Here is a 57,671-nt window from a genome sequence, read left to right on the forward strand (position 1 = left end):
GCGTGAAGTCATCTTTCATACTTCGCCGAAGACGCTAGGTCGTTGGCTTGAGGAGGCGTATTCTACACTCTCCAGTGGCGGCGTCAAGCGCTTATTTTAAGAAGTTTTTCAAGCGATGATTTCTTAATCACTCTCGTGAAAAGAAGCACTACCCGAAGCCCTTAAAGCGTTTGTCACCTGAATCAAATCCCCGAAGGTTTTTAACTCTCTAACACCGCTGCAAGTCCCGTACTACCTAAGCATTCGTTTAGTTAGTTGGCCTGCTGTGCCGTGTCAGTGGATGCGCATTATAGGCAAATCCTGACAGAGCGCAAGCGCTTTTATCAATTAAAACAACCTTTTTTAAAAGTCACAGCTAAGACACACCATACACACCACTTACCCCCAGATTTATCCACAAATAGATATTTTATTGTCGCTAAAGCCTTTAAAAAGATGTTATGTATCGACTCTAAAGGATAATCAGTTTAGTTCATTACCCAAAACTTGCGCGAATCATAACAATGCCTCTTCTTTACAAAAGACTCAAAGCGGACAAAGGAGTAAATTATCAATTCAAAGTACATGCATAAGTCACGACGGCGCGCTATTAGGAGATAGAGCATGAATGACTTTCCATAAGTTGCTTTCTAACGCTCTAAACCTACGAACTACACTCACGACTTAATATAATAAAACTGTACATAAGATCGGGGGGGTAAAAGGCAACAGTAAAATCTAACCACTGCGCTTCTATTCACCGACTAAATCTAGAGGTATAAATGGGATTATCTATTTCGCTGCCTTTTAGACTCAAAAATTCAAAAAATATAGTGCCTTTTAAGAAACGCATACATGGATCTATTTGCCCCTTAAGCATCTAATAGCAACACTGAAAATTGATAATGAACGTAATCGTATTAAAACTGTATGAGAGCTATACTAAAAAATGTTCTATTACATTAACAATGTCGTTCTGAACTTCTATCAAAAAGCCGCGAATTATCGCGGCTTTTGCTATCTCAATGAGCGAAACTCACCCATTTACTTATTACTTAACCACCAAAGCCCACATCTTTAATGTCGACCTGCTTAACGCTACCGTATTGCTTAGCAATTGGTGCAATTTTGGCGGCATTACCGATAATCACGAACTGTAAGTTTTCTTTCGGAAAGTAACTGTCGATTAAACGCTTTGACTCTTGCAATGTTAAGCCATCAACCTTTGCTTGAAACTCATTGATAAACGCATCATCAAAGCCATAAAGGTACATATCAGACATCAAGCCCGCTAGCTGGCCACTCGTTTCATACTTAGGTGGAAACTGGCCTTTAACGTATGCTTTAGCTGAATCAAGAGTCTTTTGATCTAAGCCTTGCTCCCACAGACGATCATAGGTTTTAAGCGCTAGGTCGATAGTCTCTTTAGTTGTCGCAGTCTTAGTAAAGGTGCTAATTCTAAACGTACCAGCTGCAGAATAAGCACTGAAGCCTGAACGAGCACCGTAAGTTAATCCCGCATTAACCCTTAACTCGTCATTGAGCCATGAAGTAAAACGCCCACCCAAGATGGTGTTGATCACTGTTAAACCAACAAAATCAGGGTTGTCGCGACTAATCCCCATACCGCCGACTAAAAAGGTGGTTTCAACTGCATCACCTTTATCAACTAACAACACCTTGTTAGCATCAAGCTTCGGTAAACCTTGTTTAAGATTTAATGGAGTAATGGTTTCACTGTCTTTCCAGTTGGCAAACAACTGCTGTAACTGTGCCTTCATCTTCGCAGCATCGAAATCACCGACAACACTGATAGCTGTGTTCGATGGCTGATAGTAACTCTTATGAAAAGCTCGGAGCTGCGATACATTCAATTCTGCCAATGACTTGCTATTACCCGATGTCGCATTGCCATATGGATGGTCAGCAAAAATGAGTTTGTCATAGTAGCGGCTAATCACAGCTCTTGGACTCTCTTTCGATTGCCCTAAACCCGCTATCTCTCGTTGACGTAACTTGTCGAACTCAGCAGCATCAAAGTCTGGCGATAGCAACACACTTTGGATCAGTGGCAACATGATGTCAGCATCTTTCGCCATAAAGTTAGCACTTAAATAGCTACCCTCTTTACCTGCTCCGCTTGAAAGGCTAGCGCCGAGAAAGTCTACCTCTTGCTCTATCTCTAGCTTAGTCTTACCTGCTGCGCCCAGCATTAAACTCGCAGCGGTGACTTGCGCCACCCCCGAAGTGGTATCGTTTACCGCTCCAGCTCTGACTGTAGCATTGACCGTAATGAGTGGCACTTCAGTTTGTGGCATCAGATAAATAGTCAGGCCGTTATCAAGTGTTAATTGCTGATACGCAGGCACACTAAAGCTGCCCGTATCGACGGTAGTGCTTTGCATGTCAGTGGCAGCACAACCCGTAAGTGTTATCGCGCTTGCCATCGCCATTGCGCTAACAAGTTGCTTTGTTCTCACGAGCAAAGGCGCAGAAACTGACAATCTAGTTACTCTGTTGATTAATGTTTTCATTCGTCAGCCTCCTCAGTAGCAGCCAATACAGCAACAGTTCGATTTGAACGTTTTAGATAAGTTTGCGCCACGCGTTGAATATCCGCAGGCGTTACTTTGTTGTATTCTTGAGGAGCATTAAACAACTTATCGTAACTACCAAAGAACAGTTCATAGGTTCCTACTGTATTGGCCTTACCATTAATTGTTTCCATCGCTTGATAGAAGCCCATCAATTTGATGTTTTTAACCTTCTCCAACTCTTGCTCAGTGACACCTTCGCGACCGATACGGTTAATCTCAGCGATCATACCTTTCTCAAGTTCGACTGCAGTAATACCTGGATTAGCCACACCCATAACGTAAAATAGGTTTGGGTCGAATGACATTGGCATATAGGTTTCTACTTCAATTGCCACCTGCTTATCGACTAACCCTTGATACATGCGTGAGCTGTTACCTGTAGTTAAAATAGACGACAACAGATCAAGCGCATAATAGTCAGCATTTGAAGTTGCTGGCACATGGTAACCCAACATGACATTAGGTGTGCTCACCGATGCTTTTTGAACATAGACTCTACGCTCACCTTTCTGCAACGGCTCAACGGTTTTCACTTCTCTAGGAGGGGCTTGCGCTGGAATAGGTGCTAAATATTGGTTTGCCAGACGCTTCACTTCAGCAAGCTTTACATCGCCCGCAATCACGACAACCGCATTATTAGGCGCGTAATAAGTTTTATGGTACTGGACCAGATCATCTAACGTCCAAGCAGCAATATCTGACTCGTGGCCAATCACTGACCAGCTGTAAGGATGCGCTCTAAATGCTGCGCCTTTTAGCTCTTCTTGTAGGTTGCGCCAGTTAGAGTTTTCAAGACCTGTGAGACGCTCTGAAGCCACCACACCACGCTCACTTTCAACCATTTCAGGATTAATATCGAGATTCTCAATACGATCTGCTTCTAAATCAAAAATGGTTTCAATCGCATTGGCCGGAAACCAATCTGTATAAACAGTTAAATTTTCAGTGGTGTAAGCATTGTTTGCACCACCAGCCGCTTCCATGGTGCGGTCAAACATTTTAGGGCCATATTTTTTAGCGCCATTAAACATCATATGCTCAAAAAAGTGCGATATACCAGTGATGCCTGGCACCTCATTACGTGAGCCTACTTTCCAGAATAGGTACATATTAGCGTTAGGGATCGAGCTGTCTTCTAACACCATTATTTTCATGCCGTTATCCAGAGTAAAACTCTGAATATCTTTGGCTTCCGTTGCCTGCACGGCGGATGCTGTAAATAGCATACCCACTGACAGTAACAATGCCTTTGTATAGCGCTTCATTATTCGCTCCTTGTTTGAGCACTTATGTCATCGTCATTACAAAAAATATCACTGCAAATAGCAGTTTTTATTATCTAAATGACCTAATTCAGCTGATATAAAAAAGCAATTCGTGTTGAAAATCAAATTTGCTTCTCTTTTATTTGTAACGTTCGGTAAACATATCGATACTTTTGTGAATAAAAACAGGGAGAGCTACTGTTTTTCTAACTCTGCAGTTCAAATCACCAAGCTGTCAATAAGACTAAAAAATATTCTATAAATATCAACAGCAGCAATGTTTTATGCTAGTTTGAATCAAGGAATTCTTAAGCTACTGCCTGACTATGCCAACTGAAAATGATTTTAATGCGCTTGATAATTTGACCTGCAGTACTGAAGTGCACCTGCAGATCCTGACCCCAACACAAGCGATTCGCTTGCGCAGTAAACTCATTGGAGTGGATTCAGGCCGTTCCATTATTCTCGCTCACGGCAACGATAAAGCTTGGGCTGCTGCCACTCCATTTATTAGAGAGCGGCAAAGCGTAATCATGCGAGTGGTTAACAGCGATGAGCAAGATGCCAATATTCTTGCCTTTAGAAGTAGTATTCAAAAAGTCATTACTGTGGTTGGCCGTTGGCTTATCATTGATTACCCTAAGGCTTTACAAACAGTAGCGCTAAGGCAGCATTCTCGGATCCCTATCAACGTAACAGCAAGCTTAATCTGTACGACAAACAATGCGGTGGTTTCTCATGGCGATCTACGTGATATATCGATAAAGGGTGGTGCTTTTGTCGGTGAGCAGATAGAAGGCTTTGAGCTTGATAGCCAATATAAACTGCAAGTTAGTCTTGATGAACAAAATGACACTGTCGACACCTTAGTCACCTTGAAAAACCAACAAGAAGCTGAAGGGCAAGCAGACCAGGTCCAATATGGCTTGATCTTAGAGGCAAATCATGAGGAAGCTGAAGTGATGGTGCAAAAAGTTATTTTGCACCATCTACTGCAAAACCCAAAAAACTAGTCACTATTGTTACTGACCCATTAATACTTGCTCTATCTTGAAAAGAATTTTGGGCGATTTAAGTTCAGTTTCTTCAGTAACTAATAGGGCAAAGTTATCAGCAACAATCTCTTCGGGGTGAATAATATAGTTGGTATTACGTCCCACTTGGTTAAAGAAACCTTTAAGATCAGGCACTGCAATGATTTCTGCTTGCTGCGGGTCGTAATCTGCTTTACTCGCCTGTTCCCCCCAGCCAACAATGACAAACTTAAAGGTTAAATAATCAAAAAACTCCCCGCCTTTTTTGACATCATATTGCTCAACGTCTGAGTATAGGATTGGTACAACCCACACTAGCTCACCTTTATATTTAACTTGTATCGCAAAGTCATTTACCGGCGCATCGGGATTAGTAATCTTTTGCTTAGTCAGGTGGGCTGGAAATTCTATATCCCCAATAAATTGATAGCCTATGGCTTGATATAGCGCTTGCTTTATCTCAGGGTTAAAACGCGAATATACATGCAGTAGCTCATGAGCTATTAGCCTAGGTAACCCCTGTTTTTTCGCCAACTGCCGCGCTTGCAGGATAATTGCTTGGCCTCGGGTATAAGCCGCTCCGCCCTCCTCCAACCCAGTGGTTTTAATGAATTGAATCGGATCGGGTAAACTCACTTTTAGCTCTGCTAACTTAGCACTAATACTGTTAAATGCATCGCTAATGACCCGTTGTTCTTCCGGTGTCCAATCTAAAGTTTGCTGCGCGACAAAACCAAGGTAATCAGCCTTTGACTGAGCCGTGTCTTGTTTCATTCTGGCATCAATATCAAACTGACTCACCCGTTGAACAAAGTCATCATTCAATGTCAGTAAATGAGTTGCTTCGGTTTTACTCAAAAACTCTATGTTGTACGTAGGTTTTGCCTGCACCATGTGACTAAATAGCAACACAGCGACAAAACAACTGAAGAGAGATACTCTATTTAACATATTTAAATTCCAATAGATTGATAGCCGCTCTGCTTCAAAATACATTTATCAAAGTCGGCAGAACGGCAATAGGTTTAAATCCGTTTGGTAAAAAACACCACGTCGGTGTCGATAATCTCTAATGCCCAATTATACTCGGCTGCAATCCACTTAAATGTCTCTACTGAGTAAAAGCAGATATGTGTTAAGTCTCTCTTATAGTGCCATTGAGTAAACGCAGCTTTGTCTATAACTCGTTTAGTCATCACCACTAATGTAGCCCCAGACTTGAGCAAATTATCCAACTTCTGTAATAACATCAAAGCATCGGCAACATGCTCAATCACTTCGGTTGTAGTGACAAAATCATACTGCTGCTGCAGCAACGCCATGTTGTTACAATAATAAGGATCATAATTGCTGATCTGGATACCAGATTCAGCAGCGATTACGCTAATAGTTGGCCCTGGACCACAGCCAAAGTCTAGTCCTTGAGCTTGGCTCGCGAGTCGTGAAAATAGCGGTACTAATGCCCGCGAAAGAAATTGCCTGTACCCCATGTCAGCCGCACTGTTCTGATGAAAATTATAAATAGCCTTTTCATCAGCCACACTCAAATGAAACTTTGGCGGAACAAAAACTAACTGACATGTCTGACAACGCCGGTAATACCGAGCTTTGTCTCTATCAAACAGCTCCGAATTAGTACATCCACACAAAGGGCACTGATCCACGCAGTTCTCCCATTAGCCTCAGAGACATTAGTTATAAAGGTTTTGGTATTTTCCGCTCTAGTTTAGCCGCCTCTTTGGCTTCCCTTAAGTATTTATCTTCTCTAGATTCTCGCTCATTGAACTGCAACTGAGCTTTTTCACGCTGTTCGGTTTGCCAATCTCTCTGTTTCTCTTTGGCGAGCATCTCTTTTTCATGCTCAGCACTTTGACTGGCTGCATCCCGCGCTTTTTTCAACTGCTCTTGCTCGATTGTCAAAGAACGCGCCTTTGCTTCTTCGGCCTTATCAGCCAGCATCGCAGGGTCGCTTTTGTCACTAGCCTGTAAGTCAGCGCTTAACCCAAGAGCTAGTGGTAGGAGAATAGTCATTAATACTTTAGATAAAGTCACTCATCGTTCCTTAAATAGCAATCAAACAGCTAGCTAATACTACCTTATACCAATTGCATTAAATATCGGCTTATTTAGTCATGCTTCCGCCGAGCTTCTACAGCAAAGGGCCAAAAAAGCAGAGGGTGTTAGTTTTGTTTTGATAACCAAAAATGCACGAACTCTTCAGCGGGCAGAGGTTTAGAGAAATAATAACCTTGATGTAGGTGAACGCCTCTAGCGAGTAGCGCTAAAGATTGCTCCTGCTTCTCAACGCCTTCAGCAATCACTTCCATCTCTAAAGTCTTAGCCATCTGTATATAGGCATCTAACACCGGTGTGTTATCAGGCGATAAGATCAAGGTATCAACAAACAGCTTATCAATCTTTAGAATATCGATATTCAGCTCTTGCAGATATGAAGCTCCACCATAACCTGTTCCCGCATCATCCAGCTCAATCATCACCCCAAGCGCTTTCAACCGCTCAAGATGTTCATTCGCCACTTCTAAATTTCTTAGAGGCAAGCGCTCCGTAATTTCCACTGCTATCTGCTGGGTAGGAAAACCAGAAGCCGCTAACTGCTCTACATGACGACAAAAATGTTCTTGCTCAACTTGCTCTGGAACCAGGTTTAAACTGCACCTGAATTCGTTGTCACCTGCAAATATCAGCTTTAAATCTTCAGGGATCTGCTCGAGCATCTGTATGGTTAGCGGATTAATTAATGCAGTACGTTCGAGCTCATCAATAAAGCGAGCAGGAGAGATCACCTCTCCATTTGGCCTTATCCAACGAACGAGTGCTTCGGCTCCAACTATATGTCCTGTCGACGCATCCATAATAGGCTGGTAGAAGGCAACGAGCTCGCGCTGACGTATCGCTTGCTTTAGCCGTTGCTTGAGCGAACGCTCAGATCTTTGCAGTAATTTAAATAAATAGGCACATAAAAATGCCACCAACAATGATACCGGCAAGCTGAATATCATGCCGTTTTTCATCATAGCTAAGATACGATTGCGGTTTATCTGAGAGGCGACATAAAAAGGGTAGCGATTACTTTCGACTCGAATTGTCGTGATTAAGTCGGGTAACGGTTGCCCCATCGAGTAAACCAAACTGTCATTATTGAGCTTAATCTCGACATGTCGACATTTTATACAGTCAGGATCAAAAAAAGCGTAACCATCATCAAGCGTGATACGAATAGCGCTAGTATTCCTCTCGCCTATATAGCCAAGAAACAGGCTGCGGCTGTCCTGCTCTCTCCAGTTATAATTGAGTACCGCAAGCGGAAACTGGCGATTAACTTCATCAAGTAAAATTAGGTTTTCGAAGTTACGATCTTTTTTCGCGACAACAATCTCACCAACCACAGAGCAATAAGTATATCTCTTAGCCTTATTGCTCCTAACAAAAAATAGCCCACCATTAAAATGATGCAGTAAAAACTGCTCTAACTCTGCACGACCTTTATCATCACACAGCTCATAGTGTAGCTGCTCAAGTTTATACATATTACGCATCGCGTAGTTAAGCTTATGTTCAACGTAATTGACCATCTGTTCAGCATCTGAATCCACTTCTAGAGTCACTCGCCAATAGGCAACAGCATATGACAGCAGCATCATTAGTGAAAAAGTAACAATGAAAACACCACCAATAGGCAGAAAAAGCTTGCTTCGGAATTGGCCCACTTATCACCTCAAGGTTGTTGAATCTATTTCAGATTACCGTAATCACCTGACGACATACCACATTAATTTAACAAAAGTTACATCACAAGCTCTACATGTGGGTCCGCTCACTAAAAGTTGATTAAGCAACGCCTTTGCCCGAGACACCGAAAGTACCTATTCCTCACTTTGATATAATGGCAGAGAAAGGCCGCGGTATAGATGAGTAATAAAAATACATCACCAAGCATCAATTCGCTTAACTTAAGCAACACCGACTCCAATCAAGCAATTAAACAAGCAAGTAAAAAACATAAATTTGCTTATGCGTAGCATTTTTATGATCAAAAACAGATTTTATACAAAAAATTGTTACAACAAGTTTGTACAAAGCGTCAAATAAAGGTATTTTTGACGCTTCTAGAACAAAGTATCTAAAACTCTAGATTTATTCACTTTTAATCAGTACCGACCATTAGAATAATGTTATGAAGGAAAGGGAAAAATGAATATGCAAAAGTGGTCAGAGTTATACTCTCACCTAACATCTTCCACCCCTTCTCTTTCCGAGCAACTTATTCAACTAGATAGTGCAGAGTCACCCTCCGCCTTAGCTATCGTAAAAGGATATCATTTTCTCGCTGCCAACCAGGCAACCTTAAGTTACTTCGAGAGTGTTGAACAAAATTTTGTCCATGCTACGCCCTATGATTTCTCTCCTAGAATACAATCATCAGGTAGAAATAGTGTCGAGTACGGCCAACAAAAGCTCCGCGAGGCCGCTAAAGGCAATATAGTCGCTTTTAACTGGCTACACATTAGCCAGCAAGGCACCGAGCTGCCGACCAAAGTAACCCTTTACCCTGTAAAGCTTAGAGATGAAGATGTCATTTTGATTCAATTTACCCCTATGGATAGACGGGGTAAACGTCGCACTCGCTCAAGCAATGGTTTTGAAGGGCTGCCGAAAGAGCTCATGTCGATAACTCTAGAAGATAGTGCAGAAGCTGTATATATCACTAATGAAGACAATCGAATCTTGGCAGTAAACAAAGCCATGTGTCGTATTTGCGGTTATAGCGCTGAACATATGCTCGCTAAAACCCCTTATGAGCTCGGCCTTGAAGCTATGCTCAACGACACTATCAACACTAACCCATTGAAAGAAAAAGGTAACTGGCAAGGCGAAGTCTGGAAGTATCGTTCAGATGGCTCAAAGTTCCCCGCTTGGCAGAGTTGTCGCCGGATCTATGCCGACAATACAGTGTATTTCGTCAATTTATTCAGTGATATTAGCGAGAAAAAACGACTCGAAGCTAAGCTCACCCAGCAAGCTATGTACGACAAGCTAACCGGTTTACCGAATCGATTTCATCTTATCAAAATTCTTAATAAGGCGATTGAAGATATTAAACAGCACAGCAGCATGATTGGTGCTTTAATGTTTTTAGATCTCAATGGTTTTAAAAATATTAATGATAGTTTCGGTCATGCAACAGGCGATAAGGTTTTGCAATTAGTTGCGGCAAGACTAGAAACTTGCTGCCTTGAAGACGCTGAGATTGCTCGGCTCGGTGGCGATGAATTTACCTTAGTACTGCCAAAATGTAAAAATAAACAAGAGATAGAAACCTTCTCCGATCTCGTTCTTTCTTTGTTTGATGCGCCATTTGAAATCGATGGGCAAAAATTTTACCTTAGTACCAGTATTGGCATATCACTATTCCCACAGCAGAGTCTCGAAGCAAATCAATTACTGAGCATGGCTGACACTGCTATGTATTCCGCCAAGAAGAGCCCTAACCACATTCGCTTTTACAACGCCGCAATCAGAGAAGCTGCTGAGAAAAAACTTCATATACTTAACGATCTGAGGCACGCTCAAAGCTTGGGGCAATTTAGTTTGGTTTATCAGCAAATTGTTGATCTTGAATCCAACGAAACGATTGCCGTTGAAGCACTATTGCGTTGGCAACGTAGTAACGGCGATATACTAGAGGCCAATGAGTTCATTCCTTTACTGGAAGAGACGGGCTCAATGGTCAATGTGGGTCTGTGGGCTCTCGAGCAAGCCTGTACCCAGATGGCTCTGTGGCATACTCAGTACAATAATACACTTAAAATCACGGTTAACATCTCAACTTCACAACTGGCACACCCAGATTTTGTATCAATGCTAACCAAGGTACTACAACAGACTCAGTTGCCATCAGATAAACTGATTATCGAAATTGAAGAGTCAGCACTGATCCGCAAACCAGCGCTGATGTCAGCAGTATTAAGTGAACTTAAACAGCTTAATATCGGCATCGCCATCGATGACTTTGGCGCTGGATTATCTTCATTAAGTCGATTAGGCAGTTTGCCAATTGATTGCTTAAAAATTGACTCCAGCTTTGCACAACGATTACATGAGCCTCAAGGAAAAGAGCTATGCAAAGCCATGGTGCAATTAGCCCAGACTTTGAATATCTGTTATATCGCAGAAGGTATCGAAACCAAAGAGCAAAAAGAGTTGTTAGCTAAAATGGGGAAAGGATATGGCCAAGGCTACCATTTTGGCTGGCCTGCAACGGCTGAGGTGTTTGCGACAGAGTCATTATATCTGCTCAAAAAAGCCTAACTTAAACAATAACAATAAGATAAAACACATTGAAAGATGGCTGCATCAATCACCTGAATAAATTCAGTGTCGCCCCCTGCAAAAGCCGTGAATGAGGCAGCCACTTACGTTAGCTAAAATAGCTTACATGACTATTAAACCCTATATTTCACTGGATTAGCGTGACCTAAATTGGGTTTTACTGAGTATTAGATGACCTGATTCACAAATTCTACTTCTATTTATTATCTCTATATCGTGCTCTCACATCTGCTGGCATCGACGCCAACCTTTGCTCAACTAACGCCGCTAAAGCATCGGTTAATGGCGTTACGTCTTTTAGCGGTTCTATCGCCTTCAACATCATCGCACTCGCCTCTAAAGTTGATAAACTATCACTGCGACTCGCTTTGCGGATGGTGTAATTAGAAGCTGACTCTAGATCAAGGTGTAGAGCAGGAAAATCCGCTAACCACGGGTTTAACTGCAACAACTTGTAAGCTTTTCTCCAGGTACCATCTAATAGCAAAAGAATCACCTCTTCATCCAGTGAGCAGCTATTCGCCAATTCACTGCCTTCTGATGGATAAACTAAATAGACCCGCTTTTCAGATTCAGTTAAATATTGTCTTAATGCAGAAAAATCTGCCGCAGTTTCACCCACAAAGACCTGCGTTTCAGGGATCACAAGCTCCATTAAACGTACGCTATTTTTGGCATGACCAACTTCACTAGGATCTTGTAACACGATCAACTCAGTTTTTACCTGCATTCTTCTAATGCTGGCACACAGGCATGCTTTTAATGGGTAATAGCATGTAGGACAATCTGGACGAGACAAAAGTGTAAGCCTTCTTCATTCCGCTAACTTGGTAGTGCTTAGTTTATACCAATTAGCTATGTTCTATCATTAAGCTTCACGCAAAAAAAACCTGCATAGATGGTTGCTCTATACAGGTCAAAGGGTGTTTCATCGTTAGCCGTAAAACAGCGCTAACTGTAATTTCATCAGTCGCTTAATAAGCATGTTGCTCTTGATGCCAATGGTCAAAACGGGACATGGCCATCATAGAGAGCAAGATGATCGCTAAACCGCCCATGACCAAAGCCACGGCATAAGGTGCTGGAATACTGGTTTGTTGTACTAGCCCTGTCAGTAGTGATGCACCACTCATTTGAATAAAACCTAACATCGCTGTAGCAGTGCCCGCTCTCTCACCAAAGGCGGATAGCGCCATACTCGTTGCCGGCCCCAATAACAGTGCAAAGCCAATACAGAGCAACATCATTGGCAACATAAAGCTAAATGCCGCAGCTAACCCCGTTTGAGGACCGAATATTTGTACTAACACTTCGGTTGCTGCTGCAACTAGCATGAAGGCCAATGCAAGTATAACCGTCGGACGATTACCTAGCTTTTTAATCACTATTGGAGCTGCAAAACAAGCAACGATATTAACCGCAGCGTTAAGGCCGAATAAGCCACTAAAGGTCAACTCTGACACGCCAAGTCGATCTATTAACCAAACTGGAGCATATGAGACGTAGCTTAAAATCGCCGCCATACCCGCCATACAAGCAAAGGCATAGAATAAAAAGTGTGTTTCAACAATCACGGGTTTATAACGAGCCCAGCGATATAGTGGGCCTGAACTGACGGTATTTTTAGGGCGTGTTTCAGGTAGACGATAGCCGACAAAAACGAGGATAAGAATTGCGTACAGCGTCATAAAGACAAAGGTCGAGCGCCAACCAAATTGCAAGGCCAGCAAACCACCAAGCGTCGGTGCTAACGCTGGAATCACACATATCATACCGTTAAGGTAACTGTAGTAACGAGCTCCTTCTTTCGGTGAAAAGCAATCACGTACTGCACTAAAGACCACAATAGAGGTCGAGCAAGCAGCCAAACCTTGTAACACCCGAGCAAACTGCAGCCATTCAAACTCAACAGCTACCGCAGCCAGCATACTACTTGCTGCATAAAGAATAATACCGCCTAACGCGACAGGTCTTCTGCCATATCTATCGGCTAAGGGACCAATCAATAACTGTCCAGTGCCCATAGCAAATAGGAACAACACCAAAGTCGACTGGATTTGGCTAGCAGAAACCGAAAACTCTGCAGCCATAGCAGGCATAGAGGGAAGGTAAATATCGATAGCCAAAGGGCTAAGAACCACCATCGACATTAAAATAGGTAATAAATTACGACGCATCATCTTTCTCAAATATTGGAAACGTGACTATATTAATCAAACCATGGTATGAACAGAAATGATATTATTTCCATAATGAATTTCCATTGAGGAATATCTAATGAAATTAGAGAATTTAGCTCGTATCGACTTAAACCTATTGGTGATACTGCAAATACTGCTTGAAGAGAAGAGTGTTACCCGAGCGGCCAACCGTTTACATCTCAGCCAGTCTGCATTGAGCAAAAGCCTCAATAGACTGCGTGAAACCTTAGGCGACCCTCTTTTTCTGCGCACAGCTCATGGTTTAAAGCCTACCGCTCACGCCGTTCAATTAGGAAAAATGTTGCCACAAAGTCTACAAAGCTTATATCAACTGACTCTACCACCCAGCTTTGAACCCGCTAGCAGTACCAGACAATTCTCATTCGCCATGGTTGAAAGTGCATATGAGACACTTATTCCCTATTTTATTGGCCCACTTCTGACTAAAGCGCCAAATCTTAAGTTAGATAGCTATGTTTGGACTGAGAATTCAACGCTAGCGATTCAGCAAGGTCAGATAGATTTCGGCATCTCTGGACGTGACCTTCATCCACAGTCAGCCTTTCAAGTAGACAGGCTACCAGACGGAATAGCGCATCAAACACTCTTTACCGATGAGCAAGTTTGTCTAGTTCGAAAAGGCCATCCGCTGCTAAATGCGATAGCTGCAGGCCATTGGGATCGAGAGATCTATCTAGAGATGGCACACGTGCAAGTACGCTGTGAAGGAAATGATTGGTGGGCACTAGATTATCACTTAGCCGACTTAGGGCATCATCGTCGTATCAGCACCACAGTACCTGATTTTTACGGTGCGGCGAGTATTTGCGCCCATAGCGATCTCATATTCACTCTACCGGCAAGCTTTGCTAAACATGCCCAAAAGCTATACCCGCTGGCAGAACTACCTCTGCCCTTTGATTTCATGCCACTTGCTTATGTGTTGCTATGGCACCAGAGAAATGATGATGACCCAGGACACCAATGGGTTAAGAACATAATTTGCCAGAGTGTTTCAGCAGCTTTTAGCTCGCCAGAGCTAAAAGAATTTGTAGAAGTTAGGGGGAGTTGATCTTTCACGGTTGTTTTTGCCGCCGTTTATTGGTTATTTTAACAACGCGTTGGCTGTGCGGTTTAGTCATTCCCCCAAATAATACCAATTCCATTAAGGATATACTCAGTTCGAGCTTTCTCAGTCTTTTCAATTCAAGGCGCATTGGTAAAGAAATGGTTATTCCCTTTTAAGCCAATGCAAAGAAGAAGTGGAAAGACAGAGAGCCTCACAATGCGCGGCCTTAGGGTTATAAACAAAGCTCGAAAGATCAACAGCCCCTAATCAAGATTAACCTTTATTAACGTGATATCTGCTTAGTTTGTCGGCAATATGAAAGTCGTTAGTTTATTCATTCAGCCAGTATTCATCTTTGTGGTGTAAGCTAACAACTAAGAAATTATGGAGAAGATATGATTTACAACCAGTTTCAAAGCAGTTCAATGCAAAATCGATTTTCTGGCTCTCGCGGCTGGTTAGCATTCGTCATCGGTTTAGCCTTTATGACTCTAGCCTTAGTTGCGCTGCCTTTCCTGTTACTTTTTGGCGCTATCACTTTTATAACGCTAAGCCTTTTTGGTCGCGTTTATTTAAAACGTCAGCTAGCACGTTTCCAGAAACAACAAGCAGGACAAACATACCAAAGAGATAACGAACAGCAAACTGATGCTTTCAGCAATACAGATTTTAAAGATACTGCCTTTAAAGATAGTACGACTCAACCAGCAAGAGCCGGACGCACTTTCGAGCACAATCCTAACGAATAAGCTTCATTGCAGATGCGCTGCGGGGTCTTGATAGCAAGGCCTCAAAACGCTGCCAATGCATCGCTTTACTGTCAGATTCAAATTCAACCCAATCTGCTACAGTATCTTCACCAACACTGTAATTTATAATGTAAGAACGATTGCAGTCAAAAAAGCGCATACGCTGCTCAGCTCGCGAATGAGTATAAAGCGCATCATCAACCAATAAACGTATCGCTTCTTGCTGATCAATTTTTTTATCAGTCAGTAGCTTGCTAACATGGTTTTCAAAGTATCCCAGCCGCTTAATACACGCAAAAACTTTATGAAATAATGCCATATCCGCATCAAGCCCTGCTAAAGGCATTAATACATCACGTTCAAAATCAACGATTTCGTCGGCAGTCATCAGTATCCGGAGCGCGTAATTAGCACTGCCTTCAGCTAAGAATGAAATGGGGCTAAATAGCGGGTAAACAGAATACTCTAACCAACCTTTTCCTTTTACTAGCAGCTGCTCTTGCAAAGCATTAAACACATGATGTCCAGGGTAGCCTTCGTGAGTGGCAAGCTCTAGGTAACGATCGATCGTCAACGGTTGATCTTGATTAAGTTGGATAAGGCTATGGTAGTCGCCTTTAAACCAGTTATAGGCAGTCCAGACTTTGCCATTAACATACTCAATGTCACAGCTCTCGTTTTCAGGTAGTGTGAACTGCAACTTAGTTAACTCACGCGCCTTGTCAACCGCAGCATTGAATACAACTCCAGCCTTATCTTTAGGTACAATGTAACTATCTTTAAATAAAGTAAAACGGCTCTGTAGGCTACCAAGGCCTGGCAATAATTGCTCAAGTTCAAGGTGTATGGCCTTTAATTCATCCAGCTGGAATTCAGCCACTGAGGAGTCATATAACCTTGCAGCCTCTTCATCAAAGCTAAGCTCCTTACCCTCTAATAAGTCTAAATAAGCACCAATAGACGACCATTGCTTTTCTAAAAAGTTATAGCGTGCTTGTAACTCTGCATTAAACTTTTTGGCGCCCAACACATTAAGTAACTGACTACCTTCTTCAAACTGCGATCTAAGTGCTGTCATCGGCTGCCAGTAAGCTTCTTCCTTCCAAGCGCTTGGGCCAAAATAGGCGTCTATATAAAGGTCATCATGTTGCCCTACAGCCAGCACCAATCGAACATAGCGCTCTGCAAAATGATTCAGCTCAGTATTTAGACTTTTCAAGGATAATTGAGAGGTCGGAATTGACTTCACTTCATTTGCTGCAGAGTAGGACATATAGCGCTCCAATATTTTATTTGAAGCTAAGGTACACATATTGCATAATGTATACAAGGTAAATTAACAAACAATAAACTGAATATTGTATTTTATAATTTACAGCTGGATTACCTGTTAATGATATAATTGCAGAACATAAAAACAAATAAAATTTCTTTGCCAAGCTTTATGCTTTTCATAGAAGGTGTTGTAGAAAAGTAATCCCGTTTAGATTGATCGATATGCCACTATAAAATTGGATACGTGAATAGAATTAGCCTCACGAATCGCGATCACTCTGGCAGATTGCATCTAGTCATGAATCAATTTAAAGCCAGCATTTTTTATTACTTAACTCAGTAATTCAGCAGCTTTTACTAATGCCTCTTTCTCTTGTGGCGAACTCGTCATCTGCATTACAGATAACACCTGCTGTTCTAGCGACGCCCACAGAGGCTCAATAACTGCCAACTCTTCTTCATTCGCATGCTCTTTAGCAAGCTTCAGTAAAGAGGCAGAAGCAACCACATCGATGCGACCAAGCACCCCATCAGCTAATGCAATACTTAACTCTATCATAGCTGGCACACTATGGCCGTACTTTATAACTTCACGTAAATAGGTTTCAGCTTGAGTATAATCCTCTATAAGACCTGTATCGTCATGCAGCATAGTCTGAGCTCTAGAAAGCATAGCATCTACCTGCCCTTGTTCAGCGGCTTCCGCTAGCCAGTATTCACTTTTTATCGCATCTACTTCGCAGCCTTCGCCACGAGATAACATCAGCGCGAGATGGAACTGTGCGTGTGGAAAACCTGCTTTTGCTGCACGGCTGATATATTTATAAGCACACTGCAAATCTGATTTTTGATAGTAGAGCACCCCTAAGTTAGCCATAGCCTCAGATTGCTCAAGCTTTGCTGCTTGACTTAAATACTGCTCTGCAAGTTCAATATCAGCGGTGAAATGCTGACTACCAACTAGATAGAAGTAACCGAGTAGCGCCATCGCATTGGCAACGCCTGCAGTCGCCGCTTTGGCGATAGCTTGTTCGCCTGCAATAACATCAAATTCGCCGCTGTACCCATGGATCAGCGCCACGCCGTGTTCAAAGAGCGCATTAATATCATGCTCAGCAGCTTGAGAGAACCAGTAACTCGCTTGCTTGAAAGATGCGGTAGAACGCTCTTTTACGCTATCCTCACTCCGCTCTTGTAATGCGAGCTCTTGCTCTCTTTGCATCAATGCCCTCGCCTTGAGTGACATCCCCACCAAATACTGTGACTCGGCATCTCGCTCCATCACTGCGCGGTAACAGAGATCTCTACCCGCTAAGGCGTCAAACTCTTCAAAATAATATTCAGGACAGGCATTGCCAGTGACTTGCTTAAACAAGGTATCCACGAGGTGCAGCAGGTTCTTAATCGCTCGTTGACTAAGCTGCTGTAATTGCTCTGGCGTTAGGTGATATTTTTCGGGATGAGCACCACGGTTACCATCTGTGCGTAATTTATGCAGTGCTCGAGTGGTTTTTACATCAATTAATCGACGTTGATTAAGTAGCTCAATGCGGTCATAGAGGTTGGGACTATCAAAATGAATTGCACGCTTCTCGGCCAGTAAACTGGTTAGTTTATGGCTAAAACTTCTTACATGCAGTAACGCCTGAGTAGGCACATCGGTAACAAAACTTTTGGCTTTACGGTAGTCTTGCCCCAGCTCTGCCGAAAACTGATTAACGAATTCTATATCGTTTAACAAGATACGCTCCTACGCCGCTGACTGCGTCACACAGTAATATGTTGAAACTCTATTACGAGCATTTTACTCAATACTCGTAATAAAGCTGATCGGCAATATCCGTGATTACTACTCTAGATTGCCCTGCACATCAGAGTCGTCACGTGCAACCATGTACAAACGGAACAGTGCAACGTTCACAAATAGGCCGAAGAATGCCACAACCACTTCGCCAATAAGCTGTAACGGCACGCCGCCTAGCTGTGTTGCAAGTGCCAATACGCCACCAGCAAGAGAGATAGGGACATAGATTAATAATACCGTGATGGTTTTCAGCGTGATTGGTCCACTAAAGGTGAAACTACGCTTAATAGCTTCCAAGGGGGTTAACCGCTCTACAACCACCATAAAATTAACGAATGCGAGTCGAGCAAATAGATAAATACTTAATACTAAACCGATAATGCCAAGCATTGGGTTAATCGCTAGTAATACAATAAATGGTCCCACAACCGCTAAGCCAGATAACACTCCGGCCAACAAAAGGGTGGGTACAAAGTTCAGACTGGTTTTTAAGATCATAGCATTACTCGGACTGTGTCCCTGCGAGCGGATCTCTAAAAACAGTGTCAGAGCAGCGATAAGAAAAGAAAAAACCAACAACAACACCATCATGGCGACCATGTGACTAGTGCCAAACTGTGGGTTTTCAAGATCGGCAGCGTTAATTTCTAGGCTCAACCATAACTGTATACCCACCTGGATAAACAATACAGGAACCAGCAGCATTGCTAATTGGCTAATATTATTACGAAAAAAATTAAAAGCTTGAGTCAAGATGGCTGATAATGACATAGGGTATTCCAAACATTGAAATTGAATAACACGAATTAAGGCTAAGGATACCCAAATTTGGTAATTAATGCACAGTTCAAATCACGTATTTACTATTTCTAAAAAGTAAAAAAACTGCAAACGAACTGTTAAAACCGTTAAACTAATAAAAAATGCAACAGATAAACCTTAAAAGGATGACCCTCATGAAATTATTGACCGCGACTTTTCTCGCTATGCTTAGCCTTGTATCGACTCAGGCTACCGCTCACGGGTTAGACTCGCTAACAGAAGTCACCAACGCTATATCTAAACCATCAGAATCAAGTGATTTAGTAGGCAGTGTCATGTCACAGTTGGGTTTAAGCCAGGGCCAAGCAGAAGGTGGTTTAGGTAGCTTGCTATCATTAGCACAGTCTTCTTTGGGTAGCAGCGACTTTAGCACTATTTCAGATTCTATCCCTGGTATTGACGGCTTACTAGGTGCAGTGCCAAAGCTAGACAACGATTCGGGTATGTCTGGCTTACTTTCCAAAGCTGGCGGATTCGGTGAATCATTACAGGGCGGAGCAATGGTTTATGATGCCTTCGAAAAGCTAGGGATCTCTAAAGATCTTGCCGCACCTATGGTTGATATCGTTAAAGGCTACCTCGATGCGAATGGTACTTCTGGTACTTCAGATCTTTTGATGAAGGGTCTTGGCGCCATTTTATAAGCTTCATTGGTATCTTGGCTTATCATTGATAAGCTATCAATATAAGCCAAGATGGAACTCTCTCTTTATTTGCCGCTCTAAGTTATATTCACCGTAATTACATTGAGTAAATAACCATTCAGTTCTACTCAAACTTGCCATTCAGAATGTATAGATGAGACAACAGTGTCCCTACTTACGCAAACGGACGCTACTGACAACAGTAGAATGTAGTGGTTATTATCTATTGAGGAGTTTACATGCTTGCCAAGCTAAAACAGTTTTTTGAATCCCCTAATCAGACATTATCTGCCGAGGAGCAAGCTCATCATCTCAACCTAGCAGCTGCAAGTTTACTACTAGAAGTTGTTATGGCCGATGAAACTATGTCAGATGAAGAAGCCAAGATACTGCCCGAGCTACTTACCACCAGCTTAGGCTTGTCCGTTAATGATGTCGGCGCATTGATACAAGACGCGACCGTATCACAAAGTAATTCAATCTCACTGTACGAATTTACTCAAGCGATTAATGACAACTTTGATATTGAACAAAAACAGCAACTAATTCTCGCAATGTGGCGCCTTGCCTATGCTGATGGTCATCTGTGCCAATATGAAGACCAGATGATCCGTCGCACTTCAGAATTACTTTACTTAAGACATAGCGAGCTTATTCAGATGCGTAATCTTGCCATTGAAACACAACAGAAGTCTTAAGTTATTCCGTGACCCATTGTTTACGGCTGAGGTGTGTTTTCTGTAGCCATAACATTGGAAATAACACCAGCATTAAGAGTATGGCGTAAGCCATATTCCAACCTAATGCAAAACCAATCACTGCACATAACATACAACTAAGCGCGACCAAAGGCAGATAGCGCTTGCTCAGCAGTTTTACCGCAGCGAACATAGCTGCTAAGTAGATAATAACAAACACTCCATTGCTCCAAGCAATCAGATCCTCTAGCTGCTGACCTGTTGCATAGGTCAGAATTATCACCAATGCCATTGAAACCAGTACCGCGATTGATGCACGAGCAGGAGAATTGTGCTGATTTAGCTTGTTAAAGTACTTAGGCAACACACCGTCACGACTAAAGCTCCAGATAAGCCTAGATACACTGGCGGTATACACATTAACGGTCGCCAAACCACTGACAATCCCTAGAATGCCGATGACCTGTGCACCATAACCGCCCAGCAAGCTATCGAACACTCCAACCATTGCCACAGGCGTTTCGCTGGGGACGATAAGCAATAGCAAAGTACAAGCTAAATAGACAATACCCACCAGCACGGTGCCAATAAACATCGCCGGGATCATATCTCGCTTAGGGTTACGAAAATCGCCCGCCAGATGGGTCATTGCTTCAATACCAAGAAAGCTCCAAAAAGCGATACCGACAGCAGCCATCACTAAACTCACGTTAGGGCTATCTTGATGGGTAAAAGATTCAAGCTCAGACAAGCTCATTCCGACACCACCAAAAAGTGCCACGACTACCGAAACAATCGCTAGCGTTAAAGCAAACTGCAGTTTGGCAGAGACTTGAATGCCTCTTAGGTTTAATAGTAGCAATGCTCCAAGCAGTAACAATTCTGTAGCCACTTGTGCCCACCCCTCTATCGGCACCAGAGCATTCACAAATTGGAAGGTCATTAAAATTGCAGCTGGCGCTCCAATAGGCACCACCAGCAAAAACATTAGCCCTATGGTTCGTCCAGCAGTTCGACCAAATGCCTTTTCAACAAAATACGCAGGACCCGCAGCATGGGGCAGTACACTGGCTAAGCGGCCAAACACTAAGGTCACAGGAATAATTGCCAGAGTGAGCACCAACCAAGCAATTAATGCGCCCTGTCCCGCAGTGACTATGGTCATTTGCGGTAAGATAAATACTCCGGTACCCAACAAAGTGGTGGCCATCAAGCCAGCACCTTGCCAACGTCCTATTGTTGCTGATATTTGGTTCATCTCATATACTCACTGACTTCAATGGCACCATTATAGTTCTAGACTTAACTGCAATCTGCGCTTGCGCGCAACCAAGTTCACCGAAGATACCGTCATTTTGTCGGCATTCTATTTACTTACCGCCATTATGTGGAACTACACTATGGATAAGTTTGATAACGCTATTATAACGGCCTTAAGAACCGATGCTCGTCGTAGTATCTCTGATATTGCGACGGAGGTTAACTTATCACGCTCGGCAGTCACAGAGCGAATTAAGAAGATGGAAAAGAACGGCACCATTCGGGGTTACCAAGTGCTATTAAGCGCTTCGCAAACAGAAGGGGTAACGGCCTATTTTGAAATCCGTCATCAATGTCCGAACTGTGCAGACATCGTTAAAGTGTTCCGTACCATTCCAGAGATCATTACCTGCAGAGGCATCACCGGTGATATGGATCTTTTAGTTTATGTCAATGCACCGTCAATGAAGCGATTACATCAAATTCGAGAATTTATCGATGCTCACCCAGATATAACTAAAACAAAAACTCATGTGGTGATGAGCGAGTGGATTGATAATCAAGGCTAAAGGTAAAAGCTGGGCTAGGATTTAGTGAAGTTGATATAAAACCAAAGCCGATCATATTCCTTTGCCCTAAAGCAAGTTAAACTAGCATTATCATTGGGATGGTAATTATCTATGCAAACTGAACATACAGCTGAATTGAACTTGTTATGGGGAACATTGATCTTAGAGGAGCTTGCTCGTCTAGGCGTTAAACATGTGTGTATGGCACCGGGATCGCGCTCCACTCCGTTAACTCTTGCTGCCGCCAAGCAGACAAGCCTTCAGCAACACCTACATTTCGATGAACGTGGTCTAGGTTTTATGGCGCTAGGATTGGCTAAAGCGAGTGCTGCTCCAGTGGCGATAATTACCACCTCAGGTACCGCGGTTGCCAACCTATACCCGGCAGTAATTGAAGCCTGGTTAACCCATGTGCCACTTATCGTGCTCTCCGGCGACCGTCCACCAGAGCTGATTGACTGCGGCGCCAATCAAGCCATAAACCAGCCAGCAATATTTACCCAATATGCTAAAGCGCTCAATCTACCGACACCGGATCTCAATATCAGTCCGGCAGCGCTATTAAGCAGCATCGATGATGCAGTGAGCAATCAAACCCAACCAGTACATATAAACTGTATGTACCGTGAACCGCTTTACCCTGCTGAACCACAAGCCGACTTTAGCCGGTACTTAAAACCTATCGCCCAATGGCAGCAAGATCGTACGCCCTATATTCAGTATGCTGCAAATACCGCATCGCAGCTCCCAACCGCTGATGCACTCGCGCGATTTGTCCATGGCAAAGGGGTGATTGTGGCGGCAACGCTACCTCCTGAGCACAACCCAGAGCAGCTTATCGCACTTTCTATTAAGCTCGGTTGGCCAATTGTGACCGACGCACAGTCGCAACTTAGACAAAGTAGTGCTGCCATTGGCAATGTCGATCAACTGCTATTGCATCCAAAGTCTCAAGCGATATTAGCGCAAGCGGAAAAGGTACTGGTGTTTGGCGGTCGTATTTTATCAAAGCGGCTCATCAGCTATTTAAACGAAAAACAGTGGAAGGATTACTGGCAAGTCTTGCCCCAACAACAAAGACTCGATCCTAGCCATAAAGCTAAACAACAGTGGATAGCCAAAGCAGATACCTTTAGCCAGTTGCCATGGCCGCGCTCATCCGAGGCGCAGTGGGCACTCGCACTCACACAGCACAATGCTGCACTAGAGACACTATTCCAACAACAGATAGACCATGCTGATTTTGGTGAAGCGCAAGCCATTAGAGCGATAGCCCAGCGTCAAACCTCTTCGCAGCAATTGTTCATTGGAAATAGTTTGCCGGTACGATTATTTGATATGTACGCCCCTATCACTGCTGACTACGCCAATGTGTTTACCAATCGCGGCGCATCGGGTATTGATGGCCTGTTAGCGACGGCATGCGGAGTTGCAATTGCAGATAAAAAACCAACGACATTGATTATTGGTGATATCTCTCAGCTACATGATCTCAACTCACTGGCGATTGCCCGAACAGTAACCAGCCCCTTTGTGATTGTTATCCTCAATAACGATGGCGGCAATATATTTAACCTGTTGCCAGTACCTAACGAGCAGCTAAGAACCGACTACTACCGCTTATCCCATGGCCTTGAATTTGGTTTCGGTGCCGCCATGTTTGGTTTAGCCTACAACCAAACCGACAACCTCGATGACTTTATTGAATCTTATGAGTATGCGATGACTTATGCAGGCCCATCAGTCATTGAGGTTAGCGTGTCGCAGAATCAAGCGAGCGATCAAATTGCTGCCATTGCCACTTGGGTAAAACAGAGTTAATGCTAAGTTATCGCTGCCAAGGTCAACCTAACAACCCTGCCATAGTGCTACTGCATGGTTTCTTAGGCGATAAACAAGATTGGTTAGCTGTCACTGAAGTACTCGCTGAGCAATATTACTGTATTAGCATTGATCTGCCCGGCCATGGCGACACTCTCGATCAACCGCTGCCAACTCCTGGATTTGAAACTTGCTGCGCACTCATTGAGCAAACCGTCTCTAAATTAGGTATAGAGCAGTATCACCTCATTGGTTATTCGCTCGGCGGCCGTATTGCACTGCATCTGGCTCGCCGCTATCCGGGGTGTGTACTAAGCCTTATCCTAGAGTCTTGCCATCCAGGTCTACAATCCGAGCAAGATAAAACACAGCGAAAAATCAATGATGCGCTATGGGCAGACAAACTCGCCCACCTTGATATCACGGCATTTTTAACCCAGTGGTACCAACAAGCCGTTTTTGCCGACCTTAGCAGCACTGAACAGCAAACGATGATTAAACGCCGTAGCGGTAATCAAGGCGCAAAACTGAGCAACTGTTATCAAGCCACTTCACTGGCACAGCAAGCTGACTTATGGGATACACCGGCAGTGATCAGTGCACCCTGTTTTTTTATTGCAGGTTCCGATGATAACAAGTTTCTGTCACTCGCCACGCGCTGGCAGCAACAATACCCACTCAAGCTTTATCCTGTGAATGCCAGTGGCCATAATGTTCATAGCGCAGCGCCTGACACCTTTAGTCAGTTAGTTTTGCGGCTACTGAAACCCCTTGCCGTTAACCCAATATTACCTAATAGGCCTCTAAATGATCCTGAGTAAACTTAGCCTTTATCAATTCAGTATTGAACTCGATCGATTACTGCCAGTGGGTAAACAACGGATAGATAACCGTAGCGGCTTAGTTCTGGCTGCAACTGCCGATGCAGATACTAGCGAACGCACTGAATATGTTGAGATCTCGCCCCTTTCTGGTCACGATGTCGATGGCAATCCACTCACAGGTTTTAGCCAGCACTCCTTAGCCCAAACCGTTACAGAACTAACTAACAACTTACCCGCACTGCTACAACAGCCTGTCGATACACTGCTAGATTTAGCAGACAATACTGAGCAGCATGCTATCGCCTTTGGTTTAAGCTTGATGCACGCCAAACTGATGGGTTCACTTGACGGCCATAGCCTAGAGAGCCGCACAATACCGCTTATCTATCGCAACCAAGATGAACCTCTGAGCGCTGTTGCCGAGCGAGTAAAAGCACTTGCCAGCAATGTTCATGCAGTAAAAGTCAAAGTGGCGCAGACATCGCTAGAAGATGAAATTCAGCTTATTCATCAGATTTTAGCGATTCGCTCTGATCTCAAACTTAGGCTAGATGCCAATCGCGGCTTTGAGTTACAACAAGCAATCGAATTTATCGCCTGCATTCCACTAAATGCAATTGAGTACATTGAAGAGCCGTGCCGACAGCCAGGCGATAATCCACATTTTTATAAAGCCATTGAAGCACCTTGGGCGCTAGATGAATCGCTCAATGACCCCGATTACCAATTTGAGATGCAAGCGGGACTTTGCGCCATCATCATCAAACCTATGCTGTTAGGTAGCTTAAATAAACTACAAGCATTGCAGCATGTTGCTAATGAACACGCAGTGCGGACAATTCTAAGTTCAAGTTTGGAAGCCAGCTTAGGCATTGATGCTCTGAGTCGCCTGGCTAGCATAGTTACACCGGATGAAATCCCTGGTATAGACACCTTAGCTGCCTTTAGCCAAGACTTACTGCAAAGCTCAGGTAAAGCTAAATGCCTAGAGCTGAGCGACCTACAACTGTTATTAAAGCTGTAGCCCGAGATGTCACAACATGATGCAGACAATACAATGATCTCGCCGATCCATCAGCGCGCAGCCATAGCACCTAATACCGCTGCTTACCGTATCGGAGAGCTAAAAGTCAGTTATCAAACGCTCAGTCAACAAGTGCTGGCTATCGGCGAACAGTTGTTACAAGCCGGCGTACAACGAGGTGCTAGAATTGCCTGTATCGGCCATAACCAACCAGAATTACTCACGCTATATTGGGCCTGCGTTGATCGCGGTATGTTGTTCTGTCCTATCTCACCACGCTTTGCACCCAAGCAGCTAATAGAGCTGATTCAAACTCATCAATATGGTTACTGCTGGTTAGCCGACAGTTCAAATAGCAGTCCCAACCCAGCGCTTAGTATTGATATTACTCAGCAATTAAACCTCGATTTTACTCAGCACAGCAGAGCTTCAGCACTAGCACTAAACATTGACCCAAGCCAAGGCGTAAACGCCATTCTCACTTCAGGCAGTACAGGATTACCTAAAGCAGCAGTACATAGCTTGGCGAATCATATCGCCAGTGCTAATGGCTCAAAATCGCTTATAGATATCGCAGCAAAGGATAGCTGGTTATTGTCGCTTCCACTGTTTCATATTGGCGGGCTAGCGATTGCCAATCGCTGTGCTCTCGCCGGCGCCAGCGTGGTATTCGAAGACAAGTCAATGAGTCTGGCAACGCAGTTAAGCCGTGACAAAATAAGTCATCTATCACTGGTCAGCGCCCAATTGCAAACACTGCTTGATAGCGACAACTGTGAGCTGAGCCAAGTCAAAGCCATGCTACTGGGCGGCGGCGTGATCTCTGCCGATCTTCTGCAGCAGCTCGAAACGCTTAACATTGCTGCCTATACCAGCTATGGCATGACAGAGATGAGTTCACAAATCACCACAGGTAAAGCACGTGCCGATAGCTCTAGCGGCACAGTGTTACCCAAGCGAGAACTCAAAATCGTTGATGGTGAAATATGGGTAAAAGGCGAGTGTTTGTTTCTTGGCTATTTAACGCAAGACAGCTTTCAACGACCGACAGATAGCGAGGGTTGGTTCTACACCAAAGACTTGGGACATTGGGATGAAAACGCCAACCTACGCATTGATGGCAGAGCCGACAACATGTTTATCAGTGGCGGCGAGAATATCCAACCAGAAGAGATTGAGGCAGCGCTAAAGCTGCACCCGCAGATAGATGACGCCATCGTCTTTGCAATCGCCGATGACAAATTTGGCAGCCTACCCGCTGCGACTATTAAAATCGCCAACAATTCAGTAAGTCAGCCAGCAGAACCTGAGTTAACCGCATTTCTTGCCGACAAAATTGCCCGTTTTAAAAGACCAAGACAATATTACCCATGGCCTGATATCACCACAGTGGGAATTAAAGTTGTGCGCAAACAGGTTATAGCAGCGGTGATTAAAGCTAAATACTCTCAATTAGGGAAGTAATTGCAGGCACGGTAATTCCAACTGCTTGCCGCCGTGCTGGTGCTCAAAAACACGACCCATTTTGAATCGGTATCCACTATTTAGCGGCAAAATATAAAGATACGACAGAGATGCAGTTGTGGCCTAAACACATGCAACCAACTGACAGAATCAACTCTCCCCCGTTGGAAATTTTGCTGTTTAAATTTCGCTGGGGCGCTGAGGGGTTACCTCATATGAAATCAACAGCGGGGACAAGCCCTTTCTCCCTTGGCTCTGCTCTGTATTACAAGAATAGGCGTATCGCCACAACGATAATCAAGCGCAGCTTATGGCATAAATGTTCCAGACATAAAGCCAAAAAATATCCATCCATGGTTTTTTGGCATAAATGTTCCAGACATAAAGCCATAAGCTACCCACCCATGGGCTTATAGCATAAATGTTCCAGACATAAAGCCATAAGCTACCCATCCATGGGCTTATGGCATAAATGTTCCAGACATAAAAAAACCTGCTGTTAAGCAGGTTTTCTTTAAAGCACCAATAAAAAGCCTTAGCCTTCCATTCGTCCTTTTAACTTGTTCATTGCATTCTTCTCTAGTTGGCGGATACGCTCTGCCGATACTTGATAAGTTGCTGCTAGCTCTTGTAGCGTGGTTTTATCTTCATTTAACCAACGAGCCTGAAGAATGTGCTGACTACGCTCATCAAGAGTCTTGATAGCTGACAGTAAACGCGTTTGGTTGCTTTGTTCCCAGTTGTCATTTTCAACTTGAGAAGCTAAATCAGATGAATGATCTTCAAGGTAATGCATAGGCGCATAATCTTTTTCATCATCGTTATCGCTAGCTAAATCAAACGCTGGATCTTGAGCTGCCATGCGTGATTCCATTTCGGTCACGTCGGCTTTAGAAACACCCAAGCTTTCTGCAACCATACCGACTTCATTATCACTAAACCAGCCAAGACGCTTCTTAGTTTTACGAAGGTTAAAGAACAACTTACGTTGTGCTTTTGTGGTTGCCACTTTCACTATGCGCCAGTTTTTAAGCACATATTCATGAATTTCAGCTTTAATCCAATGTACGGCAAATGACACCAAACGCACGCCCACATCAGGGTCAAAACGCTTAACGGCTTTCATCAAGCCAATATTACCTTCTTGAATCAAATCGGCTTGCGGTAGACCGTATCCTGAGTAGCCTTTAGCGACATGCACTACAAAACGCAGGTGCGACATAATCAGCTCTTTCGCAGCACTTAGGTCACCAGTTTCCTGTAGACGCTTCGCTAGCTCATGCTCTTTCTCCGCATCCAGCATAGAGATGCTGTGCGCTGAGTGAATATAAGACTCGAGGCTTCCACTACTTTGAGGAACCATTAGTGCCATTGTTTGCGTTTGATCAGTCATTCACGCTCCTACCTATTACCAATACTACGGTCTATCTAAACCTAAAAATCACACCTCAAATGAGATGGACTGTGAACTATCGACTAATTGACAAAATATGTCAACCATCGGCGTTATCTAATATGTAAAGTTGGATTTTTACACTTACATAATGACAAGACAAATGAAGGATAGTTCATCTTGCTCATTGTGCTACATATACCGCTAAGAAGGCTCTATAGCTCGTAGATGTTGCCTTACAGAAAGGTAAGAGCCAAGCCATCCTAGAAAGGATGCCAATAGCACTAACTGGCCTAATTCGGTTAGCGTCAATGACTCCATATGTAACTGACTACCATACAAACCGAGTAACTCTGCCAATGCAAAATCGAGATACCATACTAATAAATTAATGATCACCCAGGCTAATACTCCACCAATAACACCGAACCAAATTCCGGTATAGAGGAATGGACGCTGGATAAAGGCTTCTGTCGCCCCAACTAGTTTCATCACCTCAATTTCAGTGCGGCGATTCATAATCGCCAAACGAATGGTATTACCAATCACCAATACCACGGCTAATACAAGCAGCGCAGCAATAGCCAATACAGTGCGTTCAAGCAGTTTGACCACAGCTTGCAGTCGTTCAAGCCATTCAATGTCTAAACGGCCAAAGCTAACTTCAGCTTCTTGTTCTAGCTTGCTCAGTAATTCCCTTGCTCCTTCAGGGCTAGAATACTTAAGGCTAGGTGTCACCATCACCACCGCAGGTAGTGGGTTGGCATCTAAATAGGATAACGCTTCACCAAAGCCTGAAAGTCGTTGAAACTCCTCTAAAGCTTGATCGCGGTTGATATAATTTACTTCAGCCACTTCAGGGTAAACTTTTAAGCGAGTGATTAAGCTTTGAATACTCTTCTCACTGCGGCCTTCATCAACAAATAGCGAGATTTCTGCTGCGCTGTTCCATGACTGGGTAATGGTTTCAGCATTTTTGACTAACACTTGTAGCGCTGCAGGCAAACTAAGGCTAACGCCAAGTACCGCCATGGTCATGGCTGATGAAACAGGGTTACGCCATAGCTCGCCAAGACTTGCCATGGCATGCTGAATGTGACGAATAAAGAACATCACTATTTGGCCAGAGAAGGGTAACTTGCTACGGGTTAACTGAGGTTGCTTAGTCATCATAGTCCTCAGTAAGCACTTAAATTATCAGTTTCACTTAGCTCTTGAGCACCAAGCACTCGCCCTTGCTTAAGCGTTAAAGTCCGGTATTTCATCCGAGCGATAAGTCCTAAATCATGGGTAGCAATTAGTACCGTAGTGCCGGAGTCATTAAAGGTTTCAAATAAACGTAATATGTCCATCGACAACTTAGGATCTAAGTTACCCGTAGGCTCATCGGCTAATAATAATGGCGGCTTATTCACAATCGCGCGGGCAATACCAACACGCTGCTGCTCACCACCAGATAACATAATGGGCTTATGGCGTTCTTTGCCAAAAAGACCAACCATATCCAGTGCACCGGCAACTCGCTTACGGATCTCACCATGAGAAAAGCCTTCAATAATTAAGGGCAAAGCCACATTATCAAAGACCGTCTTTTCCATTAACAGGTGATGATTCTGAAAAATCATACCGATGTCACGGCGCAGATAGGGAACTTGAGCACGACAGATCTTGGCAATGTCATGGCCATTAATAGCCACTTTACCGCCATTGGCGCGCTCTATCACAGTGATCAATTTGAGCAAGGTACTCTTACCGGCACCAGAGTGACCAGTAAGAAACGCCATTTCACCACGTTTTAAATGAAAGCTCACATCCGAAAGGGCTTTTTGCCCTCCAGGATATACTTTGCTGACTTGCTCAAATCGAATCATTAGTTGTATTTCTTAGTCGTCGATATAGCTATCTATAAGTTAACGCTATTTTGTGTCGCTGTCGTCTTTTGATTGACTAAATAACGCTTCAATAAAGTCTTTAGCATCAAATGTGCGAAGATCGTCAATCTGCTCACCCACACCAATATGGCGAATTGGGATACCGAACTTGTCTGCAATAGCAAAGATAACGCCGCCTTTGGCTGTACCGTCTAACTTGCTAATGGTAATGCCCGTAACACCAACCGCTTCTTGGAAAAGCTGCGCTTGGCTAATAGCATTCTGACCAGTACTCGCATCTAAGGTCAGCATCACTTCGTGAGGCGCTGATTCATCCTGCTTTTTCATCACTCGAACGACTTTCTTTAGCTCGTCCATCAAATGTGCTTTGTTTTGCAAACGACCTGCTGTATCAGCAATGAGTACATCCGCTTTACGCGCTCTTGCAGCCTGCAAAGCATCGAACAACACTGAAGCACTATCGGCGCCTGTATGCTGGGCAATCACAGGGATATCGTTGCGCTGACCCCATACTTGCAACTGCTCAACTGCAGCAGCTCGGAAAGTATCACCCGCGGCAAGCATCACTGACTTGCCCTGCGCTTGATACTGCTTCGCGAGTTTACCGATGGTGGTTGTCTTACCCACACCGTTTACACCTACCATCAAAATAACAAATGGGCCGTCAGCATTTTCTGGGATCAGTGGCACAGAGACCGGATCGAGTGTCTTTTGCATCTCATCGCGCATCAAATCATATAGCGCTTCGCCATCTTTAAGTTGTTTACGGCTGGCTTGCTCAGTTAAGTTTTTAATTAAGCGAGTGGTGGTTTCGACACCAACGTCAGCAATCAACAGCTGCTCTTCTAACTCTTCAAAAAGATCATCATCAATCTTCTTGCCACTGAATATTCCCGCAAAGCCACTACCAATACTTTCACTTGTGCGCTTTAAGCCACGTTTAAGTCGAGCGAATAACCCCTCTTTAACAGGTTTTGCTTGTGGCTCTGGTTGCTGTTCTGCAACGTCTTGCTCAGCCTGCTCTTGAGTAACTCTTTCTGCTTCTAGCTGTTCTGCAGCAATACGCTCGGCTTCTGCCTCTGCAGCTTGTTCACTGGCAATTCTAGCAGCTTCCGCTTGCTCGGCAGCAATACGCTCAGCTTCTGCCTTTGCAGCTTGTTCACTGGCAACTCTGGCAGCTTCCGCTTGCTCGGCAGCAATACGCTCAGCTTCTGCCTTTGCAGCTTGCTCGCTGGCAATTCTGGTAGCTTCCGCTTGCTCGGCAGCAATACGCTCAGCTTCTGCCGCTGCAGCTTGCTCACTGGCAATTCTGGCAGCTTCCACTTGCTCGGCAGCAATACGCTCAGCTTCCACCTTTGCAGCTTGCTCGCTGGCAATTCTGACAGCCTCCGCTTGCTCGGCAGCAATATGCTCAGCTTCCACCTTTGCAGCTTGTTCAGTGGCAATTCTGGTAGCTTCCGCTTGCTCGCTGGCAATTCTTGCAGCTTCCGCTTGCTCGGCAGCAATATGCTCAGATTCTGCCTCTGCAGCTTGTTCACTGGCAATTCTGGCAGCTTCCGCTTGCTCGGCAGCAATACGCTCAGCTTCCGCCTTTGCAGCTTGCTCGCTGGCAATTCTGACAGCTTCGGCCTGCTCATCGGCAACGCGTTCAACTTCAACTTGTGCTGCATCAACCAGCTCTGTTTCTGCCTCAGTTGAAACATTCAACTCTGCTTCTACATCTTGCGGTTGTTCTTTAGATTTATCTTTGCGGAACCAGGAAAAAAAACCTTTCTTTGCCATGTGTATTACCGATGCTCAAATAACTGTACATAAATGCGTTAGGGTGGAGGACGTTATATCAAAAATAGACCAAGATTACGCTGATTAAAACAGCAAAAGTATAACCGCTGCGCGACTAAGCGACGGCTTGTTACCTTTTAGCTGTGCTTTGATATAAAATAACGACCTTAAATCAGACGCTATAGTCTACCACTTTCTGCCACAAGGCAAAATCACGAGGACACCATGGTCAAAAAAAGACCCTCAAGCGGCCAAGTTAGGATCATCTCAGGCCAGTGGCGATCGCGAAAGTTACCAATCCATGATCTGGAAGGTTTAAGACCGACAACCGATCGTGTACGTGAAACACTGTTCAATTGGATAGCAAATGACGTTCGCGGTGCTCGAGTATTGGATTGTTTCGGTGGCAGTGGTGCATTAAGTTTAGAGTCTTTGTCACGCTACGCTGCTTATGCCAGAGTGTTTGAACTGCAACCTCAAGCTGCCAAGCAACTAGTCGAAAACCTCGCCACGCTAAAGTGTAGCGATGCAGACGTGATTAAGGGAGACAGCCTTAAGCTGCTAACTACCTCTCCAGACAAAGGCTTTGACATCGTATTTGTTGACCCACCTTTTAGAAAGTCACTCACAGAGAAAAGTATCCAGCTGCTAGATCAACAACAGTGGTTACTGCCTGATGCACTGATTTATGTTGAAACAGAATCTGAACTAGCACTACTTGAGGTGCCAGCTAGCTGGACATTGCTAAAAGAGAAATCAGCAGGGCAAGTGATCTACCGCTTATATCAGTACTGTCCACTTGAGCAAAATCCTGCCGAGGATAACCTATAATGAAATGGGTATTAACAGCCGGTAAGTTGGCGACCGCTTTTGCTTGGTTGATGATGTTCTATAACCTAGTTACACCATTTGCAGGCAATATCGCAGCTATTTTAAATATCCTGTTAGCTGTCACAGTGTTTATGCACTGCTTCCAAACCATTATATTTCACACCCTGTTCAATCAACTACTGCCGTTAAAGAAAGTGGATTACCTACAAGTGTTTATGTTTGGCGTATTTAGCCTACTGCAATATCGTCAACAGGTATTGGATAAGCAAAAAGCTAAAACAGATAGTCCTCAATAAAAACGGTGAACCCGCTAATATAGGCTTCGCCAACAGCTAATACCAATCAGTATAAGAAGTTGATCTACTCAGAGCGTTTTTGGCACGCTAATTCAAGGCAGGCTAATTCAAAGTGAGTAATGACATAATGGTTGTTCCCTTATTAGTTTATTCAACGCAGAAGTAGCAAGCCAAAAACACTCCTACAGGCGAGTTTTAGCGGCTATGATGCTGCGTTAATGAACTTGAACGTAGAATAACTATGCTCTTCATTCATTGCCTTACCTCAAAGCCGCTAAACTCTCGCTGAGCGATCAAATCTTTATACTGATTGGTATAACCAAAGAACACAAAACTAGTTATACCTTCTTTGGTTTGCTGTTTTAACTCTCATTTGCCCTTCCTGACTTGGCTCTTTCGGTTTTTAATTTCAGCTGTAACCGCCTTTCAACTTTGGCCTTAACCTGCTTTCCGTCTCTGCGCGACTCCCTAAACGTCAGCCACAAAAAAGCCCCGTGTTCACAATGAACACGGGGCTTTAAGTTAGCTACGAGCGTCTCATCCCGCTCACAGCTAGAAGACGCTGCTGATTACTTACCTTTTGGGTAAACGTGAGCAACACCTTTATGACAGTCGACACAAGTCTTACGCTTGTCTTCGTCTTTCTTGAAGTTGTTAGCGTGCATTCTCTTCGCCATCTTCTTCATAGTTTCAGGCTGGTTCTCGTAGATACGAGTGTGACAGTGCTGACAGTTCGCTGAATCGTTAGCTTTAAAGTACTTAAGTGCTAGGTCAGCTTGCTCTTTACGGTTTTCATCCAACCACTCTTGAGTGTTGAAACCGTCAATAGTTAAGTAACCGTAAAGGTCTTTAGATACGATGATCTTCTTAACTAGGTATTTAACTGGGTTGTGCGGTAAGTGACAGTCTTGACACTGAACAGTGACACCAGCGCGACCTCCGCCGTGAGCAGAAGCAAGTACTTCATCTTTCAATGAATGGTTGCTATGACAGCTCATACAGAACTCATCTGTACTTGTTGCATGTAAAGTTTGTTGTGTAGCAAAGTAACCTACTACACCGACTACGATACCGACGACTAATAATGCCAGAATCGAAATTTTTGCGCTGGGTTTAAAAAGTGCTCGCCAGTTCATCACACATCTCCAAAGTTTAATTTTTATATCGATGTAAGTTTTACTTCATCGCTATTTATGCGGTTATTATAAACCAATTATTACTCATTGATCTGGAACTAAAAGCGTAAAATGAGACATGGCTCCAACTCTATTATCAGAATCAAAATTCACTCAATATATATGCGCTTTTACTAAAGCTAGCTTAAAGCCATGCCTACCGCAAGGGTTAAGGGTTATCAGCTTGATAATAAGGTAGTTAAAGTCACTTTTTGAAATTTTTTAATATCTAAAATAGAACTAAGTCTTAATTAGATATAGAAATAAATATTAATCATTTGAAACTAAATGCTTAAAAGCTAGGTCTATCTGATTACAACACTCTTATTTGCACAGGCTACGCATGTACAAACGGTTTGCACATTTAGCATTACTCATCTCACTGGTAGGGCAATTTCTGCTTTCGCCAGCGATGGCGATGCCTAAATTTTTGCATGCTAGCTCTCATGCTCAGCAAGACATTCAGCAACCGTTATCCATGACACCAGTTCAGCCAGTACTTTTAAGTTCCGCTCTACAGGCAAATCAAGATTCAACCCATTGCGGTAATAGCAGCCCGAGCATTAATACCAGTATGGTCGATTGTGATGCACTGTGTGAAATGTTGGGCGCAGGGGATTGCGTATCACAATGTGTCTCTACAGCCGCCATTATCGAACAAATGCAATTTAGCATTACGTCCCCAGCCGTTGTACAAAGCTTACAAACGGTATTTTGGTCTCCGCAAACGGCAGATCAATCACTCGTTAATCCCCCACCAATAGCACTCCACGCTTAATCTCAAATACTCGCGTTTAGCAAAAAATCTATTTTAGTATTTATTCCATAGGTCTCTATGGGTATTGAGTTTGTTTGGAGTTTATTATGAAAAATTTTATCAGCGTTATTGCACTCTCACTCGCTAGCTTCACCAGCATGGCTGCTTCGGTCTCATTTCCAGAATCGCTTGAAGTCATTGGCGTGAACGGCTTAAATAATGTAGACAGTCGCTATCTGCAATTAGATAACGGTCAGAACTTAATTGAGCTACAGTATCGAGATCTGTTTGAATCCAACGCAGACGACACTAGTTGGGTGCGTTCTGAGCCTTTATACCTGTATATAGACTTAGAAACGACGGCGAACTATAAAGCAATCACCCCTAAGATCCTTTCAGAAGAGGATGCTTATGAGTTTATCAACTCACCTTTTATCAAACTGACGGATGAAGGCGGCAGCGAAAAACAAGTGGCACTAATGACCCACAGCCAATTGATGACTAAGCTATTACTATCAAAGTAAAAGCTAGTCTGTAGGGTTATCACACATTGATGAAGCCATTTTGTGAACTTTATCAATGTGTAACTTCAATGCTATGTTAAACTAAAAAAGTTCATCACTTGGGATTATTATGCTTAGCATACTTCGCCGTCATACATTATTAGCCTTTACGCTGCTCGCATTGTTGAGCCAGCTATTGCTAACTAATGGCTCTTTGATGGTACCGAATGCAATGGCAGACGAAATGCCAATGATGACCCTGCAAGATGGGGCTGAATGCCACCAAATGCAAATGGATAGCGATACTCATTGCTGTGATTCTGACGAGACTATGCAAATGCTTCCCGGCAACTCTAAGAATTGCTGCAACGGCAAAGGATCATGCCAGAGCGATTGTAACCACTGCTTGGTTATTTCAGTAACAGGTACTCTGTTTAGTGTATTGTCATGGCCTGGCAACAACACCTCCGATATTGCAACGGCCACTCCAATGCCTCATTTCCACTCTATTTCATTGCCACAAGATTTAAGACCTCCAATAGCGTAACTCGAGACTCGCCGTCTCTAAACCTAACAACGTTATTTATTCTTATTAAGCAATTATTTATGCCGTTAATTGTTCTGTGCGCTAGCACTAACAGCATTCGGCCATCTCTTTGATGGAGTTGAGTTATGAAAACCTTTATTAGTATGGTATTAACTACCTTTTTATTTTTATCCTGGGCACCTGCGGTATCGGCTCATGCGCATGAACATGGCGCTGAACAGAGCCAAAGTTACGCTTGCCCAATGCATCCTGAAGTAATGGGTTCCCAAGGCGATTCGTGCCCTAAATGTGGTATGGATTTACAAGCGCAGAAAGCTGCTGGACATCAATGTGATTCGTGCCCAAATAAAGGCAAGCAAGCTCATCATAAGATGACTGCAGACACTCACGCGTGCCCAATGAACCCAGCCATTACCGGCAAAGCGGGTGATAGCTGCCCAAAATGCGGAATGGAACTGCAAGCGATGGAAACTAAGGGAAAGAGCTGTGATTCATGCCCCCACAAAGGTAAAAGTGAGCATCATAAGATGAGCGCCGATACTCATGCGTGTCCGATGAATCCAGCGATTACAGGGAAAGAGGGCGATAGCTGCCCTAAGTGCGGTATGGACTTAATGCCTATTGCTACGAGCGATAAAGCAAATAAAAATAGTCACATGCATCACTAAATAAGGGTGGAGATAAGGCATTATGAGTTTATTCAACGTAACAAAGTTTCGCAGCAATGCAGTCTGCGCCCTGAGCCTATTGCTTGTTACTGTGCCTATTGCAGGCTACAGCCAAGAGCATAAACAGCATCAATCAGCAGCAACCACTAACAATCAGCAACAGGATGCGCACTACTCTTGTCCCATGCATCCTGAAGAAACCAGTCACGAACCAGGTCGTTGCTCTATTTGTAAGATGTTTCTAGTCAAAGATGAACAATCAGACACTCCTTCATCAGAGAATGAGGCAAAACTAGTCGCAAATAAAGACTACTACTGTCCGATGCACCCTGAAGTGACCAGTCACGAACCGGGTCGTTGCCCTAAATGCAATATGTTCCTCGTCAAAGAAGAGGAGGAAGGAAATCAGATAGATGAGCATGCCGGTCACAACCATTCATCGGCTGAGCAAGCAGAGCCACAAAGTAAAGCTGACAAATTGTTGAGTCAGCCAAAACCAACATTAATACCAGCAGCTCAAAGCAATGGCGACGGCAATGTAAAATATGTCTGCCCAATGCATCCACATGTGGTTTCTGACGTGCCAGGCACTTGTCCTATTTGTGGTATGAACTTAGAAAAAGTGAGCATTGGTGGTGTCGGTGAAGAGGTGGTCGTTGGTGTATCCGGTGGTATGCAACAAGCCCTAGGTATGCGCAGTGAACAAGTCACCAAAGGAACCCTGTGGAAGCTAGTTAAGACCATAGGCACAGTTGAATATAATGAAAATGCCATCGGACATGCCCACACCCGTGTTAATGGTTGGCTTGAAACCTTAATGGTGCATACCGTTGGCCAGCGAGTCAAAAAAGGACAACTACTCTATGAGCTGTATTCGCCTGAGCTAGTAAACGCTCAAGATGATTACATGCAGGCTATAGATTATCTCAAGCAGGATAAAAATCGTGGCGCAGGTTTACTGCGTAAGGCCCGTTTACGTCTTGAACTTCTGGGCGTTAGCGCCAGTACCATCAACCAGTTAGAACGTACCGGTGAAACCATCTACCGCGTGCCCTATTATGCTGACCAAGATGGTTTTGTCAGCCAATTATCCGTTCGTCACGGCATGTATGTCCAGCCTGGAGACACTCTATTCGAGATAGTCGATTTGAGCAGCGTATGGGTGATTGCAGATGTATTTGAAAACGAACAAAGCTGGCTTGAACAAGGTCGTCCAGTAGAGATCACCTCCGCCGCTCAGGGTCTGTTCGATTTAGAGTCGACAATTGATTATATCTACCCAGAACTCGACCCCGTCTCACGTGCCATGCGAGTGAGAGTAAAGTTAGATAATCCTGGGAAACTACTCAAACCCGGTACCTTAGTGGATGTGAAGCTGTTTGGCGGCCCCCAACGAGAAGTACTGTCGATCCCAACCGAGGCGCTGATTCTTACTGGTAGAGAAAACAGAGTCGTCGTGCAGCGTGCAGATAACAAGTTTGCCTCAGTTGCAGTCAAGGTGGGCATGATAGCTCAAGGAAAAGCAGAAATAACCGAAGGTCTGAAAGCCGGTGATAAGGTTATTGTATCGGGTCAATTTTTACTGGATTCAGAAGCCAGTATCCAAGGTAGTTTACAACGCTTAAGTGGTAGCAATAGCAGCGAAGATGCCGCTAGCGATCCACACGCAAACCACTAACCGGAGGCGATAATGTTAGAAAAAATTATTAGCGCTTCGATTAGACAGCGCGTAATGGTGTTAGTACTCACTGCGATTATCGCGCTAATTGGCTATCAAGCCATGCGCATGACACCACTAGATGCATTGCCAGACTTGTCTGACGTGCAGGTGATTGTAAAAACCTCTTACCCAGGACAAGCACCACAACTGGTAGAGGATCAGATCACCTACCCATTATCGACCGCAATGCTCGCGGTACCCGGCGCAAAAACGGTACGTGGTTTCTCGATGTTTGGAGACTCTTATGTGTACATCATTTTTGAAGATGGTACCGATATCTATTGGGCACGTTCTAGAGTCTTAGAGTACCTATCGCAAACTCAAGGGCAACTGCCTGCCAGCGTCACCCCGACACTTGGGCCTGATGCTTCCGGTGTTGGTTGGGTATTTCAGTACGCGTTAGTTGACCGTAAGGGTCAGCATGATCTAGCACAACTGCGATCACTGCAAGATTGGTTCTTAAAACTTGAGCTACAAAGTGTCGAGGGCGTATCTGAAATTGCCACTATTGGCGGCATGGAACAGTCTTATCAAATCATTGTCGATCCGCATAAATTAGCCCTCTATCAAATCGATTTGATGACGGTTAAAAATGCCTTAGATAACTCCAATAGTTCCACTGGCGGCTCTGTTATTGAGATGGCAGAAGCTGAGTATATGATCACTTCTGCCGGTTATCGTCAAACCTTGGCAGATTTTGAAGAGATCCCTCTCGGCATAGTGTCTGAATCAGGGATCTCGGTGCTAATGAAAGACGTGGCGCAACTGCGAACGGGCCCAGCGGCACGCCGCGGTATCGCCGAACTAGACGGTGAAGGTGAAGTTGTCGGCGGTATTGTGGTTATGCGCTACGGTGAAAATGCACTTGCCACCATCAATAACGTTAAAGATAAGCTGAAAGAGATTGAAAACGGTCTGCCTGATGGGGTGGAGTTAGTCATCACTTACGATCGCTCAGAGCTTATCCTTAACTCAGTCGATAATCTCAAACATAAAGTACTGGAAGAGATGCTGGTCGTTGGCATTATCTGCTTAATCTTTTTGCTGCATGCACGATCAACGTTGGTGGCTATTATCTCACTGCCAATCTCTATCTTAATCAGCTTTATCGTTATGAACATTATTGGTGTTAACGCCAATATTATGAGCTTAGGAGGGATAGCGATTGCGATTGGCGCTGTGGTTGATGCCGCCATTGTAATGGTAGAAAACACCCACAAACACTTAGAGCATTATCGCGAAAAACATAACGGTGCAGCCCCTACAGGCGACGCCCATTGGGAGTTGGTGCGGAAAGCATCCGTCGAAGTAGGCCCTGCACTGTTTTTCAGTCTGTTAATCATCACACTCAGCTTTGTGCCCGTGTTTGCCTTGGAAGCGCAAGAGGGACGTTTATTCCACCCTCTGGCATTTACCAAAACTTTCGCCATGGCCGCCAGCGCGATATTAGCGATCACATTGATCCCAGTCTTAATGGGTTACTTTGTGCGTGGCAAGATCCCCGATGAGAGAAAAAACCCGATCAGTCGGGTGTTAATCGCCATCTACGAGCCACTGCTACGCTTGGTGCTGCGCTTTCCTAAAGTCACTATACTACTGGCACTAATCACCCTTGGCAGTGCCGTTTACCCAATGACAAAAATGGGTAGCGAATTTATGCCAGAGCTTGAAGAGGGCGACCTGCTGTATATGCCGACGACTTTACCCAGTGTGAGTGCTGGAAAGGCTGCGGAGATCTTACAGCAAACTGACCGACTCATTAAAACGGTACCAGAAGTTAAGCGGGTATTTGGTAAGGTCGGCCGCGCGATGACAGCAACCGATCCCGCACCACTGACGATGCTTGAAACCACTATCATGCTTAACCCACGCGATACTTGGCGTGAAGGCATGACCCTTGAAGGTATTATTGGCGAACTGCAAAAAACGGTTAAAGTCCCCGGTATGACTAATGCGTGGGTGCAACCGATCAAAACCCGTATCGATATGCTCTCAACAGGAGTAAGAACACCAGTTGGTATCAAGATATCTGGCGCGGATATTGATGAACTACAACGGATTGGCACCGAGATTGAAGCAGTTGTCAGCAAACTTCCAGGAACAGCCTCGGCATTTGCCCAACGTACCAGTGGCGGGCGTTACATTGATATTGAGCCAAATCTAAAGAATGCGGCTCGTTACGGCATGACACTTAAAGATATCCAAGACGTGGTGCAAATGGCGATTGGGGGGATGCAGGTTGGCCAGTCTATTCAAGGACAAGAGCGCTACCCTATAAACATCCGCTACCCACGTGAGTTACGCGATAGTCTAGAAAAACTAAAAGAGTTGCCAGTACTGACAAAAACGGGCAAGTACTTACCCTTAGGCAATCTAGCCAGCATTAGCGTGAGTGACGGTGCACCTATGCTAGCCAGCGAGAATGGCCGCTTGATCAGTTGGGTGTTTGTAGACTTAGAAAATACTTCTATTGGTGAGTACATCGCCACGGCAAGGGCTGCGCTAGACAAAGAGATCCAGTTGCCAGCTCGCTATAGCTACAGCTTTGCTGGTCAATATGAGTATATGCAACGAGTCGAAGCTAAAATGCAGCTAGTGGTTCCGCTGATGCTAGCAGTTATTTTCATGCTGTTGATGATGACCTTTAGCTCATTTATTCAAGCATCTGTCATCATGCTTAGCTTGCCCTTTTCCCTTGTGGGTAGCGCCTGGTTACTATACTTCTTAGACTTTAACTTTTCGGTGGCTGTATCTGTCGGTATGATCGCTCTCGCGGGTGTGGCAGCAGAGTTTGGCGTGGTGATGCAGGTTTACCTGAACAACAGCATCAAAGATCGTAAACAAGCTGGTAATTACAATAATCGTAACGACTTAAGCGAAGCATTGATCCATGGCGCCGTGATGCGTATTCGCCCCAAAGCGATGACCGTTGCTACGATTTTCTTTGGCCTGTTACCGATAATGTGGGGCAGCGGCACTGGTAATGAAGTGATGCAGAAAATTGCCGCTCCGATGGTCGGCGGTATGGTCACAGCACCAATATTGTCGTTGTTTGTGATCCCCGCAATCTACTTGCTGATCTATGGTAGGAAACTAGACAAAGGAAATATCGAAAAATAGCTTTCTGGGTATAGCTATAGAAGCACAGCTAATCGCTGTGCTTTTTTTTAAATAGAATAAATGCCTAGCCATTCATTGTTAGTTCTATAATTGAAAAAACGGCACCCGCTGGATCATTCACAACAGCAAAGCGACCTACATTGGCGATATCTGTTGGCGGCACGCACACTGAGCCACCAAGCTCTGTCACTTTTGCCGCTGTAGCATCGCAATCATCAACAGTAAAATAACTCATCCAGTGAGCCGGTATGTCCCCCCACTCTGCAGTCATTTTCATCATGCCACCAATGTCTTGAGTACCGACCTGCCATTCTGTGTACTCAATATTGTCCATGTCAGCTTTACGACAGCCCCAACCCAATATATGACTGTAAAAAGGCTTAGCCTCCTCTGTTTTTCTGCAAGCAAGTTCAACCCAGCATAAAGTCCCTGCCTCAGCAGCTCGCCTTGCTCCAATGTGGTTTTTAGCCTGCCACAACGCAAACTTGGCTCCCTCTAGATCTTTAATGACTGCCATTCTGCCGGCCTCACCAACATCGTGTGGGCCAAGTACAATTGTGCCGCCAGCCCCTGTGACATCAACTAAACTGTTTTCTAGGTTTTCTACGGCAAAGTAGATGAGCCAATGACTTTTATCACCTGCAGTCATCATCTCGTTAGGCAACTGGTACATCGCACCTAAATCATCACCTTCCAGGTTAAACATACTGTATGTGCCTTGCGGGATCGGCATATCTACAATATCCCAACTAAACAAAGCATGATAAAAATGCTTACTGACAGCAACATCTACAGACGCTAATTCCACCCAGCAGGGCTGCCCTTGGAAATATTGATCGATTTTCATAGCCAACCCTAATCCCCGACTGCGGGGTAATTAACGAATGAACTGAGTTAAGACCTTAATTCAATCCCTGTCCAACCTTTCTCTTATAAAATACCGCTTTAATAGTAAAGCTTGCCCTTCCAACGCATCAATTGACACACTTGCAAATCGAAAATACTGAAACTACAACTTATGTAGTACCAGCCACTATCGACTATAATATTGTTCATCTATCATCAGGGAAGAGATCAGTGTCAGCATTAACACGCAGTTTTCGCTATATTTTTGTTCCTGTAATGATGACCTTTATCTGTATTGCAGCAGCTCAACACTTTAAGGATGTGTGGCAAGTTTGGCTGCCCAACATTATTGAACTGCCCTACTACCTCTTGCCGGTAGCAGCTATTCTTGCACTGCAATTTAATTTTACTAGACTCAGTCTCTTAGCCATATTACTGCTTGCTTATTACGGCTATGAGCAAGGCGTATTCATTGATTACTTGGCAGATAATATTCGTAACCAGATTTTTCTATCGGGTTCACTAATTATCGGATTTTTCTCCATCAGTAGAGATAGAGCGCTGTTTTCGTTCCACACGGTTAAAACTGTTGCAGGGATTGGCTTGTGTTTTGCCATCGGCTCTACATGGCAAATATTCACGTTGAAAATCGGCTCACCGACAGTTTTAGATATCCCCCCTGCCATCAATTTACTTACACCTTTGTATATCCCCGTCGGGATATCTAGCATTATTGTCTGTATATATGCAGTCTGGAGGGCAAGCCTTATCGATTCAGTGCTGGTAGTGACTCTGTTTAGTTGGCTGTTTCTTTACTATGTACCTAATGGACTACCTCTGCCATTACTACTCTCTCTAGTCGCTACTGCTTATATCTGCGTGGTGATAGCTGAGTCTTACCATTTAGCCTATCGTGATGACTTAACCGGACTATCTTCTCGACGAGCACTTAATACCATGTCTCTTTCACTCAATAGCCATTACAGTGTGGCGATGGTGGACATTGATCATTTCAAGAATTTTAACGATACCTATGGTCACGATGTTGGCGATCAAGTGTTGCAACTAATCGCCAGTAAACTGACTAAAGTAAAAGGAAGTGGCAAAGTATATCGCTACGGAGGAGAGGAATTTACCATTGTATTTCCGAATAAAGATGTCGAAATCATCCTGCCCCACCTCGATGAGCTCAGGTGCAAAATTCGAGATTACGACATTGTACTCAGAAATGAACTTCGTAAAAGCAGTAATAAATCTGATCGAAAAGCCAAAGAAGAAAACCACAGTACAACGGTTAATGTCACCATCTCTATCGGCGTTGCTGAACACCATGGACAACTAACATTTGCTCAAACGCTGAAGTTAGCGGATAAAGCGTTATATATAGCTAAGAAGAACGGCCGAAACCGTGTTTTCGCTTGATCTGTTTAATGCCCAGCTAGCAGCAGAAGCGGCTAGCTGGCGGGGTAAATCAAATTGAGTAGAAATAGTAAATCTGTGATTTCATTCTAATTACGATGCCACGAATAATATCCAAAAAAGCTAAAAACTCTATGGGTTTGGTACCAGAGATCCAGGCGAGTCCAACCGAACCAACCGGAATATCATAACTATCAGCTTCTATCAGTTTAAGCCTGACAAAGTGATGCTTATTATTGAGGTTCTGGCCAGTCGTCTGCCTAACATTGTCATCCAGTGCTAACAAACGCCCCTGAGACTCTCCTGTTGCCTCAATAATCCCTTCAACTTCTGCGCTAAAAACTTTACCCGGATAAACTGCCGAGGCAAATTCAGCCATTTGGCCAACTTTTACATTACGAATCGCTTGATGATTAACCCGCATCAATACGTATTTTTCTTGAGTGTACATCTGCATGCGAGGGGCAACTCCAACATACTGTCCTTCGCGCATAATGAAATTTGTCACGTAACCATCTGTGGGAGCGAATATCTTAGTGTTATCAAGATTCCATTGAGCCTGTGCTACATTTTCGTGCTCGCTATTTAAATCCGATTGACGACTTTTAACTGCAAGGCGCGACTTCTTGATATTGAGCAGTGCTGTGCTCTCTGCCATCTGTGCTTTTTCTATCTGTGTTGAATAGGTACTCACTTGTGCCTGAGCAAGATCGACCGCGGTTTGCTGTTCATCGAGTAAACTCTTGGTGATGGTGTCGGGAACAACACGATTTTGCTCTATATAACGGGCGAGTGTTTTCTGCTTCCAAGCGAGATCCTTACTGGCTGAGTTAAGTTGGTTTTTACTGATACTGACATCAGCAATTGAAACATCATGTTGCTTGAGTGCCAGTTTTACATCTTCATCAGCCAAAGACAGGCTAACGTTTGCGGCTTCTTTTGCGACCAGCGCTTTATTCAAAGCTATCTGGTAAGGCTCTGCATCTAAATCATAAATGAGCTGCCCTGCTTCTACCTGTTGATTTGGCTTGATATAAATATTTTCAACTTTGCCTCGTATCTGACTATTAGCTGGACGCAGTTGAATATGAGGTGATTGCACCAGTGAACCACCAGAGAGATCCATCGGCGTGTAGTTTAGGAGCCCGACCCAAACAAACATCAGCCAACCCGTGCCACCTAAATAAGCAAAACTCTTACTGTAAATATTCCAAGGCATACCGACTAAACGAAGTAGGTAAATAAACAATGCCCATACCGCTAATCCTTCCAGCATTTATAGATCCTCTTTCATCGCGTTTTGCTCGGTTACTGTTTCTTTCTCGCGCCAGATATCTCTGACTCGGCGCAGAGCTTTTTCGCTATCGACAAAAGCGACAATGACCGCTAACACCCATACCCAGTGCCAAACAAAGCCTATCCAGGTAAGCGCGGTGATAAGTCCTATCTGTTGGTGTTGTTTCTTATGAGCCTGATTGATAGGTAACTCATGGATTTTCCAAAAACCAAAAGCAGCCGCAGCAACAGTCATTACCATCACAACAGCAGCAACGCCATGCAGGGCGCTATCAACACTAGTATCGACAAATGGCATACTGAACAAACTCATAAGGAGATCTCGAAATAATATATCGGCTGAGTAGTTTGCCGTTTCTGTATTAGAGAGCAACACTAATGACGTATAGATATCATTTATCCACCATTTATGATTCAATCGGCACAAATAGTTCTTTAGATACCTCACAATGCTACTCAATACGGCCTTTATTCGTTTCTGCTATCTTTTACCTGTGCTTAAAGGCGTTGAGGCGCACTATGGCATAACTCCTGCGATGCTAAAGCTACCGCAACTTCTGCAACAAGATGCCATGATGTTAGTGCCATTTACCGAGGTGGCAAAGTGGTTAGAGCAGATTGAACAACTGACTGGCGATGCTGGTTTTATGTTGAAAATCCAGCAATATCTGACATTATCCAGCCTTGAAGTTCCGGGGAATTGGTTCTTGAGCGCACCCGATTTAGCCATAACATTTAGGCGCATTAACCATGGGATCACAAGCTTTCAATCTGGTGCCAGTTATTACGCTCAGCAATCGGGGAAAATATTGAAGTGGTGTTACAGCAATGCTTTTGTCAAAGATAGAGCTAAATCTCATGATTCATTGCGGGTGGCTATTACCCTGCTCAACGCTATCAAGCACTACACAGGAAACAATCACAGCCTTTTGAAAGTTCGATTAAGTGGCTCTCCAAGCAAGCAATTGGAGACCGAAGCATTATTTGGTTGCCCGGTTTCTTGGAATGCGCCACAAACAGAACTGTGGTTGAATATCGATGATCTTCTAGCATCGAATAGCGATTTTACTTATGTGCCTGAACCAATAAAAACCGCTATTCCTATGTCACAGCTTGAAAACTATCTCAATATGCCTCAACCGACTGACACGCCGAAAGTGCTTTACGAGATGGTCAACTACTCTCGCTGTTACGGCTTTCCTAATGTCGATACGGTAGCGGATCTGTTTGATATTTCGCGCCAGCAGTTGCAAAGACGTTTGCAAAAACTGGGTTTTAGCTTCACCTATTTATCGGGTTATATCCTGTGTAATCAAGCGATCAAATATATGCTTGAAGGGAAAGATCCTGCAGAAATTGCATCATTACTGGGCTACGCAAATGCCCACAGTTTTAGCCGCTCTTTTGCTCGCTTTCGCCAGCAAACACCAACACAGTATTTAAAAAACCTAAAAAACAAAAAGCCTCTTTAAGAGGCTTTTGATTTCAATCGGGGTTAAATACATATTTAACCGTAGACGGGTAAGATCCCTGCCATTGCGAGCAAATGACAAGCTCCGGTAACAATACCAAACACAATAACCACCGCAATCAATGGCGTGCCACCTGGTACCCTAAAACCTTCGCTATCAGCAAAGATTTTACGCGATTTATAAGCCATCATAGCAGGTACGATAGCCGCCCAAATGGTAGCCGCTAATGCAGCAAAACCGATCGCGATGAGGAAGCCATTAGGGAATAAAATACCTAAAATAGTCGGTGGAATAAATGTCACCGCCGCCGTTTTTAAGCGACCTTGACGAGATTCATCAAAACCAAACAGATCTGCAAGGTAATCAAATAAACCTAAGGTCACTCCTAAGAAAGATGAAGCCACAGCCAAGTTAGCGAATAGGGTTAACATGGTGTTTAACCAGCTATTCGCTATAACCTCAGACAATGCTCCTACCAATACGCCCATATTACCGCCTTGAGCAATGATATCGACAAATTGGCTACGAGGAATATTGCCCATGGTAGCAACTAACCAGCAGCTATAAATAACTAAGGCAATAAAGGTACCGATGAACAAGGCCTTGATAATGGTCTTTGGCTGGTTACCGTAATACTTCACCAAGCTAGGTACATTACCGTGGTAGCCAAAACTGGCTAAACCAAATGGCAGTGCCGCCAATAGGTATGGCGCATAACTGGTATCACCGTCAGGCACAAACAGCTTAGTGGTATCAACATCTATCAATAGATTACCGACAGCCAAGAAGAAGGTAATGATCATACCACCAAGCATAATGGTGGTGATTCTATCTACGGCTTTGGTGCTGATGATAACGATGGTAGCCAATACCGCAGCAAACACTAGCCCAGCAACACTTTGCGGTAAGCTAATACCGATACCTTCTAGGCTATGATTGACTATCGAGCTGCCGCCACTTATGTAGGCGTAGGTCAATATATACAATACGAAGGCAATCGATAATCCATTGACGATGCGCCAAAATTGGCCAAGCGTGGTTTTAGTGAGGGTGTCAAAACTAGAGCCTGGTTCAAAATGAAGATTAGTCTCTAACAACATCAAGCCAGACACCAACATACAAAACCATATGCCTACCAACATTAACATTGAGTAGCCAAACCACATGCCTGCGCCCACAACTGGTAAGGAGAACATTCCCGCGCCAACGGTCGTGCCCGCAATAATCATTGCGCCGCCTAATAGTGATTTTCCTTCAGCCTTGTTTTTGGCCGCATTCATATGATTTGCCATTTAATCTTTTTGCTCCGCATTGACGCTATCAACAATCGTCTGCCTAACTGATGAACGCAGTAGCAAGTTAGCTCTATCTTTTATTCGCTTAATATCGCTACAGCCTTCGCTATCCGTTAGATGACCTAACTCTTTTAATTTAACGCTTAGCGTAGCGTATAGCTTCTTGTCGTAGAACTCTGGCGCAGTAATACCGTGAAGTGCTCCCAACCTTTGTGCAAGGCGATGGCTATCACGCTCTAACTCTGAGCGTTCCATGTTAGGTTTCACTGCTAACAAGTTAAATAAGATAGCGTAGCGTTGCATCGTTTCGTCGATAGTGCCTGACAACAATAACAGCTGATTGATTTTGTCATCGGCAACTTCAAAATGACCATTTTCAACCACGAGTCCTTGCGCAACAAAGATATCTAAGATGCTATTCGCGTAGATCTTAGGGTCTTCAATACCCATAAATAACTCAGCTTGAAGCAGCGGATAAAAGTCATTAATCACACAAACAACATCATCACGGGTGCAACGTTCTTTACGCAATAAACAAGCAGCGATCAGTGAAGGAACCACCAACAGATGAATGATGTTATTACGATAATAAGTCATAGTGATCGCAATGCTGTCATCAATGGAGATAATGTCGCCAAGCGCATCACTTTCAATCTGAATCTTCTTCAGTTCGAGACCTTGCGAAACCAAATCTTTACCACTGCCATCAGGGACTGAGGTGTATTCGGTATAAGGCAACTCTTTTAACAATGTAAGATAAAGATCTAACTGCTTTTCAAGCTGACTACGCTCAAGCGCATTTTGCTCTGACGCTAACAACACTAAGCTGGTTAACGTTACCGAACTTACCGCTGCGGCATCGTTAATATTAGTCATTACTTGGCTGGCTAACGTATTCACCGCTGGCGTTAACCAAGTTGGCTTTTGCTCAGGATCTTGCGCAATATCTTCGCGCCAATTAGGCACTTCATCATTTAAGAAGTTATGCAGTGTTATAGGCTTACCAAAGTTCACATAGCCTTGTCCAAAGTTACCTAACTTACGGATGGCGCCAAATACCTGCCAGACAGATTCTTTCTTTTTCTTTTTACCGCTTAGCTCTTTATGATAAGTCGCTACTTCCATCACATGATCGTAACCCAAGTAAACAGGGACCAAGGTTACAGGTCGTTCGACACCGCGGAGAACACTATTAAGCGTCATCGCAATCATGCCTGTTTTTGGCGCCAATAAACGACCTGTACGTGAGCGTCCACCTTCAGTGAAGTACTCAACCGAGTAACCTTTAGTGAAGAGCTGATCTAAATATTCACGGAATACTGCAGTGTAAAGTTTATTACCACGGAAACTACGACGAATAAAGAATGCGCCGCCACGACGGAACATCGGCCCTGCAGGCCAGAAGTTAAGATTAATACCTGCAGCAATATGCGGCGGCACCATACCTTGGTAATAAAGAATGTAAGACAGCAACAAGTAGTCCATATGGCTACGATGACACGGTACATAAACTATTTCGTGACCATCATGGTGTAGCTGACGGATCTGCTCCGCACCTTTGATGTTTATGCCTTTATAAAGCTTATTCCACAGCCAAGTTAGAAAACGCTCTGCTATACGTACCAAACTGTCTGAGTAATCGGCAGCAACTTCATCAAGATATTCCATTGCTTTGGCACGAGCTTCAGCTTCTGAAATTTTCTTGCTAGCAGCTTCCTCTTTAATTGCTTTAGTTATCGAATCAGATTTAAGTAAAGCGTGGAAAAGTGCTTGTCGCTTAGGCAGTTGAGGACCAGTCATCACTTTACGCTGACGCTGAAAGTGCACACGAGCAACACGCGCTAATTTTTGAGCAATACGCTTATCGGTTCCGTGTTCATCCGCCATGTAGCGCAATGAAACCGCGTTAGAAAACTGGACGAAGTTATGACGACCAAGAAATAAGATCATCAAACATTTACGTAGCCATGTTGGATTCTGACGTTCCAAAACAGCTGCGCGCATGGTGTCATCTTCTTTACCTGGGGTGCGTCCCCAGTAGAGACTTACAGGCACCAGCTGAATATCGAGCTCAGCATTTTGCTTATGCACACTCAGCAAACGCTTAAAGCAGTGTAGATACTGCTCTGCACTTTCTCGTTCACCGAATAACGGTTTGCTGCCTTCAAGACAGACAACCCGAGGCGCACTCACGCCATTAACCTCTAGGTCATCATAAGGACTAGGCAGACCTAGCGTACCGGTCATTTCACTTAAAGCAGCAATATCACTCACTGATTCTGTTTTCATGACATAAACGAGCGGTTTGCTTGGATCGAGATTGAGATCATCAAAAGGATCGTGAGGTACCACAATAGTGTGTACCAACTTTTTCTGGATCCAGCGTAAAGATTTAAACCAAAGAGAGTCTTTTTTCGACATGATTCGCTTGCAGTGTTAGTCGCTTCTAATAACCTCGTAGAATACCAGAATTTCCAACGGTTTGCGCAATTGCTTTACAATCCGCAGTGGAAGCTACTGTGTATTTATAGAACAATGACTTAGTCACAATTTAGTGCATTAGCTCTATATCTAGCTTTTCATCTAGCCAGTCTGCCGTTGCACAGCCCCACATTTAAAGTGACACCATATAAATGTAAATTTAACTTATGCTTACATTAATTTGGTTAATACTTGCACTGAATCAATTACTGTATATACTGACAGTTACTGTATAGAAAAACAGGTTCAAGTATGAGACCACTTACACCGCGCCAAGCAGAAATTTTAGAGCTGATTAAACGAAACATTTCTGACACAGGTATGCCACCTACCCGTGCTGAAATAGCGAGACGTTTAGGCTTTAAGTCTGCCAATGCCGCTGAAGAGCATTTAAAAGCACTGGCTAAAAAGGGGTGTATTGAGATCATACCGGGAACCTCTAGAGGTATTCGACTCACTCAAGAGGAGCCAGAAGAGGCCGAACTCGGTTTGCCTTTAATTGGTCAAGTTGCAGCAGGTGAGCCAATCCTTGCCCAGGAGCACGTTGAACAACACTATAAAGTCGACCCAGCCATGTTCCGTCCCTCTGCTGATTTTCTGCTACGAGTCCGTGGTGACAGCATGAAGGATATTGGCATACTCGAGGGTGATCTATTAGCTGTGCATAAAAGCCAGCAAGCACGTAACGGCCAAGTAGTCGTTGCTCGAGTAGAAGATGACGTAACCGTTAAGCGCTTTGAAAAGAAAGGTAATAAGGTCTTTTTACATGCTGAAAATGAAGAATATTCACCAATAGAAGTAGATCTAGCGAACCAGAGCTTAAGTATTGAAGGGCTAGCAGTTGGCGTGATCCGCAATGGAGATTGGCAATGAACAAATTATTAGGTGTTAGCCCTCGTCATCCCGGTCTTTGGCAAGATATTCCAGCCTCGACCATGACGAAAAAGACAGTTGTAGATATAGAAACTATGGTATCTCACACTCAAGGGCGTAATGAGCTAACAAAGATTAGCGCTCAGTTGGCTCAATTGAGTCAACAGGGGCGCTGGATCGTATTGATTAGCCCACCTAATATTGGTTATAAACAAATGCTAGCCGCGGCTGGTGTGCGCATGGACAGAATTTTATTGGTGCATGCTAAAGATGAAGTCGAAACTCTTTGGGCAATGGAAAAAGCGCTAACAAGCGGCACATCGAGTGCAGTAATTACCTGGGCAAATAGCCTAGATGCACGTGATAATAGACGCTTACAGTTAGTCGCCAAAAGTGCACAAGCGTTAGGTATAGTGATTGAAAATGCGAATGCTCACTTACCTGATAGCGCAATAAATACACAGGATGACAAGTGTAATCAAGGCTCTTTATTTAGTTCAATGCATTAAGCAGTTCTTTCTATTACAGTTCTAAGCTCTCTCCATGAGAGCTTTTTTATTTCCCTAATGAGTGAAATTAGTCAAAAAGTGATCTTGATCAATATTTCAACACCAAGTAGTGTAGGAACTGATAACAACGATATTTTGTTATATCCGAGCGATTTAGTCGTCGGTCTTTATGTATGGACTGTAGATCCTTTAAGAGTATATGAAGACTGAGATCGGCCTGATATATTTCAGCCGTAGGTGCCAAAGTGGTTACACTAACCAGTAAACAATACTGGAAATAAATAAAGTCTTATCGATAGTCGACACAAAACGACACGATAGACAAACCACTCGTGTACTTTGAAGTCATCGTTGCTTTTTTGGGAACTGAAGAGTTTACATAGAGCAGAGACTTACTGTGTGACTCTTCTTTGTCTTGTTGACAGAGGAGAAGTCTAGTGAAGCAATTGTTGTATTGTGTGTTGGCGCTAATATTTACGCCTGCACTTTTTGCATCAGAAATGCCACTTAATATGACAGAGGGCGTGACGGCGATCAGTGAACAGGTTTATAGCCTACACATGATCATCCTTTACATCTGTTGTGCTATTGGCTTGGTTGTTTTTGGCGTGATGATTTATGCCATGATCAACCACCGCAAATCAAAAGGCGCAGTCGCCGCCAACTTTCATGAAAGTACTAAAGTCGAAATATTGTGGACTGTAGTGCCTTTTATTATTCTTATCATCATGGCTATTCCTGCAACCAAAACATTGATTGCTATGGAAGATCCAAGTAATGCTGATTTAACCATTAAGATCACTGGTTCGCAATGGAAGTGGCATTACAGTTACTTTGACCAAGACGTTGAATTTTATAGTTTGATGTCCACACCTCGAGCACAAATAGAGGGCACCGAGACTAAAGGTGAACACTACCTTCTTGAGGTAGATAAACCCCTTGTACTCCCTATCAATCGCAAAGTACGCTTCTTAATGACATCCGAAGACGTTATTCACTCATGGTGGGTACCTGCTTTTGCTGTTAAAAAAGATGCTAACCCCGGCTTCATCAATGAAGCTTGGACTCGAATCGATAAACCCGGTGTATACCGTGGTCAATGTGCCGAGCTATGTGGTAAAGACCATGGCTTTATGCCGATTGTTGTGGAAGCTGTCTCTGAAGAGGATTTTGACAAGTGGTTGATTGCGCAGCAACAGCAAGCGAGTAATGCTGCAGCCGAGGCAGAAGCGGCGCTGTCAAAAACCTTAGGAATGGACGAGCTGATGGCTCAAGGCGAGCAGATTTATCTGGCTCGATGTGCGGCTTGCCACCAACCCAATGGTGCTGGCCTACCCGGTGTCTTCCCATCCCTCATTGGCAGCCCGGTTATCAAAGGCGCGGTATCAGGTCATATCGATATCGTACTTCATGGTAAACCGGGTACTGCAATGCAAGCCTTTGCAAAACAACTTACCGCGACAGAGATTGCAGCAGTAGTCACCTATGAACGTAATGCTTGGGGCAATAATTCGGGCGATACAGTACAGGCCGCAGATGTCAGTTCGGCTAACTCAGTTCCAGCAGCCTCTGAAGATACCCCCGCGGTTCCCGTTACGTTGCCAGCAACGCTTCCTGATACAGAGCTAGCGGCATCGACCGCAAATGAAACTGTTAAGGACGTCAAAGCGGCCGTGTTAGACGATTTGAGCATGGATGAACTCATGGCCATGGGCGAAAAAGTTTACATGATCAAGTGCGTAGCTTGTCATCAGGCAGCAGGCACAGGCTTACCCGGCGCATTCCCGTCTTTAATTGCTAGTCCAATCATTACCGGCCCTGTAACAGATCATCTTGATATTGTTATTAATGGAAAACCAGGTACGGCAATGCAGGCATTCAGTTCACAACTGACGCCACAGGAGCTTGCAGCTGTTGTGACCTATGAGCGTAATGCTTGGGGTAATAACTCGGGTGATGCTGTTCAAGCGTCTGATGTTGATGGCCACGGAAAGTAAGGGATTAAAATGAGCACTATTACTCAAGATTCGCCAGCCGCTCAGGACGATCACCATGATGACCATCATGGGGCGCCAAAAGGCATTATGCGCTGGATATTAACCACTAACCACAAAGATATCGGCACGCTCTACCTATGGTTCAGTTTTATTATGTTCCTTACCGGTGGCGCGATGGCGATGGTTATTCGAGCTGAGTTATTTCAGCCGGGATTACAACTGGTAGAGCCTAATTTTTTCAATCAGATGACCACAGTTCACGGCTTAGTTATGGTCTTTGGGGCGGTGATGCCGGCCTTTACGGGCTTAGCTAACTGGCTTATCCCAATGATGATCGGCGCGCCTGATATGGCACTACCGCGCATGAACAACTGGAGTTTTTGGATCCTACCGTTTGCGTTTGCCATTCTGTTAAGTTCTTTGTTTATGGAAGGTGGCGGGCCTAACTTTGGTTGGACTTTCTATGCTCCATTATCAACGACTTATAGCCCTGACAGCACTGCTCTATTCGTGTTTTCAGTACATATCATGGGCATGAGCTCGATTATGGGCGCAATTAACGTTGTGGTGACCATCGTCAATATGCGTGCTCCAGGCATGACATGGATGAAGCTACCGCTGTTTGTATGGACCTGGTTGATCACCGCATTCCTGCTAATAGCGGTGATGCCGGTATTAGCCGGAACTGTCACCATGGTATTAACCGATAAGTACTTCGCCACCAGCTTCTTCGACGCTGCAGGAGGTGGTGATCCAGTCATGTTCCAGCATATATTCTGGTTCTTTGGTCACCCTGAAGTTTACATTATGATTTTACCGTCCTTCGGTATTATCTCCGCCATTGTTCCCGCCTTCAGTCGTAAGCCTTTGTTTGGTTATGCCTCTATGGTGTACGCCACAGCCAGTATTGCGGTGTTGTCGTTCTTAGTTTGGGCGCATCATATGTTTACCACGGGGATGCCGGTGTTCGCCGAACTCTTCTTCATGTATTGCACCATGCTTATCGCAGTACCGACTGGCGTTAAGGTATTTAACTGGGTCGCGACTATGTGGCGTGGGTCGATTAGTTTTGAAACACCAATGCTATTTGCAGTGGCATTTATTATCCTGTTTACCATCGGCGGTTTTTCAGGGCTAATGCTGGCGATTACCCCCGCTGATTTTCAATACCACGATACCTACTTTGTGGTGGCGCATTTCCACTATGTATTGGTAACCGGCGCGATATTTTCCATTATGGCTGCAGCGTACTACTGGCTGCCAAAATGGACTGGCAACATGTATAGCGAGAGTTTGGGTCGCTGGCACTTCTGGTGCTCGGTTATCTCGGTAAACGTACTGTTTTTCCCAATGCACTTCTTGGGACTTGCAGGTATGCCTCGTCGAATACCTGATTACGCTATTCAGTTTGCAGATGTAAATCAGATCGTGTCGATTGGTGGCTTTGCCTTTGGATTGTCGCAGCTAATCTTTTTAGCTGTAGTGATCAAATGTATTCGTGGCGGCGAAAAAGCCCCAGCCAAACCATGGGATGGCGCAGAAGGATTGGAATGGACAATACCAAGCCCAGCGCCTTACCACTCGTTTACAACACCACCTGAGGTGAAGTAAAAATGAGCCAGCCACAGAGCAAATCAAACCGAAAGTTAATTACCATGCTGCTATTAGGCGCTGTGGGAATGTTTGGCTTCGGCTTTGCTCTCGTGCCGCTGTATGACGTGCTATGCGACACGCTGGGTATTAACGGCAAGACCCAAAGTACCGCCAGTGTTTATAAGCCCGTTACGGTAGATAAAAATAGAACAGTCACCATTGAGTTTGTTTCCCAAGTACAAAGCGACATGCCTTGGGAGTTCAAGCCTCAAATGAACAGTATGCAAGTTCACCCTGGAGAACTTATTCGCACTCACTTTGTTGCTAAGAATTTGTCGGCGAAACATATTGTCGGCCAAGCAATACCGTCGGTGTCGCCAGGGCAAGGGGCTGCCTATTTTAATAAAACAGAGTGCTTCTGTTTTAATCAGCAAGTATTAGCGGCGACAGCTACTGCCGATCTACCACTTATCTTTTACGTGGACCCTGAATTACCGGACTCCATCTCTACCTTGACCCTCTCTTATACCCTCTACAATATTACCGATAAAAGTTATGCCGGTAGCGTAGAGCAAGGAGCTGCAAGATGACATTTATTCAGCAACAAAATCACTATTTGCCCTTAAAAAGTCGTAGGCAAAATAAACAGTTAATTTCTACCCTAGCCAACTCTACTACTCTTTACTCTATGGTTGAGAAAGGAGATAAAAATGACGACTAAACACGAACCCTATTATGTACCAGCACAAAGTGCCTGGCCGATTATCGGTGCAATCGGGCTGTTTCTTATCGCTTTCGGCGCCGGTAGCTTCGTATCTGAACTAAATAGTGAAGGCGGTATCGGCGGCTATATCTTATTAGCTGGAATTGCCGTAATTATTTTTATGATCTTCGGTTGGTTTAGAACTGTTATTGCAGAATCAATGGCAGGTCTCTATTCAAAACAGATGGATCGTTCATTTAGACAAGGGATGAGCTGGTTTATCTTCTCTGAGGTGATGTTTTTTGCCGCGTTTTTCGGTGCGCTATTTTACGCCAGAATGATTGCGATTCCATGGCTTGGCGGCGCATCCAACAATGCCATGACCCACGAAGTACTGTGGCCAACATTTGAAGCGGTTTGGCCACTTGTCACCACGCCTGATGGCACTACGACCGAAGCGATGGGCTGGACAGGTTTACCGCTATACAACACCCTTATTCTGCTGACATCATCTGTGACACTGCACTTTGCCCATGTAGGGCTTGAAAAAAACAAGCGTCAGGCACTAACCGCCTGGTTAGCATTGACCATTGTGTTGGGTATCGGTTTTTTATTCTTGCAAGCTGAAGAGTATATCCATGCCTATCAAGAGATGGGGCTAACACTCGAATCTGGCGTTTACGGCAATACCTTCTTTCTACTAACCGGTTTTCACGGTATGCACGTGACGTTAGGCACCGTATTTCTGATTGTGTTGTTTTTCAGGGTACTGAAAGGCCATTTCAGCCCCGAACATCACTTTGCGTTCCAAGCGGGTAGTTGGTATTGGCACTTTGTTGATGTAGTTTGGTTGTGCCTATTTATATTTGTTTATGTGCTTTAACAGCAATTAATAGCACACGGGTGGTTGACTAATAAGGTCTGGGGTTTGGCGCAATAACCCCGGTCGCTAAGGCCACTAGCAGTAACATAATGACCAGCACAGAGAAGAGTACCCGTCGGCCTAGATATTGGCTCATGGGTACACTCTTTTCACCTTTAACCATCACAAAT

Annotated in this window: 50 protein-coding genes (1 of these 50 running past the window's edge); 27 read left to right on the plus strand and 23 right to left on the minus strand. The window is 44.1% G+C overall.

Going from position 1 to position 57,671, the window contains the following annotated elements; all coding sequences use genetic code 11:
* Positions 1–1,034: 1,034 nt before the first annotated feature.
* Together K5R16_RS11075 and K5R16_RS11080 are read right to left on the minus strand one after the other, a co-directional pair.
* The gene (locus K5R16_RS11075; RefSeq protein ID WP_374758397.1) at positions 1,035–2,432 is read right to left on the minus strand and encodes a M16 family metallopeptidase; all 1,398 of its coding nucleotides are present in this window, start codon (positions 2,430–2,432) and stop codon (positions 1,035–1,037) included.
* A 77-nt stretch (positions 2,433–2,509) separates the two neighbouring features.
* Entirely contained in the window at positions 2,510–3,841 is a 1,332-nt protein-coding gene (locus K5R16_RS11080) for a pitrilysin family protein (RefSeq protein WP_220737630.1), read from the minus strand.
* A 326-nt stretch (positions 3,842–4,167) separates the two neighbouring features.
* Between K5R16_RS11080 and K5R16_RS11085 the strand changes: the two genes are divergently transcribed.
* Positions 4,168–4,854 carry a PilZ domain-containing protein gene (locus K5R16_RS11085; RefSeq protein WP_220737631.1) on the plus strand — a complete coding sequence of 229 codons (687 nt, stop codon included), beginning with the start codon at positions 4,168–4,170 and terminating at the stop codon, positions 4,852–4,854.
* A gap of 9 nt (positions 4,855–4,863) precedes the next feature.
* Here K5R16_RS11085 and K5R16_RS11090 read toward each other — a convergent pair whose 3' ends face one another.
* The 4 genes from K5R16_RS11090 to K5R16_RS11105 all read right to left on the minus strand — a co-directional run bounded on the left by K5R16_RS11090 (position 4,864) and on the right by K5R16_RS11105 (position 8,603).
* Positions 4,864–5,826, minus strand: a complete 963-nt coding sequence (locus tag K5R16_RS11090) for a hypothetical protein (RefSeq protein WP_220737632.1) — start codon at positions 5,824–5,826, stop codon at positions 4,864–4,866.
* A 74-nt stretch (positions 5,827–5,900) separates the two neighbouring features.
* Positions 5,901–6,539 carry a class I SAM-dependent methyltransferase gene (locus tag K5R16_RS11095; protein WP_220737633.1) on the minus strand — a complete coding sequence of 213 codons (639 nt, stop codon included), beginning with the start codon at positions 6,537–6,539 and terminating at the stop codon, positions 5,901–5,903.
* 31 nt (positions 6,540–6,570) lie between these two features.
* The gene (locus K5R16_RS11100; RefSeq protein WP_259649845.1) at positions 6,571–6,927 is read right to left on the minus strand and encodes a hypothetical protein; all 357 of its coding nucleotides are present in this window, start codon (positions 6,925–6,927) and stop codon (positions 6,571–6,573) included.
* A 128-nt stretch (positions 6,928–7,055) separates the two neighbouring features.
* Positions 7,056–8,603 (minus strand): EAL domain-containing protein, encoded by a 1,548-nt coding sequence (locus K5R16_RS11105; protein ID WP_220737634.1) that lies wholly within the window; start codon positions 8,601–8,603, stop codon positions 7,056–7,058.
* 490 nt (positions 8,604–9,093) lie between these two features.
* Between K5R16_RS11105 and K5R16_RS11110 the strand changes: the two genes are divergently transcribed.
* On the plus strand, positions 9,094–11,205 hold the full coding sequence (locus K5R16_RS11110) for an EAL domain-containing protein (RefSeq protein WP_220737718.1): 2,112 nt from the start codon (positions 9,094–9,096) through the stop codon (positions 11,203–11,205).
* Between the two features lie 217 nt (positions 11,206–11,422).
* On the opposite strand, the gene K5R16_RS11115 is transcribed toward K5R16_RS11110, so the two are convergent.
* A complete protein-coding gene (locus tag K5R16_RS11115) occupies positions 11,423–12,025 on the minus strand; it encodes a tRNA-uridine aminocarboxypropyltransferase (RefSeq protein WP_220737635.1) in 603 nt (200 codons plus the stop codon).
* A gap of 175 nt (positions 12,026–12,200) precedes the next feature.
* A complete protein-coding gene (locus K5R16_RS11120) occupies positions 12,201–13,403 on the minus strand; it encodes a multidrug effflux MFS transporter (protein WP_220737636.1) in 1,203 nt (400 codons plus the stop codon).
* A 100-nt stretch (positions 13,404–13,503) separates the two neighbouring features.
* Here K5R16_RS11120 and K5R16_RS11125 point away from each other — a divergent pair, with 100 nt between their 5' ends.
* Positions 13,504–14,499, plus strand: a complete 996-nt coding sequence (locus K5R16_RS11125) for a LysR family transcriptional regulator (RefSeq protein WP_220737637.1) — start codon at positions 13,504–13,506, stop codon at positions 14,497–14,499.
* Between the two features lie 392 nt (positions 14,500–14,891).
* Positions 14,892–15,245 (plus strand): hypothetical protein, encoded by a 354-nt coding sequence (locus K5R16_RS11130; RefSeq protein WP_220737638.1) that lies wholly within the window; start codon positions 14,892–14,894, stop codon positions 15,243–15,245.
* Here the strand turns inward: K5R16_RS11130 and K5R16_RS11135 are convergent.
* The 3 genes from K5R16_RS11135 to K5R16_RS11145 form a co-directional block, all read right to left on the minus strand.
* A complete protein-coding gene (locus K5R16_RS11135) occupies positions 15,235–16,518 on the minus strand; it encodes a hypothetical protein (protein ID WP_220737639.1) in 1,284 nt (427 codons plus the stop codon). The genes K5R16_RS11130 and K5R16_RS11135 overlap by 11 nt on opposite strands.
* Positions 16,519–16,851: 333 nt before the next feature.
* The gene (locus K5R16_RS11140; RefSeq protein ID WP_220737640.1) at positions 16,852–18,261 is read right to left on the minus strand and encodes a DUF4145 domain-containing protein; all 1,410 of its coding nucleotides are present in this window, start codon (positions 18,259–18,261) and stop codon (positions 16,852–16,854) included.
* A 108-nt stretch (positions 18,262–18,369) separates the two neighbouring features.
* Positions 18,370–19,095, minus strand: coding sequence for a hypothetical protein (locus K5R16_RS11145; protein WP_220737641.1), 726 nt, complete (start codon positions 19,093–19,095; stop codon positions 18,370–18,372).
* 185 nt (positions 19,096–19,280) lie between these two features.
* Here K5R16_RS11145 and K5R16_RS11150 point away from each other — a divergent pair, with 185 nt between their 5' ends.
* Positions 19,281–19,790, plus strand: a complete 510-nt coding sequence (locus tag K5R16_RS11150; RefSeq protein WP_220737642.1) for a DUF2780 domain-containing protein — start codon at positions 19,281–19,283, stop codon at positions 19,788–19,790.
* 239 nt (positions 19,791–20,029) lie between these two features.
* Complete coding sequence (locus K5R16_RS11155; RefSeq protein WP_220737643.1) at positions 20,030–20,488, plus strand: TerB family tellurite resistance protein; 459 nt, start codon at positions 20,030–20,032, stop codon at positions 20,486–20,488.
* A 1-nt stretch (position 20,489) separates the two neighbouring features.
* Here the strand turns inward: K5R16_RS11155 and yjeH are convergent, their stop codons facing one another.
* The gene (yjeH, locus tag K5R16_RS11160; RefSeq protein WP_220737644.1) at positions 20,490–21,746 is read right to left on the minus strand and encodes an L-methionine/branched-chain amino acid transporter; all 1,257 of its coding nucleotides are present in this window, start codon (positions 21,744–21,746) and stop codon (positions 20,490–20,492) included.
* A gap of 142 nt (positions 21,747–21,888) precedes the next feature.
* Here yjeH and K5R16_RS11165 point away from each other — a divergent pair, with 142 nt between their 5' ends.
* From K5R16_RS11165 to menE, 5 genes are all read left to right on the plus strand, one after another.
* Positions 21,889–22,317 (plus strand): Lrp/AsnC family transcriptional regulator, encoded by a 429-nt coding sequence (locus tag K5R16_RS11165; protein ID WP_220737719.1) that lies wholly within the window; start codon positions 21,889–21,891, stop codon positions 22,315–22,317.
* Between the two features lie 111 nt (positions 22,318–22,428).
* Entirely contained in the window at positions 22,429–24,138 is a 1,710-nt protein-coding gene (menD, locus tag K5R16_RS11170) for a 2-succinyl-5-enolpyruvyl-6-hydroxy-3-cyclohexene-1-carboxylic-acid synthase (protein WP_220737645.1), read from the plus strand.
* Positions 24,138–24,959 (plus strand): 2-succinyl-6-hydroxy-2,4-cyclohexadiene-1-carboxylate synthase, encoded by an 822-nt coding sequence (gene menH, locus K5R16_RS11175; protein ID WP_220737646.1) that lies wholly within the window; start codon positions 24,138–24,140, stop codon positions 24,957–24,959. The genes menD and menH overlap by 1 nt, the downstream gene beginning before the upstream one ends.
* The gene (gene menC / locus K5R16_RS11180) at positions 24,946–25,986 is read left to right on the plus strand and encodes an o-succinylbenzoate synthase (RefSeq protein ID WP_220737647.1); all 1,041 of its coding nucleotides are present in this window, start codon (positions 24,946–24,948) and stop codon (positions 25,984–25,986) included. The genes menH and menC overlap by 14 nt, the downstream gene beginning before the upstream one ends.
* Before the next feature lie 6 nt (positions 25,987–25,992).
* A complete protein-coding gene (menE, locus tag K5R16_RS11185; protein ID WP_259649846.1) occupies positions 25,993–27,450 on the plus strand; it encodes an o-succinylbenzoate--CoA ligase in 1,458 nt (485 codons plus the stop codon).
* 535 nt (positions 27,451–27,985) lie between these two features.
* Here menE and rpoH read toward each other — a convergent pair.
* From rpoH to ftsY, 4 genes are all read right to left on the minus strand, one after another.
* Positions 27,986–28,843 carry an RNA polymerase sigma factor RpoH gene (rpoH, locus tag K5R16_RS11190; RefSeq protein WP_220737648.1) on the minus strand — a complete coding sequence of 286 codons (858 nt, stop codon included), beginning with the start codon at positions 28,841–28,843 and terminating at the stop codon, positions 27,986–27,988.
* Positions 28,844–29,047: 204 nt separating this feature from the next.
* Entirely contained in the window at positions 29,048–30,013 is a 966-nt protein-coding gene (ftsX, locus tag K5R16_RS11195) for a permease-like cell division protein FtsX (protein WP_220737649.1), read from the minus strand.
* Positions 30,014–30,021: 8 nt separating this feature from the next.
* Positions 30,022–30,714, minus strand: coding sequence for a cell division ATP-binding protein FtsE (gene ftsE, locus K5R16_RS11200; RefSeq protein ID WP_220737650.1), 693 nt, complete (start codon positions 30,712–30,714; stop codon positions 30,022–30,024).
* Positions 30,715–30,759: 45 nt separating this feature from the next.
* Complete coding sequence (gene ftsY / locus K5R16_RS11205) at positions 30,760–32,517, minus strand: signal recognition particle-docking protein FtsY (protein ID WP_220737651.1); 1,758 nt, start codon at positions 32,515–32,517, stop codon at positions 30,760–30,762.
* 225 nt (positions 32,518–32,742) lie between these two features.
* Between ftsY and rsmD the strand changes: the two genes are divergently transcribed.
* Together rsmD and K5R16_RS11215 are read left to right on the plus strand one after the other, a co-directional pair.
* On the plus strand, positions 32,743–33,348 hold the full coding sequence (rsmD, locus tag K5R16_RS11210; RefSeq protein ID WP_220737652.1) for a 16S rRNA (guanine(966)-N(2))-methyltransferase RsmD: 606 nt from the start codon (positions 32,743–32,745) through the stop codon (positions 33,346–33,348).
* Positions 33,348–33,644 (plus strand): DUF1145 domain-containing protein, encoded by a 297-nt coding sequence (locus K5R16_RS11215; protein ID WP_220737653.1) that lies wholly within the window; start codon positions 33,348–33,350, stop codon positions 33,642–33,644. The genes rsmD and K5R16_RS11215 overlap by 1 nt, the downstream gene beginning before the upstream one ends.
* A gap of 569 nt (positions 33,645–34,213) precedes the next feature.
* Here the strand turns inward: K5R16_RS11215 and K5R16_RS11220 are convergent.
* The gene (locus K5R16_RS11220) at positions 34,214–34,780 is read right to left on the minus strand and encodes a NapC/NirT family cytochrome c (RefSeq protein ID WP_220737654.1); all 567 of its coding nucleotides are present in this window, start codon (positions 34,778–34,780) and stop codon (positions 34,214–34,216) included.
* Positions 34,781–35,162: 382 nt separating this feature from the next.
* Between K5R16_RS11220 and K5R16_RS11225 the strand changes: the two genes are divergently transcribed.
* The 6 genes from K5R16_RS11225 to K5R16_RS11250 all read left to right on the plus strand — a co-directional run bounded on the left by K5R16_RS11225 (position 35,163) and on the right by K5R16_RS11250 (position 42,134).
* Entirely contained in the window at positions 35,163–35,597 is a 435-nt protein-coding gene (locus tag K5R16_RS11225) for a hypothetical protein (protein WP_220737655.1), read from the plus strand.
* 86 nt (positions 35,598–35,683) lie between these two features.
* Complete coding sequence (locus K5R16_RS11230) at positions 35,684–36,100, plus strand: DUF2057 family protein (RefSeq protein WP_220737656.1); 417 nt, start codon at positions 35,684–35,686, stop codon at positions 36,098–36,100.
* Between the two features lie 109 nt (positions 36,101–36,209).
* Complete coding sequence (locus K5R16_RS11235) at positions 36,210–36,626, plus strand: hypothetical protein (RefSeq protein ID WP_220737657.1); 417 nt, start codon at positions 36,210–36,212, stop codon at positions 36,624–36,626.
* Positions 36,627–36,751: 125 nt separating this feature from the next.
* Positions 36,752–37,294 carry a heavy metal-binding domain-containing protein gene (locus tag K5R16_RS11240; protein ID WP_220737658.1) on the plus strand — a complete coding sequence of 181 codons (543 nt, stop codon included), beginning with the start codon at positions 36,752–36,754 and terminating at the stop codon, positions 37,292–37,294.
* 22 nt (positions 37,295–37,316) lie between these two features.
* A complete protein-coding gene (locus K5R16_RS11245) occupies positions 37,317–38,972 on the plus strand; it encodes an efflux RND transporter periplasmic adaptor subunit (protein WP_220737659.1) in 1,656 nt (551 codons plus the stop codon).
* Between the two features lie 12 nt (positions 38,973–38,984).
* On the plus strand, positions 38,985–42,134 hold the full coding sequence (locus K5R16_RS11250) for an efflux RND transporter permease subunit (protein WP_220737660.1): 3,150 nt from the start codon (positions 38,985–38,987) through the stop codon (positions 42,132–42,134).
* Positions 42,135–42,198: 64 nt separating this feature from the next.
* On the opposite strand, the gene K5R16_RS11255 is transcribed toward K5R16_RS11250, so the two are convergent.
* Positions 42,199–42,981 carry a VOC family protein gene (locus tag K5R16_RS11255; protein WP_220737661.1) on the minus strand — a complete coding sequence of 261 codons (783 nt, stop codon included), beginning with the start codon at positions 42,979–42,981 and terminating at the stop codon, positions 42,199–42,201.
* 230 nt (positions 42,982–43,211) lie between these two features.
* Here K5R16_RS11255 and K5R16_RS11260 point away from each other — a divergent pair, with 230 nt between their 5' ends.
* A complete protein-coding gene (locus K5R16_RS11260) occupies positions 43,212–44,402 on the plus strand; it encodes a GGDEF domain-containing protein (protein WP_220737662.1) in 1,191 nt (396 codons plus the stop codon).
* Positions 44,403–44,451: 49 nt separating this feature from the next.
* On the opposite strand, the gene K5R16_RS11265 is transcribed toward K5R16_RS11260, so the two are convergent.
* Positions 44,452–45,675, minus strand: a complete 1,224-nt coding sequence (locus K5R16_RS11265; protein ID WP_220737663.1) for an HlyD family secretion protein — start codon at positions 45,673–45,675, stop codon at positions 44,452–44,454.
* Entirely contained in the window at positions 45,676–46,008 is a 333-nt protein-coding gene (locus K5R16_RS11270; RefSeq protein WP_220737664.1) for an MFS transporter, read from the minus strand. It abuts the gene before it with no gap.
* 136 nt (positions 46,009–46,144) lie between these two features.
* On the opposite strand from K5R16_RS11270, the gene K5R16_RS11275 reads away from it, so the two are divergent.
* Entirely contained in the window at positions 46,145–47,167 is a 1,023-nt protein-coding gene (locus K5R16_RS11275) for an AraC family transcriptional regulator (protein ID WP_220737665.1), read from the plus strand.
* 35 nt (positions 47,168–47,202) lie between these two features.
* Here the strand turns inward: K5R16_RS11275 and mtr are convergent, their stop codons facing one another.
* Positions 47,203–48,459, minus strand: coding sequence for a tryptophan permease (mtr, locus tag K5R16_RS11280; RefSeq protein WP_220737666.1), 1,257 nt, complete (start codon positions 48,457–48,459; stop codon positions 47,203–47,205).
* A complete protein-coding gene (plsB, locus tag K5R16_RS11285) occupies positions 48,460–50,883 on the minus strand; it encodes a glycerol-3-phosphate 1-O-acyltransferase PlsB (RefSeq protein WP_220737667.1) in 2,424 nt (807 codons plus the stop codon).
* A gap of 312 nt (positions 50,884–51,195) precedes the next feature.
* On the opposite strand from plsB, the gene lexA reads away from it, so the two are divergent.
* The 6 genes from lexA to K5R16_RS11315 all read left to right on the plus strand — a co-directional run bounded on the left by lexA (position 51,196) and on the right by K5R16_RS11315 (position 57,501).
* Positions 51,196–51,816, plus strand: a complete 621-nt coding sequence (gene lexA, locus K5R16_RS11290; RefSeq protein WP_220737668.1) for a transcriptional repressor LexA — start codon at positions 51,196–51,198, stop codon at positions 51,814–51,816.
* Positions 51,813–52,325, plus strand: a complete 513-nt coding sequence (locus K5R16_RS11295) for a cell division inhibitor SulA (protein ID WP_220737669.1) — start codon at positions 51,813–51,815, stop codon at positions 52,323–52,325. The genes lexA and K5R16_RS11295 overlap by 4 nt, the downstream gene beginning before the upstream one ends.
* A gap of 437 nt (positions 52,326–52,762) precedes the next feature.
* Positions 52,763–54,322, plus strand: a complete 1,560-nt coding sequence (coxB, locus tag K5R16_RS11300) for a cytochrome c oxidase subunit II (RefSeq protein ID WP_220737670.1) — start codon at positions 52,763–52,765, stop codon at positions 54,320–54,322.
* A gap of 9 nt (positions 54,323–54,331) precedes the next feature.
* Positions 54,332–55,933 carry a cytochrome c oxidase subunit I gene (ctaD, locus tag K5R16_RS11305; RefSeq protein WP_220737671.1) on the plus strand — a complete coding sequence of 534 codons (1,602 nt, stop codon included), beginning with the start codon at positions 54,332–54,334 and terminating at the stop codon, positions 55,931–55,933.
* Positions 55,934–55,935: 2 nt separating this feature from the next.
* Entirely contained in the window at positions 55,936–56,505 is a 570-nt protein-coding gene (locus tag K5R16_RS11310; RefSeq protein WP_220737672.1) for a cytochrome c oxidase assembly protein, read from the plus strand.
* Positions 56,506–56,625: 120 nt separating this feature from the next.
* Entirely contained in the window at positions 56,626–57,501 is an 876-nt protein-coding gene (locus tag K5R16_RS11315) for a cytochrome c oxidase subunit 3 (RefSeq protein WP_220737673.1), read from the plus strand.
* 28 nt (positions 57,502–57,529) lie between these two features.
* Here K5R16_RS11315 and K5R16_RS11320 read toward each other — a convergent pair whose 3' ends face one another.
* Positions 57,530–57,671, minus strand: the 3' portion of a protein-coding gene (locus tag K5R16_RS11320) for a DUF2909 domain-containing protein (protein ID WP_220737674.1). 77 nt of this gene lie beyond the right edge of the window; 142 of the gene's 219 nt are visible here — the last part of the coding sequence; the start codon falls outside the window, past its right edge — the gene reads right to left on this strand; it ends in the stop codon at positions 57,530–57,532.

Source organism: Shewanella sp. c952, assembly GCF_019654975.1.
Taxonomy (GTDB): Bacteria; Pseudomonadota; Gammaproteobacteria; order Enterobacterales; family Shewanellaceae; genus Shewanella.

What these genes read in the sequence shown, in the direction of transcription:
- K5R16_RS11275 (WP_220737665.1), top strand. Translation starts at nt 46,145, where the DNA reads ATGCTACTCAATACGGCCTTTATTCGTTTCTGCTATCTTTTACCTGTG.
- K5R16_RS11295 (WP_220737669.1), top strand. Translation starts at nt 51,813, where the DNA reads ATGAACAAATTATTAGGTGTTAGCCCTCGTCATCCCGGTCTTTGGCAA.
- K5R16_RS11315 (WP_220737673.1), top strand. Translation starts at nt 56,626, where the DNA reads ATGACGACTAAACACGAACCCTATTATGTACCAGCACAAAGTGCCTGG.
- K5R16_RS11150 (WP_220737642.1), top strand. Translation starts at nt 19,281, where the DNA reads ATGAAATTATTGACCGCGACTTTTCTCGCTATGCTTAGCCTTGTATCG.
- K5R16_RS11225 (WP_220737655.1), top strand. Translation starts at nt 35,163, where the DNA reads ATGTACAAACGGTTTGCACATTTAGCATTACTCATCTCACTGGTAGGG.
- K5R16_RS11250 (WP_220737660.1), top strand. Translation starts at nt 38,985, where the DNA reads ATGTTAGAAAAAATTATTAGCGCTTCGATTAGACAGCGCGTAATGGTG.
- K5R16_RS11245 (WP_220737659.1), top strand. Translation starts at nt 37,317, where the DNA reads ATGAGTTTATTCAACGTAACAAAGTTTCGCAGCAATGCAGTCTGCGCC.
- menC (WP_220737647.1), top strand. Translation starts at nt 24,946, where the DNA reads ATGATCCTGAGTAAACTTAGCCTTTATCAATTCAGTATTGAACTCGAT.
- K5R16_RS11265 (WP_220737663.1), bottom strand. Translation starts at nt 45,675, where the DNA reads ATGCTGGAAGGATTAGCGGTATGGGCATTGTTTATTTACCTACTTCGT.
- ctaD (WP_220737671.1), top strand. Translation starts at nt 54,332, where the DNA reads ATGAGCACTATTACTCAAGATTCGCCAGCCGCTCAGGACGATCACCAT.
- K5R16_RS11165 (WP_220737719.1), top strand. Translation starts at nt 21,889, where the DNA reads ATGGATAAGTTTGATAACGCTATTATAACGGCCTTAAGAACCGATGCT.
- K5R16_RS11085 (WP_220737631.1), top strand. Translation starts at nt 4,168, where the DNA reads ATGCCAACTGAAAATGATTTTAATGCGCTTGATAATTTGACCTGCAGT.
- K5R16_RS11240 (WP_220737658.1), top strand. Translation starts at nt 36,752, where the DNA reads ATGAAAACCTTTATTAGTATGGTATTAACTACCTTTTTATTTTTATCC.
- K5R16_RS11075 (WP_374758397.1), bottom strand. Translation starts at nt 2,432, where the DNA reads ATGGCGATGGCAAGCGCGATAACACTTACGGGTTGTGCTGCCACTGAC.
- K5R16_RS11125 (WP_220737637.1), top strand. Translation starts at nt 13,504, where the DNA reads ATGAAATTAGAGAATTTAGCTCGTATCGACTTAAACCTATTGGTGATA.
- K5R16_RS11220 (WP_220737654.1), bottom strand. Translation starts at nt 34,780, where the DNA reads ATGAACTGGCGAGCACTTTTTAAACCCAGCGCAAAAATTTCGATTCTG.
- K5R16_RS11130 (WP_220737638.1), top strand. Translation starts at nt 14,892, where the DNA reads ATGATTTACAACCAGTTTCAAAGCAGTTCAATGCAAAATCGATTTTCT.
- menH (WP_220737646.1), top strand. Translation starts at nt 24,138, where the DNA reads ATGCTAAGTTATCGCTGCCAAGGTCAACCTAACAACCCTGCCATAGTG.
- rpoH (WP_220737648.1), bottom strand. Translation starts at nt 28,843, where the DNA reads ATGACTGATCAAACGCAAACAATGGCACTAATGGTTCCTCAAAGTAGT.
- K5R16_RS11230 (WP_220737656.1), top strand. Translation starts at nt 35,684, where the DNA reads ATGAAAAATTTTATCAGCGTTATTGCACTCTCACTCGCTAGCTTCACC.
- mtr (WP_220737666.1), bottom strand. Translation starts at nt 48,459, where the DNA reads ATGGCAAATCATATGAATGCGGCCAAAAACAAGGCTGAAGGAAAATCA.
- menD (WP_220737645.1), top strand. Translation starts at nt 22,429, where the DNA reads ATGCAAACTGAACATACAGCTGAATTGAACTTGTTATGGGGAACATTG.
- K5R16_RS11090 (WP_220737632.1), bottom strand. Translation starts at nt 5,826, where the DNA reads ATGTTAAATAGAGTATCTCTCTTCAGTTGTTTTGTCGCTGTGTTGCTA.
- yjeH (WP_220737644.1), bottom strand. Translation starts at nt 21,746, where the DNA reads ATGAACCAAATATCAGCAACAATAGGACGTTGGCAAGGTGCTGGCTTG.
- rsmD (WP_220737652.1), top strand. Translation starts at nt 32,743, where the DNA reads ATGGTCAAAAAAAGACCCTCAAGCGGCCAAGTTAGGATCATCTCAGGC.
- lexA (WP_220737668.1), top strand. Translation starts at nt 51,196, where the DNA reads ATGAGACCACTTACACCGCGCCAAGCAGAAATTTTAGAGCTGATTAAA.
- K5R16_RS11255 (WP_220737661.1), bottom strand. Translation starts at nt 42,981, where the DNA reads ATGAAAATCGATCAATATTTCCAAGGGCAGCCCTGCTGGGTGGAATTA.
- K5R16_RS11145 (WP_220737641.1), bottom strand. Translation starts at nt 19,095, where the DNA reads ATGTCATTATCAGCCATCTTGACTCAAGCTTTTAATTTTTTTCGTAAT.
- K5R16_RS11215 (WP_220737653.1), top strand. Translation starts at nt 33,348, where the DNA reads ATGAAATGGGTATTAACAGCCGGTAAGTTGGCGACCGCTTTTGCTTGG.
- plsB (WP_220737667.1), bottom strand. Translation starts at nt 50,883, where the DNA reads ATGTCGAAAAAAGACTCTCTTTGGTTTAAATCTTTACGCTGGATCCAG.
- K5R16_RS11110 (WP_220737718.1), top strand. Translation starts at nt 9,094, where the DNA reads ATGCAAAAGTGGTCAGAGTTATACTCTCACCTAACATCTTCCACCCCT.
- ftsX (WP_220737649.1), bottom strand. Translation starts at nt 30,013, where the DNA reads ATGACTAAGCAACCTCAGTTAACCCGTAGCAAGTTACCCTTCTCTGGC.
- K5R16_RS11310 (WP_220737672.1), top strand. Translation starts at nt 55,936, where the DNA reads ATGAGCCAGCCACAGAGCAAATCAAACCGAAAGTTAATTACCATGCTG.
- ftsE (WP_220737650.1), bottom strand. Translation starts at nt 30,714, where the DNA reads ATGATTCGATTTGAGCAAGTCAGCAAAGTATATCCTGGAGGGCAAAAA.
- K5R16_RS11135 (WP_220737639.1), bottom strand. Translation starts at nt 16,518, where the DNA reads ATGTCCTACTCTGCAGCAAATGAAGTGAAGTCAATTCCGACCTCTCAA.
- menE (WP_259649846.1), top strand. Translation starts at nt 25,993, where the DNA reads ATGTCACAACATGATGCAGACAATACAATGATCTCGCCGATCCATCAG.
- K5R16_RS11080 (WP_220737630.1), bottom strand. Translation starts at nt 3,841, where the DNA reads ATGAAGCGCTATACAAAGGCATTGTTACTGTCAGTGGGTATGCTATTT.
- K5R16_RS11270 (WP_220737664.1), bottom strand. Translation starts at nt 46,008, where the DNA reads ATGAGTTTGTTCAGTATGCCATTTGTCGATACTAGTGTTGATAGCGCC.
- K5R16_RS11155 (WP_220737643.1), top strand. Translation starts at nt 20,030, where the DNA reads ATGCTTGCCAAGCTAAAACAGTTTTTTGAATCCCCTAATCAGACATTA.
- ftsY (WP_220737651.1), bottom strand. Translation starts at nt 32,517, where the DNA reads ATGGCAAAGAAAGGTTTTTTTTCCTGGTTCCGCAAAGATAAATCTAAA.
- K5R16_RS11120 (WP_220737636.1), bottom strand. Translation starts at nt 13,403, where the DNA reads ATGCGTCGTAATTTATTACCTATTTTAATGTCGATGGTGGTTCTTAGC.
- K5R16_RS11235 (WP_220737657.1), top strand. Translation starts at nt 36,210, where the DNA reads ATGCTTAGCATACTTCGCCGTCATACATTATTAGCCTTTACGCTGCTC.